The organism is Burkholderia ubonensis, from assembly GCF_902833085.1.
In the GTDB taxonomy this organism is placed as follows: domain Bacteria; phylum Pseudomonadota; class Gammaproteobacteria; order Burkholderiales; family Burkholderiaceae; genus Burkholderia; species Burkholderia ubonensis.
Window position 1 is genome coordinate 1 of record NZ_CADFEB010000011.1, and the last position, 57,671, is coordinate 57,671.

Below are 57,671 nucleotides of genomic sequence, written 5' to 3' on the forward strand. Positions count from 1 at the left end.
TCGGCGCACGCGCCCGTCCGACTCGGTGATCCGAATCTCGAGGTCGCCGTTCGAGCCGCTCGGATAGATGTCGGTGATCTCGAACGCGCCGGGCGGCACCGGCGTCGAGTAGATCACGTAGCCGTTCTGCCGCACCTCCACGATCGCATTGCTCTCGGCAATGCCGCGCACGACCGGCGCGAAGCCGACTTCGCTGTCCGGCAGCATGCCGAGATCGGTGCCGATCTGCGCGCCGACGAAGCGCACGCTGTCGAAGATGTCGCCGGACGTATACAGCTCGCCGGCCGCCACCTTGCTGCGCAGGCGCCGGATGTCGCGCTCGACATAGGTACGGTTGCTGGTGAAGCGGCTCTTCGCACCCGTGGTGCCGGTGAGCGTCGATTCGTTGCGGAAACGCCAGCCGCCGGCATTGAAGCCGTTGCGCAAACCGACGAAGTAGTACTCGTTGCTGTGGCCGTGGCTGTCGTTACGGCTGTAGCTCACCTGATAGTCGCTGTACAGCGCGGGAATGCCGTCGTCCCACAGCGACTGGTCCACGTAGCCGCGCGAGGTGCGCGACACGTACAGCTGCGGAAAGCTGATGTTCAACGACAGCGTATTGGATTCGAACTCCACCGAAGCGCCGTCCGCCACGGCGGGCAGGTCCACGATCGTCGTGTCGTCCGCGCCCGCGGCGATGCGCCCGTCCTTTTCCAGCCGCGTGACGTTGACGCCGGCGGTGCGCAACAGCCCGAGCGTGACCATCGGTTTGACGGCGCCTTCCGCGTCCGCGCGGAACACGACGTCCTGGCGCTTGACCAGCGTATGGTTCAGATAAACGTCGACGTCATAGCTGCCGGGCAGCACCGCGCTGCCCTTCTCGAAATAGCTCAGCTCGACCGGACCTTCACCCTTACGCAGAAAGGACTCGTTGAACTCCACCGCGTGGCCCTGCGCCGGCAGCACCAGGCCGAGCAGCGCAAGGCACGGCGCGCCGATTTGCGCGGCCGTCCAGCTATCGACTTCCTTCCTGACGTTCTCCATACCCTTTCTCTATGTTGATTCACCTCCCGAGTGGCATCGCAAGCGCGAACATTCCACTCCCCACGGCAAGGGCCCGGGGATGACGAAGTTGAGGAGCGACGACCTACTGAACCGGCGGTGTCAACCGGTGGTGCCGTCGTGTGGTTCGACGGCGCCGTAGTCGTTGATCGATTCGAAGTGGACCTTGACGCCCGCTGCGGCGGCGCCGGCCGGCAGATCCTTGACCGCGAAATGGCGCGTGGCGGACGGCGGGACCATTTCCGCCGTCGCGTCGTAGTTCTTACCGCCGCTTTGAACCTTGACCGACGCCAGCGAGACGAAGTAAGCCGACGGGTTGCTGACTTCGAGCTGCGCCTTGCCGTCGCGTTGAACCAGCTTCCAGCGAAGCTGCGTTGGCGCTTCCTCGACCTTGCCGGGCAGGCCGGCGGGGCGGTAGAAGAGCTTGACGCGCTGGCGCACGGCAATCTGCAGCGTGTTGTCGTCCTTGGCCTTCTGCGGGATCTCCTGCACGTTGAGCCAGAACACCGACTCGCGATCGGCGGGCAGGCCCTGACCGTAGTAGAGGACGCGCAGCGTCTGCTGCTTCTCCGCGCCGAGGCGGCCGAGCGCCGGCGTGATCGCGAACGGCACGTCGGCTTTCCCGTCGCTCGCATCCATCCACGACTGGATCATCACGTCGGCCGGCGCGCGGTTGCGGACCAGAATCGACGCCTCCTTGCTCGGCGCGGCCAGCACGACGCGGGTACCGTCGAGCGTGACGCCAGCGAGCGAAGCGCCCGAAGACAACAACAGCGAACCGGCCAGGGCCAGCCCTGCAAAGTGGAATCGTTTCATGTCGAATGGGATATCGTTGGTCGGGCGGGGACGCGCCCCCGCCCGGGGGGGGATTACTCGTAGGTCAGCGTGAACGGCAGCGTGCCGTTGGCGGTACCGGCCTCGACGTCGGTGCCGTTCTTCACGTAGCCGGCGCGCAGCGCCAGGTTCGCCGTGTAGGTCGGCGCCTCTTCCGTGCCGCCCTTCACCAGCGGTGCGTCGAACGTCTCGTTGGCGTTCAGGTTCAGCAGCGTGCCCGCGGTGTTGTAGATGCCGATGCCCACACCCTTGGCCGTGCCGGTGGTCTTCAGCAGCTTGTTGTTGGTGCCGTCAACGCCCGAACCGCTGGCCGGGTCGAAGCGCACCTTGACCGTGTTCAGGCCCTTGCCCGTCGAACCGCAGTCGAGGCTGAGGTTGATCGCGGTGCCGGCCGCGATGCCGCCGCCGGCAGTGCCGCCCAGCGCGTCCGTGCTGACCTTGCCCATCTTGACGTCGATCGACTGCGCACCCTTGCCGCCGGTCACCGACGTACCGTTGCCGCCCGTGATGCCGCACGACGCCGCGACGATTTCACCCGTGAAGTTGATCGTGCCATCCGCAGCATGAGCCGCGTTCATCGCCGCGAATGCCAAACCGGCTGCCGACATCATCATTGCAATCTTTTTCATTTCGAGTTCACTTAATCATTAATGGAGAATTACCGGCGACATCGTTCGATCCGAACGCACGCCGCCTTACCTTCTGTACAACTAAACTACTTTCGATTTAAGCGTCCTTGGCCACCCCGCAATTGAGAAAATTGAAACCTCCCCCGGCACGCCGGCCGGGGGCCGGAACCGTCACGAATACCCGGTTATCGGTCCTCGACGCCGCCCATGGTGGAATCGTCGACCAGATCGAGAAAGATCGCGCACTTGATCAGCTCGACATCGTTCTTCACGCCAAGCTTCTGCATTGCGCTCGCCTTTTGTGCGCTGATCGTTTGCTTGCCCTTGTTCAGCAGTCTGGCGATCTCGTTGACCGACAGACCGGACAGGTAGAGCCGGATCACCCCGATCTCGCGCGGCGACAGCCTCGCCGCACGCGCCCCCCCGCGATTTGCGTCGACGTCATCGAGCGCACCCTTGATCGTCGGCGACAGATAATTGCCGCCCCCGTAGCTCGAATGAATCGCGGTGACGATGTGGCCGATGTCGTCGAACTTGCTGACGACGCTCGACACGCCCCGCGCCAGGATCGAGCGAATGATCACCGGGTTCTGGTACGTCAGCAGCGTGACGATGCCGACCTTCGGGAACGTGCGCCGCAAGTAGCCGAGCAGCGCCAGCCCTTCCATCTGCCCGTTGCCGCGCATCGAGTAATCGATGAGCGCGATGTCGCAGCTCTGTCGGGCGAGCGACCCGATCAGCTCGTCAGCGCTCTTGTACATGCCGACCAGCTTGATTGCGCTCGTACTGCTTGCGATAAACTCCATCCCCGCCAGCGCCAACGGCCTGTCATTGGCGAAGACGGTCTGAACACTGAACTTCCCCATAAGCACTCCCCGCAACGCTGCAATTTCGGCCGTGGTCATCGGCGCCGTATCCGGCCTCCCGGATTCGGAGAACAACGAGCAGCGATATCTATCTCATGGACTTAATTGTAAGAATCGTCATGTTCGCGAGATATGGGACACCGGCTTATTCGATTGGCAAAAAAATAAGACTAGTCTTAGATATGACGTTTTTTTACAGTTATTCCGCACCAGTTCGTACAGATTCGATGCTCACTTCGAACGCGAACGATGGATTATCGCGAGCGATGACGCCTGCCAAACGATGGAAAAAGAGAGATGAAACTGGAAGTGGAACGCAAACCCGATCTTGCCGAGCCGACGCCCGTGCAGATCAAGCGCGCACTACGATCGTTGAAAAGCTACGGCCGGCACTCGTTCGCGTCGCTGACCAGCGAAGCCGGCAGCTATGTGCAGGTTGCCGGAGGCGGCGTCACCTGCATGGTCGAGCATTTCGAAGCGATGACCGGAAAGCGCTCGCGGGCATTCCACGACAGACCCAATGCCGCGTTTCCCGACGGCACCATCCTGGCGTTCGGTGCGGGCGAGGTACCAATGCAATCGGACGAATGGTTCATGGCCGATCAGGTCATCGAGCTGTTTCTCGCGTTTCATGCGAACGCACCGTTTCCGGACTTCGTCCGCTGGCGTCCGGCGCCGGGCTTCTGAGCGCGCGCCGGGCGACCGACCGACACACGTCGGCCGCCGCCCTCACCCCAACAATTCCTTCCGCCTCAACTGCACGACATCCCGCAGCGGCGGCGCGCCGAACAGCCGGCTGTATTCGCGGCTGAACTGCGAAGCGCTCTCATACCCGACGCTCGCGGCCACCGACCCGACGTCCCCGCCCTGCCGCAACAGCAGCCTGCGCGCCTCGTGCAGCCGAAGCTGCTTCTGATACTGCAGCGGGCTCAGCGTCGTCACGTTCTTGAAGTGATGATGCAGCGACGACACGCTCATGTTGACCGCCTGCGCCAGCGTCTCGACCCGCATCGGCTCCGCGAAATGATCGCGGAGCCACTCGATCGCCCGCGCGATCCGGTGCGTCTGGCTCCCCGCCACCGCCATGTGCCGCAGCCGCGCGCCCTGCTCGCTCGTCATCAGCCGGTAGATCAGCTCCTTCTCGATCAGCGGCGCCAGCACCGGGATGTCGGCCGGCGCATCGAGCAGCCGCACCAGCCGCAACGCCGCGTCGAACAGCGGCGGCGTCAGCTCGGCCAGCGCGATCCCCTCGCCTTCCGGGCCGGGCTGCGCGTCGGGCAGCCGCATCTCCGCCGCCAGCTCGACGATCCGCTGCGGATCGAGCGCGAACGACAGGCACAGATACGGCGCGTCCGGTGACGCCTGCGTCACCCGCGACAGGATCGGCAAGTCGATCGACGTAATCAGGCAATGCTGCGTGTCGTATTCGTAGGCCTGATCGGCGACCACCACCCGCTTTGCACCCTGCGCGGCGAGCACGAACGCGGCGCGCGACACGCCGCAGCCGAGATCGACCGGATGCGTATGCTTGTGAAACGCCAGCGCGGGAATCGCCGTCGCGTGCGAGCCGTCGACCGGCGCAAAGCGGCTGATCAGCGCCGCCAGTTCGCGCCGCCCGGATTCGCGCGACGCGGCAATATCGGTCATGTCCATCAGGATTCCCTCGATTCGTCCATTTCCCCGTGTCGCGGGAGCTTAGCGAAGCCGGCGGGCTCACGCCGGGAATTTGCAGGATCGTTCAAGAAATTTGCAGAATTAGGTAGACGAAAAAACCGCGCCGTCGCGCACACTGCCGCCTATCCGGGCTTCGCACCGGGTTTTCCCCACGGAGACACAACCCATGTCCACATCGTTTGTCCTCAACGGCAAGAACGTCACGCTCGATGTCGATCCGACGACGCCCGTCCTCTGGGCGATCCGCGAACACGCCGGCCTCACCGGCACCAAGTTCGGCTGCGGAATGGCGCAGTGCGGCGCGTGCACGGTCCATCTCGAAGGCCAGGCCGTGCGCTCGTGCGTGCTGCCGGTCGCCGGCATCGCAGGCAAGCACGTCACGACGATCGAAGGACTTCAGAGCAAGCCCGCCCGGGCCGTGCAGGCCGCGTGGGTCAAGCTGCAGGTGCCGCAATGCGGCTATTGTCAGTCCGGCCAGATCATGTCCGCAACCGCTCTCCTCGAACAGAACCCGAAGCCGACCGACGCCGACATCGACGCCGCGATGAACGGCAACATCTGCCGCTGCGCGACCTATGCCCGCATCCGCGCCGCGATCCACGACGCCGCCGCAACCCTGGGGGCATGATCATGACGACCGGAATCGATTCCCCGAATGCAGTCCGCCCCGCACGCCGCACGTTCCTGAAGGCCGCCGGCGCCGCCGCGGCCGTCAGCCTCACCGTCGGCTTCGAATGGTTCGGCATGGGCCGCCGCGCACTCGCCGCCACCGCGCCCGCCGCCGAGTTCGCTCCGAACGCGTTCCTGCGCATCACGCCCGACGGCCTCGTCACCGTCGTCGCCAAGCACGTCGAAATGGGCCAGGGCGCATACACCGGCATCGCGACGATCGTCGCCGAGGAACTGGACGCCGACTGGTCGAGCGTGCGCGTCGAAAGCGCGCCCGCCGACGCGAAACGCTACGCGAACCTGGCGTTCGGCACGATGCAGGGCACGGGCGGCAGCTCGGCGATGGCGAACTCGTGGCAGCAGCTGCGCGAAGCCGGCGGGAAGGCCCGCGCGATGCTCGTGTCGGCCGCCGCGGCCCGCTGGAACGTGCCGGCCGGCGAGCTGACGACGCAGGACGGCTTCGTCATCCACGCGAAGACCGGCAAGCAGGCCAGCTACGGCACTCTCGTCGCGCAGGCCGCGAAGCTGCCGGTCCCGGCGAACGTGATGCTGAAGCAGCCCGCCGAGTTTCGCCTGATCGGCCACCGGATTCCGCGCGTCGATGCCGCGCCGAAGTCGAACGGCACCGCGCAGTTCACGCTCGACGTCGCGTTTCCGGGAATGCTGGTCGCGCTGCTGCAGCGGCCGCCGCGCTTCGGCGCCACCGTCAAGTCGTTCGACGCGTCGGGCGCGAAGGCGGTGCCGGGCGTCGTGTCGGTCGTGCAGGTGCCGCGCGGCGTCGCGGTGGTCGCGACGGGCTTCTGGGCCGCGAAACAGGGCCGCGACGCGCTGAAGGTCGAATGGGACGATACGCACGCCGAGAAGCGCGGCTCGGACGCGATCCTGCGCGAATACCGGCAGCTCGCGAACCAGCCCGGCGCGCCGGCCCGCACCGACGGCGACGCCGGCGCCGCGATCGCCGGCGCGGCGCGCAAGCTCAGCGCGACGTACGAATTCCCGTACCTCGCGCACGCGCCGATGGAGCCGCTCGACGCGGTGGTGAAGCTGACGCCCGACGGCTGCGAGATCTGGGCCGGCGATCAGTTCCAGACCATCGACCAGGCCAATGCCGCGCAGGTCGCGGGCCTGAAGCCCGATCAGGTGAAGATCCACACGCTGTACGCGGGCGGCAGCTTCGGCCGGCGCGCGAACGCGTGGTCGGACTACGTGGTCGAGGCCGTGTCGATCGCGAAGGCGCTCGGCGCGAACGGCAAGCCGGTCAAGCTGCAGTGGACGCGCGAGGACGACATCACGGGCGGCCTCTATCGCCCGATGTACGTCCACAAGCTCGACGCGGGGCTGACCGCGGACGGCAAGCTGATCGGCTGGCGGCACCGGATCGTCGGCCAGTCGATCCTCGCCGGCACGCCGTTCGAGGCGGTGATGGTCAAGAACGGGATCGACGCGACGTCGGTCGAGGGCGCGGCGAACCTGCCGTACGCGGTGCCGAACGTGTCGGTCGAGCTGACCACCACGAAGACCGGCGTGCCGGTGCTGTGGTGGCGCGTCGTCGGCAGCTCGCACACCGCGTATGCGGTCGAGGCGTTCATCGACGAAGCCGCGCACGCGGCGGGCAAGGACCCGTATGCGTTCCGCCGCGACCTGCTCGCAAAGGAGCCGCGCATGCGCGCGGTGCTCGAGCTCGCGGCCGAGAAGGCCGGCTGGGACCCGGCGAAGCCGCTGCCGAAGGGGCGCGGACGCGGGATCGCGGTGGCCGAGGCGTTCAAGAGCTATGTCGCGCAGGTCGCCGAGGTATCGGTCGGCGCGGACGGCAAGGTGAAGGTGGAGCGCATCGTCTGCGCGGTCGACTGCGGGATCGCGATCAACCCCGACATCGTCGCCGCGCAGATGGAAGGCGGCATCGGCTTCGGTCTCGGCGCGGTGATGCACAGCGCGATCACGCTGAAGGACGGCCAGGTCGAGCAGCGCAACTTCGACGGCTACCAGGTGCTGCGCATCGCCGAGATGCCGAAGGTCGAGGTCTACATCGTGCCGTCGGCCGAGGCGCCGACCGGCGTCGGCGAGCCCGGCGTCGCGCCGGTCGGGCCGGCTGTGGCGAACGCGATCTTCGCGGCGACGGGCAAGCGGCATTACACGCTGCCGTTCGATTCGGGGGATACGGCAAAGGCCTGATGCGTGGATAGGTCGGCCGCAGGGGGTGAAAGGCACCTTGCGGCCGGTATTTTCGAATGATCCATGTAGAGTTCAATGTTCGCGACAAATCGACGCAACCATTTGATTTACATGATTTTTTATAAACTTCACCAGAGTTCGATGTAGGGTTTCAAATCGCGTAGCTACCGGTCCCGCCTGCCGCCCGCTCCAAGCACACCGCGCCAGCCGTCCGATCCTATCTCCCGACGTTACGTCTGACGTAACGCCCGTAACATCCCCCGCCGATGCTACGTAACAATCCTTCAGCAGCGCATCGCGCCCCGCCCGCCCGGGCCGCGTTAAAAATTCTTTGAGATTCAACGCCCGCGTGCCTTCCCTTCGCCCAGCGCAGCGGCGCGCCGCCATCGTCTGCCCGCATGGCCCGAAATTTGCAGTAATCCATTGGCAAAAACACTCCTTCAACGGACATACGAGGGCCGCCATGGATTGCAAGTACCTGTACATCGACAACATCAAGATCAACTTCGTGCGCCGCACGATCGAGATCGACGACAAGCTGGTCGACGTGACGCCGCGCGAATTCGACGTCGTCGAATTCCTGCTCGACAACATGAACAAGATCGTGCCGCGCCAGGTCATCCAGGAAGCGGTCTGGGGCCGCGAACTCGGCGTGTCGTCGCGCACGCTCGACACGCACATCTCGCGCATCCGCGCGAAGCTGCGCCTCGACCATGACAAGAACCTGCGGATCATCCCGATCTACGCGGTCGGCTATCGGCTCGTGCTGTTCGGCGCGGCAATGACGCACGTCGAGCGTCACGATCCGGCGCCCGCCGTGCGCGCCGTGTCGCAGCACGACAGGGTCGCCGACTACGCCTGAGCGCTCCCCGGCCGCCGCACCGCGCGCCTGCGGAATCCGGGCGCGCGGCGCGGCGGCCGCCGCATCGCGTCCCGCTTCGTAAATCCGCGCCGCTCCCGTCGCCGCTCGCCTCGCGCGACTACGAATTCCGTCGCGACGCATCGCCCCGCCCGTCCCTACAATCGACGCAGCTGCCGCACGCACCCCGCGCCGCCGGCCTTCCAACAACCCGTCGTCCCGACGCCGAAACCGCCCCGATCCCGCCTTGCACGCGCTGTCCCTGACGAATGCCGACGCCGGCGACGCCGCGGATCTGGCCTCGCCTCTCGCCCCCGCGCCTTCCATCGCAGCCGCGGTCCCGCTCGACGCGTCGCCGCATCTGCCGCGCCTGTCCGCCGCCGCCGCGCGCGGGCTGTCGTATGCATACGGCGCGACGGCCGCCGTGCCGCTCACGCTCGGCGACCACGCGTACGAGGCGCGGTGGCGCGTCGACGCGGAACCCGCTGCCGACGCGCACGCATACCGCTTCGTCGTCGGCCCGGCGACCGGCACGCTGTGGATCGATCCCGCCGCCGAAGCCGAATGGCTCGGCGACGCGGCCGATCCCGCCGTCCCGGCCGTGATCCGCGCGGCGCTGCTCGCCGATCTGGGCGCAACGCTGACCGCCGCCTTGCAGGCCGCGACGCGGCAGCGCGTCGAGTTGCTGCTGCCGCCGCCGTCGCCGCCCGCGTGGCGCGCGGCCCCGGCCGCGCTGCGTTTCGAGCTGCGCCGCGCCGACGGCGCGTGGCGCTGCCATGGCGCGGTGCTGTTCGACGCGCCGGACGCGCTTGCGGTGTTCTTCGCCGAGCGCCCCGCCGCACGGCCCGACGCGCGCGCCGTCTACGCCAGCCTGCCGGTGCCGCTCGTGTTCGAGATCGGCCGCACCGAACTGACGACGGCCGAGCTGGCCGACGTCGTCGCCGGCGACATCATCGCGATCGAGCACTGGCGCGCGCACGAACAGAACCTGCTGTGCGTCGCGCGGCTGCCGGCCGCGCCCGCATGGGAAATCACCGGACGGCCGTCCGGCAACCGGCTGACCGTCGAACGAATCAGGGAGATGCCCTTGGAACCGACCCGCACCGACACCCCGCCCACCCTGTCGCCCGATGCGCCGCCCCATGAAGCGCCGCGCACGCTCGACGCGCTCGCGGTGGACTTGCGCTTCGAGCTGCCGTCGACGTCGATGCCGCTCGGCGAACTCGCCGTGCTGCAGCCGGGTGCGGTGATCGAGCTGCAGCAGGGCATCAACCAGAGCGTGATCCATCTCGTCGCGAACGGGATGCTGATCGGCACCGGCCACCTGATCGCGGTCGGCCAGAAGCTCGGCGTGCGCGTCGTCACGCTCACGCAACCCGCGCCGCGCGAGCGCTGACCGATGGGCAGCCTGCCGAATCCCGTCGCGCTGATCGCGGTGATCGCCGCGCTCGGCATCGCGCCGTTCGCCGCGCTGATGGTGACGAGCTACACGAAGCTCGTCGTCGTGCTCGGCCTGCTGCGCTCCGCGCTCGGCATCCAGCAGGTGCCGCCGAACCTCGTGCTGAACGGCATCGCGCTGATCCTGTCGCTGTTCATCATGGCGCCGGTCGGCATGTCGATCCGCGACGCACTGCAGCAGCGGCATTTCGATGCGTCGGGGCAGCTGTCGACCGCGGACGTCGGCGCGCTCGCCGACGCCGCGCTGCCGCCGATCAAGGATTTCCTCGTATCGCACACGCGGCAGCGCGACCGCGAATTCTTCGTGCGCACCGCGACGTCGGTATGGCCGAAAAACCGCGCGGACGGCATCAAGGACGACGACCTGCTCGTGCTGGTGCCGAGCTTCACGCTCGCCGAGCTGACGAAGGCATTCCAGATCGGCTTCGTGATCTACATCGTGTTCATCGTCGTCGACCTGCTGGTCGCGAACATCCTGCTCGCGCTCGGCATGCAGATGATCTCGCCGACGACGATCTCGGTGCCGTTCAAGCTGCTGCTGTTCGTCGCGCTCGACGGCTGGGCGATGCTCGTGCACGGGCTCGTGCTGTCGTACCGCGTGGCGGGCGCGGGATGAACGCGCGCCGCCTGCGAACATTCGCCGCGTGCCTGTGCGCGCTGGCCCTGCTCGCGTGCCTGCCGCCGCGCGTCGCGCAGGCAGCCGGCGGCGGCGCCGCTTTCGCGCAACTGGCGCGCGCCTGCGCGCCGAACGTCGATCCCGCGACGCTCGCCGCGCTCGTGCGCACCGAGTCGGGCTTCAATCCGTATGCGATCGGCGTGGTCGGCGGGCACCTGACGCACCAGCCCGCGTCGCTCGACGAGGCGCGCGCGACCGCGCGCGAGCTGTCGTCGCGCGGCTTCAGCTACAGCGTCGGCCTCGCGCAGGTGAACGAACGCAATTTCGCGAAATACGGGCTCGATGAAGCGACGATGTTCGAGCCGTGCCGCAACCTGCAGGCCGGCGGCGCGATCCTGACCGAATGCTTCGCGCGCTCATCGGGCACCGGCCGCGCCACGCAGGCCGCATTGCGCGCGGCGCTGTCGTGCTACTACAGCGGCAACTTCACGACCGGCTTCTCGAGCGGCTACGTGAGCCGCGTCGTCGCGAGTGCGCAGCGCAACGCGCGCGAAGGCGGCGTCGAACCGATTCCCGTCGTGAGCGATACGCCGCCGCCCGAACGCGCGCGCCGCCTGCCGTCGCCCGCCGCGTTCGCGGATGCGCCGTCGTGCCATGCGCGCCCGGTGGTGATGATGTGCCGCGGGCTGCCGGCGAACCAGGCGAAGCGGCTCTGCGTGCGGTGTCTCGATCAGTGACGACGTGCGGCGCGGGCCGCCGTGCGCCGATCGAACGCCAGGCCGCGCGCGCCTCGTAGCACGCGTCGCGCGCGCGTCCCGACCGCGCCGCCACGCTACGAAACAGCGGCATGCCGGCCGCGATGCGTCTCCTTACACTTGAACGCTGGCGGCGCGGCGTACCGTGCGCCGGGTGCCCCGCGCGTCGCGCGGCTCAACGGAGACGAGCATGCTGTTGATCGATGGATTGGGACTGGGCGTCAACTGGCAGCGCTTCCTGTCGGAAACGCTGAATCCTGTCGTCGCGCCCCCGCCCCCGCCGCCACCGCCGAAACAGGACGATCCGGCAGCCGGCCCCGCGAACCCGGTCATCGCCCCGCCGATTCCCGTCAACGCGTCGGTGTTCACCGATCCGTCGAAGCCGACCAACGCGGAGATCGCCGACGCGACGTCGCTGATGCAGCGCATGGCCGCGCAATACACGGCGCCGCCGCCCGACATCACCGTCGAGAACAAGACGACGCAAGCAGTGCGGCAGGCAATCCAGGACGCGCAGACGAAATACGACGACGCATCGACGGCGCTGCAGGGCGCGCAGAACGTGCTGCACGTGGTCAACCGCGATCCCGAATCGACGCCCGATGCCCGCAAGGCCGCGCAGGCCGATTATGCGAAAGCGCGTACGGCGGCCGACTCCGCCCAGCGCGAACTGAACGTGACGACCGACGCCGGCTACACGATCCTGTACCAGGAACAGGCCGACGCGGACAAGCCGTCAGGCATCCAGATCGACGACGACGGCAACGTGACGAACCCGGGCGACGCGCAGAACGCGGCCAACGACAAGCTCAAGACGCTGCAGGCCACGTTTCCCGACCACGCGAACGACCCGAAGTGGGTACCGAAGCCGGGTGACTGCAAGACCCCTGAGCAATCGAAGCTTTACGACGACTGGCGAAGCGCCGACGCGCACGCGGCCGCCGGTACCGCGAAATACTTTGCGGATCTGTCGAACGCGTACCTCGCCCGTACGCAGCTCCAGTCGTACCTCGTCGACCCCGACTACAAGGCGGCACTCGACGCAGGCATCGGCGGGCTGAACACCGCGTTGGCGGACCAGAAACTGCAGGTGAACCTGCCGGAGGCCCCCGAATCGGCGGACGCGGCGCAAAAGGCCGTCACGGCCGCGGCGAAATCGGCGAACAGCACGAACGCGGCGGTCGCCGCGGCCAACGACGCCATCGCGCTCGCGCAGGCGCAGCAGAAATTCGACGTGGTCGCTGGCAAGCAGGGAACGGTGATCGTCGCGCCGAACTCGGTATCGGACGCGAACGCCGCGCTCAAGCGCGCGCAGACGGCCGCGAACACGAGCGGCGGCTATCTGCAGATGCTCGCCGCGCAGCAACAGGTCGACCACGCACAGAACGACTGCACGGCCGCCCAGCAGGCGTCCGACAAGTGGCACAAGGACAACCCGCAGCCGCCGCACCTGCCGCCCGTCGACGCGAAGGTCGATCTCGATCTCGCCGACGCGTACGCGAAGCTCGACAAGGCGAAGCAGCAGGCAAGCATCGCGCACGACAGTTTCGTCGCCGCGTACGGTGCGACGCTCGCGCAACAGTACGACGATCAGGCGACGAAGATCAGCGCGCAGGTGAAGGCGCAGCAACCGCTGCTGAAGCCGTTTTCCCGGCAACCGCCGCAATTGACGTCGGCCGCCGCCGGCGCCGCGCCGGGCACGAGCCCGTTCACGGCCTTCCCGCCTCCTGAGCCGACCGGCAAGCATCCCGCGTCGTCGCAGCCGATCCTGCCGCTGCTCGACCCGTCGCGATCGACGACGCCGCTGCCGGCTGCGCCGAGCGGCCCCACGCAGCTCGATGCCACGCGCCTGCAGGTGGTCGCCGGCGCGCTGCGAATGGCCAGCAACCGGCTGTCGGACGACGTCAATGCGCGTGCAGCCGACGTCGCACTGAAGAACGCGCAGGACGGCGTCGATCAGGCGAAGCGCGCGCTCGCCGCCAAGCAGAAGCAGTACGACGAATGGGCCGCCGCCAACCCGGCGCCGGTGCGGCTGCGCACGTTGCCGGACGGCGACGTGATGCCGGCGCCGTCATATCGCCCGAACCTGTATCAATCCGAGCTGAACGACGCGCGCGCCGCCGTCACGAAGGCGGAGAACGCCGTTCCGCAACTGCAGCTGCTGCGCGACACGTCGCGCCAGCAGGTCCTGCTCGATCAGTTCGACGCGGGCCTCGACGAGCGGCTGCGCTATGTCGACGCGAAGTCCGACGCGGCGGACGACTACAAGAAGGCGATGCACGACTTCTACGAAGCGCATCGCACCGAGATGTCGAATTCGATGCTCGACGCGGCAAGCCTGAGCACGCAGAACGGCGGCACGATCGCGTTCGGCTCGCTCAGCGAGAACCAGCAGCGCAACCTGATCGGCATCGCGCTCGGGCAACAGCCGGACGTGCCGGCCGATGCATCGTCGCCATCCGTATCGGCCGCCGACGATTCGAGTGCGCGCTTCGTCGACAAGGACAAGCTGTCGGCGATCGACACCGTGCGCGACAAACTGCTGTCGGTCGGCGGCGGCAAGAACACGCAGATCAGCGTGCTGCCGATGGTGTATGCCGCGAAGGAAACCGGGACCACGACGAGCGCGCTGTTCAAGGTAACGGACCAGCACGGCAAAACGCACTACATCGACGAATCGGCCGGCAACTACGACAGCATCGACGACTATCTCGACAGCAACCAGTTGTCGTCGGACGGCACCGTCGACATCCTGACCGGCCACAACGAGGACGGCTCGCAGCAGCTCGTGTCGAAGGCCGCGCACCACGACAGTCCGCTCGACTCCGCGCTGAATTTCCTCACGGGCACCGGCGTCAACATGGGGATGCTGCTCGGCGGGATGGCGCTCGAAGTGATCGGCACGGCGCTCGACGGCACGGTGGTCGGCGCGGTGGTCGGCGTGCCGCTGAACGTCATCGGCGCGGGGATGACCTACACGGCGATCGGTTCCGCGATGACGAAGGCGGGCCTCGATCTCGCCAACCGCGTCGAGCACGACCAGAGCATCAGCCCGTTCGACGCCGGCGCCCGCGCCGACTACATCAACCTCGTGCCGATGGCGGCCGGCGGGGCCGCGAAACTCGCAGGCACGAAGCTGTTCGAGCGCGCGGTCACGACCAAGGTCGCATCGGTCATCGCCAAGGGAGCGGAACGGACGGCGTTCGTGACCGGTGTCGCCGGCGCCGGCGAGGCGTTCGTCGAATCCGGTGTCGACCTGTTGCAAGGCAATACGAAGGCGGCCGGCGAAGCGTTCGAGTCCGGCGTCATCAATACCGCGCTGATGGGCGCGGGCGTCGCGAAGCAACGCGCGGTCACGGGCATCCGCACCCGCACCGGACGGCCGATTGCCGCGCACACGACGGATGGCAACGTCGTCAAGGTCGACGACCAGACGATCGGGCAAATCCTGAACCAGGACGGCCCCGCGTCGCTGTCGGCCGGCCGCACCCGCGCGACGCTCGACGGCGAGGCCGTGAAGGTCGCGCCCAACGGCATCCTGATGGTCGGCGACAAGGTGCTGACCTACGAAGACCAGCCGATCCGCGTGCTCGACAAGGTCTCGGCGAAGCGGATGCCGCCCGGCAAGTCGGTGATGCTCGGCCAGGACGGCACGCTGTCCGTCGTGTCGGCTTCACCGAAAGCCTGGACCCACGGCACGCGAATCGACAGCGTGACGGACACCGGCGAGCGCATGACGTTCGGCCCGGACGGCGCCATCGGCACGACGTCGAACATCGTCGCGAAGTCGCGGCTCGACCAGGTGGACGAGGTCATCGACCAGGGCAAGAACCTGCACCACCAGATGCGCGACGCCGTAGCGAGGGAGACGCGCCGCATCCAGCAGGCCGCCGCCGAAGGCGAAAGCGCGAATGCGGCACACGATGCCCACGGTACGCAGCGCACGAGCGAGGCGCGCGCGCAGGCCGACCGGCAGCACGACGACCTCGGCGCGGACCGCACGACGGCCACCCGCGGCGCCACTGCACGCGCCGCCGATATCGACGAAGCGGCCGGCGCCGGCACGCGCACGAAGCCGGACGGCACGCCGCCGCGCGTCAACGTGCGGGTCGTCGACCTGACGGACGAAGCGCCCGCCACGCGGCCCGCGACCTCCGACCCGGCCGGCATCGCGGTGCCGCGCGGGCCGAGCGTCGAGCCGATGCAGGTCGGCGAGCGCACGGTCTATCTCGTGCGCAACGGTGCGGCACCCGATCCGGGCGCGCGTGCGCCGCGTCCGCAGGATCTCGAGGAGCCCGTGATCGTCGTCGCCGGCGAGCACGACGCGGCACTTGCGCCCGAGCTGGCGAACCGCTGGCAGAAACCCGTCTATGCGGCCGCGCCCGACGCATTCGGCGCCGATGGCCAGTTGCGCGCCGATGCGCGGGTGCTGCGCTTCGACCCGGAACCGGAAGCAGTGGCGATCGAAAACGGCCCTTCCGGAGCCGCCGCGGCCGACGAAGCATCGCCGGCGTCGTCGCGCCCCGCTGCGCCCGACGAAACGGTGATCGTGCTGGCCGGCAAGCGCGGCCCGAACGAGCCGGCGATGCCGCGCGCGGTCGCGACGCCCGAACCCGTCACCGCGCACGACGGCATCTTCAGCGCGCCGAACCGCGTGCTCGTGGTGGTCAAACCGGACCACCCCGCCATTGCCGAAGCAGCAGCCGAACCCGTGGCGGATCGCGGTACGGCCGCCGTCTCTGCGCGCGACGAGACGCCCGCCGAAGCCGCCGGCGGCAAGACCGTCCGCACGCAGGCCGGTGACGCACGCACGCCCCTGCCGACCGACGATCCGGCGCGCGCGGCGCCCGCGGACACACCCGGCACCGCGCCGCCCGATTACGCCACCCCGCATCCCGGCTGGATCACGCGGATGCAGATGCGGCTGGGCGGCGCACCGCTGCCGGAAGCCGTACAAGCGCTCGCGCTGCAGTCGGGCACCCTCGCGACGCAGTTGCGCATGCTACAGGACGCCGGCTGGCGCGTGACAATCGGCAAACGCGGCCGCGGCAGCCACGTCGATACGCGCAAGCGCCGCGTGACGATCGACGGCGGCCTCCGTGATGCCGGCAGCATCACGTACGTGCTCGCGCGCGAGTCGCGCAAGGCCGTCGAGGCGATGGCCGGCGTGCTGGACCACGACTCCGGGCAGCGCGGCGGCTTCACGCGCAAGGCGCTCGAGGCCGAGGCGCGCGCGCAGATCAGCGCGTTCGAGGCCCGCTACGAAATCAAGCTGGCAACCGGCACCGACATTGCCGCGCACCTCGTTCACCCGGACGCAATCGCGCGCGAAGGCGCGAACTGGCGCGGACGGTCGCACGACTACGCAGGCACGGTCGACCGGCTGGCGAGCACGCTGGGCGGCGTGCGTACGTCGGGGGCGGACGGCCCGACCTATCGCGCGTTCTACAACGACGCGTGGTCGCGCCGGAAGGGGCGCGGCGGCATGCCGCGCCGGATGCCCGCGCCGCGGATGGACGAAACCGGCGCCGCGCCGCGCGGCGTCGCCCGCTTCGACGCGCGCGTCGCCTGGAGTCGCGCGCATGCCGAGATCGCGTCGCCGTACCGCACGGGCGAGCGCCCCGATGCCGCCGAGCTGGCCGCCGCGCGCACGCGTCATTTCACGATCGACCCCGCGCGCCGCGTGGTCGTGCTGCACGCCGACACGCGCGCGGACGGCACTCTGCTCGTCGACGGCCAGCCGGTCGGCGCGCACGAATACCTGCTCGAGATGGCGCCGCCGTTCGTGGTGCAGGAAGGCCATGCGATCGTGCTCGCCGCGAAGCACGACGGCGCCGCGCATGCGGCGCGGCTCGCGAACCTGTGGCAACGGCCCGTGTATGCCGCGCCCGCGGAGGCGGTCGGCGCGCACGGCGCGCTGCTCGATACCGGCACGTTCCACCGTTTCGATCCCGCGCCCGCCGCGCCGCACGATCTCGGCCCGCTGAACGCCGACCCGCTCGGCGTCTATGCGCACGGCGACCGCAACGCGCGGGTCGACGTCGCATACGAAGCCGGCGAACTGCTCGGCGCCGGCGGCGAAAAAACCGTATTCGCGCTCGGCGACGACGCCGCACTCGGCCTCTACGATCGCCACGCACACCCGGAATCCGGTCACGTGCGCGCGGCCGTCGACGAACGGCTCGCGCTCGACGATCTGCGTTCTTACGGATTGCAGACGGTCACGATGAGCGGCCCGTTCTCGGTGCTCGGCCGCGTCGGCGTCCTGTACCGCCCGCTCGGCGTCCTGCATACGCACACGATGGTCGCGACCGGCACGCTGCCGCGCGTCGTCACGCGGGCCGCACTGGAACACATCCGGAAGATTCGCGCGGTCGTCGAACGCGAACGCCTCGCGTTCGACCTTCAGGGCATCTTTACGCGCAACGGCGACTTCCTGCTAAGCGATCCCGGCCCGGTGTCGCGCGACCCGATCGAACACCAGCACACGCTCGACAAGCTCACCGAACTCGAACGGCTGCTCACGCACGGCCTCGAACAGGGGGACATCGCCGTCGCGCGCCCGGTCATCGCCGACACGCTGCCGCCCGACGCGTTCGTTCAGAAGCCGTCCGTCATCACGCAGGTCCGGATGTGGTTCGGCGGCGCGCCGCTGTCGAAGGAAGCGCTCGCGCTCGTCGACCGCTCGACGCTGCTGAGCGGGCAACTGGCGCAGGCGCAGGCCGCCGGCTGGAAAGTCGTGGTCGGCCGGCCCGGGCGCGGCAGCCGGATCGATACGGACAAGCAGCGCATCGTGCTCGACGGCCGGATGCGTCACACCGGTACGCTCGTGTACGCGCTCGCGCACGAAGCGCAGCATGCGGTCGACGCGATCGCCGGACGCCTGCTGCTCGACGGCGCGCCCGGCGACACGCTGGTCGACCGCGCGCTGATGGCCGAAGCGCGTGCGCAGGCGAACGCGTTCGCGGTGCGCCGCGAGCTCATCGGCGACATGGGCATCGACATCTCGCAGGATGTCCTCCTGCCCGACGCGATCGCGCGCGAAGCCGAGCGCGTGATGCCCGGCGACGAAGCCGGCCTGCGCCGGCTCGCGGATGCGTTCGGCGACGCCGAGCCGTCGGTGCCCGGCTACGCGACCTATCGCGACTACTACGCGAGCCAGATCGCGCGCATGCAGGCCGGCGGCGTGCCGCGCGAAATGGCCGGGCCTGCCTCCCCGGCGCATCGGCCGGCGCGCGGGCTCGCCGCCCGCAAGGCCGCCAAGCGCGAACAGCGCGCGCTCGATCTGCTCGCGTCGCACGGCAAGCGCGACCTGCGGCGCGTCGACGGCGACCAGCTCGACAGCATCGCCGCGATGAAGGCAGCGTTCGGCACCGACGCGCATGTGCTGATCGCGCTGCGCACCGACCGCCCCGCCGACCGGCGCGACGCGATCCACCCGCAGCCCGAATTCATCGCAAGCTTCCGGACCAACGCACAGGGCACGTTCATCGACAAGACGGCGGCATCGGCCGATATCGATCCGCACCTGCTGCAGGACGCGTTTCTCGCACTGAAGGACAAAGGCGCCGCGAGCCGCGGGGATTACGACTACTACGTGTCGCCCGTCGCGCTCGCCGAGTTGCGCAAGTTCGGCGGTGCCGCGCGCATCGACGCGCATTTCGGCGAACGCCGCGCGTGGGACGTCGAGCCGTCGGACACGGGCGTCGACGCGGAAGTCGTCGAAAACGTGAACCAGCTCGACAGCGCGCCGCGCTTCCTGCGGCCGAAACCGGCGGCGCGACACGATCCCGGCGCGGGAACGACGGTCTATGCGGTCGAACGCAAGACCGGCACGGTGCTCGGCTACGCGACGCGCGATGGCGCGGGGAAATGGACGTACGTCGAAACGACGTCGCTCGGCGATGCCACGATCGAATCGCGCGACCTCGCCGTCGCGTTCCGGCGTCGCTTCCGCGCATTGCCCGGCGGGCGCCGCGGCGTACAGTTCGTCGTCGCGAAGGTCGCGCACGACGTCGTCGAGGGCTACGGCGGCTTCGCGCCGGCCAGGATGCGTCGCCCGATCAGCGAGCCGAAGGCGCCGCTGTCGAAGCCGGATACGTACGTGCAGCGCGTGCTCGGGAGCACGCATCCGTCGCTGCGGCGCCAGAACCGCGCGGCGGCCGAGGCGGACCTGCCCGACATCCTCCCGACGGCGGCGGACAGCGCGCTCGACTTCAACGCGCACCTTGCGGACGCGCTGAAACGCGCGCTCGAGATGGGCAAGATTCCCGACGGGCACTACGTGTACGTGTACGACCACGAAGGCACGGTCACCGATGTGCTGACCGGGTCTCTGACCGGCCTCATCGCGGTGGAGAACGGCACGGTGCGCTGGTACGACGATGTCGGCCAGTTCCGCGATCCGGACAACCCCGGCCTGCCGCTGGAGCGGGCGACGATCGGCCGCGGGCCGTATGGCGGCAATCAGCATTTCCTGCTTTCCAGGCTCGCCCCCGACGTGTTCGAGCCGCGCGCCGCCGCGCTCAAGGCGGCCGCTCTGCAAGCCGCGCAGCCGGCGGCGGCGGCAACGCCGCCCGCTGCGAGCCAAAGCGGCAAAGGCACGAATGCGGGCAAAGGCGGCAAGGCCGGCCGAAAAGGTCGCAAAGGCAAGCAGGCCGCGCGCGGCAGCCAGCCGACGCAGCCGGCTGCCGTCGCACCGGCCAGGCCGCCCGCCGCGCCTGCCGCGCCTGCCGCGCCGCCCCCGAAACCGATTGCACTCGCACCGTACCAGCCCGCGTACGTATCGGGCCCGATCGTCGAATCGGTCACGCGCTACGGCAACGCGAAGATCGCCGATTTCGCATCGACGCTCGAGCGCCTCATCGAATGGGGCAAGCGCGACGTCGGGCGCAAGGAAGGCAACGGCCTCACGTTCACCGACTCGCCGAAGGCCATCCTTGCCGATGCCGTGCTGGCGAAGAAGATCTTCGGGACGCTGCACATGTGGCGTGAAGCATCGAGCCTGCATCCGCACGGCGCTTTCACGCGGGCCCCGGCCGAGCGCAATCTGGTCATGCGGGGCGCGCAATGGATCGGCGCGGCGCGCAGCACGGACAGAAAGCTGATCCGGCAATACGTGAAGTTGGCCATGCACGACAACCTGGCCGATCTCGCCGACCGCTTCGTCCCGATGTCGCGCTCGTTCTCGCTGCGCGACGATCCCGAGCAGATGAAGCGCTACATCAAGCGGTATGGCGGCGCGCTGCCGGCCGTCGCGCTGCAGGTCGATCCGTATTCGCTCGCCGCCGCGATGGGCGCGCTGCAGGATCCGGGGTTCATCCAGCGCGCCAAACGCTTCGGCGATCCGTCCGGCGCGCGCTACGACGACGAGACGGCGACGCTCACGCGCACGGCCGCCGACGGCACGCAGCACACGCTCGAACTCGACGATCTCGCCCACTTGCACAAGTGGCTCACGGCGGCCTCGGAATACGGCTTCCTGCTGCGCATCGAAGCCGCCCCGTCACGGCCCCGCGTGTCGCTGGAAGACGGCCATGCGATGGCCGGCACGAACAACGGCTACGCGGAAATCCGGCGCATCGGCGAGGCGCTCGAAGCGTGGGCAGAGCAGAACGGCGGCAAATCCGCGCCGCTCGTGCTGCTGACCTTCCACGGTTCGGACGCCGTGCTCGAGCCGGTGCCGGGCGAAGGCCACGTCGCGTTGCTCGACGCGATCCTGAGCCGCAAGCAGCTCGACTGGGTGCATGTCGGCCTGTCGTGGGGCACGCACGGCGACGATTTCATCGCGAATGCGGACCTGACGCGCGCGCTGGCGGCGAAGATCGCCGACTACAAGAAAAACGCCCCTGAAAAATTCGCGAGACTGCACGGCGGCGATGCGCTGACGCGCGTGTTCGAACCGGTCGGCGCGCAGGATTTCGCGAACCAGCAGCGATTCCTGTTCTCCGAAATCGAGCGCATCGCGAAAAAGGTGCACCAGATGTCCGACGCCGAGATCGCGGAACTACGCGACGCGCTGTACGAAGGCAACACGTCGACGCTGCTGAATCTGGCACGCCGGGCGACGAACGAGACGTCGCAGGCGCGATGGAACGGCAAGGCGCCCCACAACCGGCTCGCCGAGCGGGCTCATGAGGCCGGCAAAAAATGGCTCGACAGCCATCGCGACAGCGTTCCCGAGCGACCGTCGCTCGCATCGGTATCGGCGGCCGACAGCCGCGAATACTGGAAGAAGGTCACCGGCCAGAAAGCGCTGCAGTATGACGCGTCGCTACCGATCGGCGCCGCACGCAAGGCGATCGCGCAACCCGATACGCCGGGCGCCACGATGGACGAGGCCAGCGCACGGCTGAACGCGCTGCGGGTGCACCGACTGTCGAAAGCCCGATCGGACCTCCGGAACGCATGGATCGCGGGCGGAGCCGTCCTCGGCCTGTCGACCGGGATCGGCCTCGAATTCCATCGGCTCGGCACGACCGGGCTGGGCAATGCGTCGTTGTCGCTTCTGTTTGCGTCGCGCCTCGGACGCGTGTTCCAGGTCATGCACCAGGGCGCCATCCGCAGCCTGCAGTCGGGCGACCCGAGGGCCGCGGTGGCCGCCATCACGAGCGTCGGCGCGACGCTCGCACGCCAGTTCAACTCCACGACGCACGACTACGGCGCGCATCGGCTCGCTCAGCTGGAGTCCGCGGTACGCCATGCGCAGGCAAAGGCGACGCAATACGTCGAGCAATACCAGCAGGGGACGATGAGCTTCGACGACGCGAAGACGAACATCACCGCGCTCGCCGAGGACGTGCTCACGCAAATGCAGGGGTTCGTCGGCGGCACGTCGCTGCAGCAACTGCATGCGGGCAATCCGCGCAGCGCGCTGGGCATCACGGCGCGCGCGGGCATGGCCGTCGCGTCGGTTGCGACGGTCGCGACCGGGATTCTCAAGACCTTCTATCCGACGCACCCGCTCACGGCGCTCGACGTCACGGCGGGCTGGACGGCCATCGCCAGCGGCGTGATCGGCACCGCCTACGCCGGTACGTCGCTCCTGATGGTGTCGCGACGCGTGAACGCGGACAAACGCAGTCGCGTCGTGCGCCTGCTCGATTCGACGGGCGACTTCACGTCGGTCGCGCTCGGCGGACTCTCCGCCGTGTCCCAATGGCGACAGGGCGACTACTATCACGCGATCGAGACCGGCACCATGACCTCGCTGCTGCTCGCCGGCCGGCTCAATACGCACTTTCCGAACGCGACGCCTTTCGTCAAGAAGATCCCGACCGCGGTGATCATGATTCCGGTCGCCGCATACGGCTACAAGTTCGTCATCGGCATGGCGCCCGTGATCGGCGGAGCCTTCAACTGGCTTTTCGGCGGAGGATCGTCGCAGTCGAACGTCGCGCCAAGCGCATCGTCGAATGCGTCGCCGCCGCCGTCGCCTTCGGCGAGCGCCCCGTCGTCGCAGCCGCAGCCGTCGCAAGGCACGCCGTCGAACCCGCCGTCACCGTCGAACACGCCACAGCCCTACATCGTCGTCGACGGCGATTCGCTGTGGGTGATCGCGGACCAGCATCGCCAGTCGCTGCTCGACGCCGCGCACGTATCGCGCGCCGACCAGCAGGCGATGACGCGCGGCGAACAGGATGCGCGTGCGTTGAACGAGATCCTGCAGCTCAATCCGTCGGCCGCGCGCGATCCCGCGCATTTGCCGATCGGCACACCGCTGGTGATCGGATGAGTGTCGGCCCGCCGCGCATCACGGGCGGCGGGCGCGACGATGCCGTCACGCCGCGCGCTGCGCCTCGAGCCACGCCTGGAACATCAGCACCGTCCATAGCTGATGCTGCCAGTTCATCCGGCCGGTCTGGTGCTGCCGCCACAGGCGCTCGACCGCCGCCGCGTCGAAGAAGCCCTCCTCGCGCAGCCGCGCGGGATGCAATAGCGCCTCCGCCCAGTCGCGCAGCGAGCCGCGCAGCCAGTGATCGATCGGCGCGCAGAAGCCCTGCTTCGGCCGGTCGATCAGCGACGCCGGCACGTACGCATCGAGCAGGCGGCGCAGCAGCACCTTCGACTGGCCGTCCGGCAACCGCAGCGCCGCGGGCAGCCGCCACGCGAATTCGACGACGTGGTGATCGAGGAACGGCATCCGCGTCTCGAGGCTGACAGCCATCGCCGCGCGATCGACCTTGGTCAGGATGTCGGTCGGCAGGTACGTGAGCGTGTCGATCGCCATCGCCTGCTCGGCGAAGGTCAAATCCGCGGGCCACGCGCTCGCGGTGTCGAGCGGCGTCGGCGGCTCCTGCCCCGCGAGCGCGATGCGCTCCGGATGATGCACCGCCGACATCAGCAGCCGGTACAGCCCGATGCGGCTGTCGGCGGTCATCACATGGCCGAGCTTGTGCAGCCGGTCGCCGATGCGCGGCGGGGTGTCGCGCGCTTCGGCGCCGCTCCACGCGCTCTGCGCGACCGCCGCGAGCTGGTCGGCATGATCGGGCCGCAGCGCATGCAACGCGGCGGCGATCCGCGCGCGCACGGCCGATGGCACGCGATGCAGCTTGCGCCACAGGCGCGGCGTCAGGAAATAGCGCGTGTAGCCGCCGAACAGCTCGTCGCCGCCGTCGCCGGACAGGCTCACCTTCACGTGGCGGCGCGTCAGTTCGGAAACGAGGAAGGTCGGAATCTGCGACGCGTCGGAAAACGGCTCGTCGTAGATCGACGGCAGCTTCGGCACGACCGCGAGCGCGTGATCCGCGGTCACGTACAGCTCGGTGTGCCGCGTGCCGAGATGGCGCGCAACCGCCTTCGCGTAGCCGGCCTCGTCGTAGCCGGCCTCGTGGAAGCCGATCGTGAAGGTGTCGACCGGCGCCGCCGACTGCGCCTGCATCAGCGCGACGATCGCCGACGAATCGACGCCGCCCGACAGGAACGCGCCGAGCGGCACGTCGGCCTCCATCTGCTGCGCAACGGCCTTGCGGAGGATCCCGTCGAGCAGGCCGACCGCCTCCTGCGCGGTGCCTTCGAACGGCTCCGCGCGGCCGGCCTCGATCGCGTGTTCGAGCGTCCAGTACGCGCGCACGCGCGGCGTGTCCTGCGCATGCTCGAACTGGATGAACGTCCCGGGCGGCAGCTTGCGGATGCCGCGATAGATCGTGTACGGCGCGGGCACGCTCGACTGCCGCAGGTACAGGCACAGCGCGTCGCGATCGATCGCGCCGTCGAAGCCCGGAAAGCTGCGCAGCGCCTTCAGTTCGGACGCGAACACCAGCGCGTCGCCGATCCGTCCGTAATAGAGCGGCTTCTCGCCGATCCGGTCGCGCGCGAGCGTCAGCACGCGCGACTCCCGGTTCCAGAGCGCGATCGCGAACATGCCGGTCGCGCGGCGCAGCGCCGCCTCGACGCCCCACGCGGCGATCGCCGCGAGCAGCACTTCGGTGTCCGAGTGTCCGCGCCACGCCGGCGCGCGGCCGGTGCGCTCCAGCTCCGCGCGCAGCGCCCGGTGGTTGTAGATTTCGCCGTTGAAGACGAGGACGAAGCGTCCGCACGAGGACGCCATCGGCTGGCGGCCGTGCACCGACAGATCGACGATCGCGAGCCGCCGGTGGCCGAGCGCGATCCCGGCTTGCGCATCGAGCCAGGTGCCCTGCGCGTCGGGCCCGCGATGCGCGAGGCTTGCCGTCATCCGCGCGAGTGTCGCGCGCGCTGTCTCCTCATCGAAAGCGGCACTGTTCAGAAAGCCGTCGATTCCGCACATGTTCTTGCCCGTGTATTGATCGATCCCGTCTCGCTCGGCGCCACGTCGCGGCACACCGTCGGGCGAGACGGTCGGGCCATGTTACGGAGAAATTATTCATCAATAAATCTGAGTGGCCCTTGGCAGCCATCTAAAAAAATTGGCGTCAAGCGTCGCATGCGGAAATGGAGAAAGGGCCACATCGGATGGCGCGCCGGGCAGATCCCGCAACGAAACGGAAAACGGTACGCATGGCGAAACCGGAACGGCAATGAATATAAAGACGTCGACCGATTCGAAATCCGAAATTGCGGCCGCTCAATTCGCGCCCGTTGCCCACTTCAGCAGCGCCGCCACTTCGCGAAAATGCCGCGGCTGGATCGTGCCGTTTTCCGGCGTCGTCTCGTACAGCGCCTGCGCAAGCCCGACGTTCGCGAGCGTCGGTCGCAGCGCGTCGCGCGCGAGCCGGACGATCCGCTCGGCCGCCTCGCCCTCGCCGCGCGCGAGCACCCACGGCAGCGAGCCCATCCCGCCGTAGTACAACGCGACCGCGACGCGCGACGAATGGACGACGACCGACGCGAAATCGATCCGGTCCTGCAGCGACGCATACTGCAGTTCGCGCGCAAGCTGCCGCCGCTTCGCCTGGATGTGCGGATCGCCCTCGTCTTCCTTGTGCTCGCGTCGCACCTCGTCGATCGACATCTTCATCTTCTTGTTGAACTCGTGATGCTGGTGAACGATGTCGATGATCGCCATCACGATATAGACGAGCGCCGCCCAGCCGAACAGCAGCATCAGCAGCTTCATGATCAGTGCGAGGATCGACATCGGCCGCGTAAAGCCGGATTGCACGGCCGGATCGAGCGACTCGACGATCAGCCAGCCGAGCGTCGCGACGAGCAGCACCGTCTTCAGCAGCATCTTCACGAGATTGACGACGTTGCGCAGCGACGCGATGTTCTTCAGCCCTTCGGCCGGGTTGAGCCGCGACAGCTGCGGCACGAGGCGGCTCCACGCCATCACGCCGCCCACCTGCACGAAACCCGCGAGCAGCCCGAGCGCGAGGCCCGCCCCGACGATCTCCGCCGACAGCGTCATCCAGTCGCGCGCGGCGCTGCCGACGAGCGCCGCGAGCCGCGCGCCGGGATCGGCCGCGCCGAGCGCATCGAACACGAGCCGGAACAACCCCTGCAGGCGCTCGAACAGCGCGCCGAGCCCGACCGCGAGCGCGACGCATGTGCCGACGAAAAACGCCGTCGAGATCGTCTCGGCGCTCTTCGGCACGTCGCCTTTCTCGCGCGCCTCGCGCAGGCGCTTCGCGGTCGGCTTCTGGTCCTTCTCGGCCATGTGCGCGCCGTCAGGTTGCGCCGTGCGGCGCGAACAGCGCGCGCAGCAGCGCCATCAATCCGCTGTCGGGGCTCAGCAGCGCATGCAGCGACGCGTACACGACCGGCAGGAACAGCATCATCATCAGCATCGCGAGCACACTCTTCACCGGCTGCGCGAACACGAAGATGTTGAGCTGCGGCACCGCGCGCCCGACGAGGCCGATGCCGAGCTCGACGAGCACCAGCACGATCACGACCGGCGCCGAGAGCTTCACCATCCAGTCGAAGATCGTGTCGGTCTGACGCACCACGAAGGTCTGCAGCATCGACGAGAAATCGGGGCCGAGCGAGCCGATCGGCCACCATGCGTACGACTGCGCGAACAGTTGCACGAGCACCTGCAAGCCGCCCGCCGTGACGAACAGAGCGATCGCGACGAAATTCAGGAATCCCGAGGTCGGGCCGCCCTCGTGCCCGCCCATCGGATCGAAGAACGCGGCGCTGCCGCTGCCGGTCTGGAAGTCGATCAGGTAGCCGACGCCCTGGATCGCGAACAGCACCGCGCTGAACGCCCCCGCGAGCAGCATGCCGACCATCGCCTCCTTCGCGACGAGCAGGCACCACATCAGGAACGGCAGCGCGGCCACCTGCGCGGCATCGATCGTCGGCGCGACGAACGCGGCGATCACGACCGCGATCCCGTTGCGCACGAGGCCCGTGACGATCTGCTCGTTGAACACCGGCACGACGAACATGATCGGCAACAGTCGCGGCATCACGTAGAGCAGCGGCCGCAGCATGCCGGCGACGTCGTTGAAGCCCGCGGCCTGGTCTAGCATCGGCGCTCCGCGGCGGCGGGCGGAACGGGATCGTCGGGCGCGGCGGATGCGTCGGCTTCAGCGGCGATATCGGCGCCCGTTTCCGCTTCGGTCATGGCCGCATCGAACGCGGCCGCGGCCTGCGTCGGCGTGGACGCATGCCCGGACGCGTCGCCCGCGCCGGCCATCCAGGTGCCGCCCGTCGAGAAGCGTCGCACCGCGTAGCCGTCCGCGACGTCGTCGGCGTCGCGCTCGACCCGCGCGGCGCGCGCAAGCAGCGCCTTCTCGCCGGCCTTCTCAAGCTTGTCCTCGGCGGCCTTCGCCTTGCGCGCGGCGCGCTGCAGGTCGGCGAGCGTCGCTTCGTGACCGCGATGCACGTGCGCGGCCTCGCTCACCGACGCATGCGCGGTGCCGATATGCCGGTCGAACGTGCGCGTGTCGGCCGCCGCATTCTGCAGTGCACGCGCGTCGCGCACGTCGTCGGCGAGCCGCGTCTGGATCGCGGTTTTCGCGGCGACCTGCTGCGCGAGCTGCGCCTGCGCAGCCGCGAGCGCGCGCCGGCTCTGCGCGGCGATGCCCTGCTGGCGCGCGGCCGCGACGCGCGCGATCTGGCTGCGCATCTCGCGCACGCGCTTCAGGCGGGCGAGCGTCGCAAGCACGAGACGGTCGTCGGCTTCAGACATGCTCGTTCGCCAGCCTCGTCAGCTTCGCGAGCAGCGCGTCGAAGCGCACGTCCTCGTCCGATGCCTGCGCGCAGAACGCGGCGATCGCGTCGCGCGCCCGCAGCGCGAGATCGCCGAGCCGGTCGCTGCCTTCGCGATACTCGCCGATCTGCACGAGCAGCTCGATCTCCTGGTACTTCGCGATCAGCTCGCGCACGCGCGCGGCCGCATGCTGGTGCGCGCGGCTCGCGACGAGCGGCATCACGCGCGACAGGCTCGCGAGCACGTCGATCGCCGGATAGCGGTTCGCGAGCGCGATCTTGCGCGACAGCACGATATGGCCGTCGAGGATCGAGCGCACTTCCTCGGCGATCGGGTCCGATTCCTCGTCGCCTTCGACGAGCACCGTGTAGAGCGCGGTGATCGACCCGCGCGCGCCCTGGCCCGCGCGTTCGAGCAGGCGCGGCAGCACCGCGAACGTCGACGGCGGAAAGCTGCGGCGCGTCGGCGGCTCGCCGCTCGCGAGGCCGACCTCGCGCTGCGCGCGCGCGAACCGCGTCAGCGAATCGACGAGCAGCAGCACGCGCTTGCCCTCGTCACGAAAATGCTCGGCGATCGCGGTCGCGACCAGTGCGGATTTCACGCGCTCCATCGCGGGGCGATCGGACGTCGACACGACGACGATCGACCGTGCGCGCACCTCCGGCGACAGGCTGTGCTCGATGAATTCGCGCACCTCGCGGCCGCGTTCGCCGACGAGCGCGATCACGTTCACGTCGGCCTGCGCGCCGCGCGCGATCATCCCGAGCAGCGTGCTCTTGCCGACGCCGGACGGTGCGAAGATGCCGACCCGCTGCCCGATGCCGAGCGTCATCAGTCCGTCGATCACGCGCACGCCGGTCGGAAACGGCGTGTCGATCATCTGCCGCGCGAGCGGGTTCGGCGGGTCCTGCTGGGTCGACACCCACGCCGCGCCCGTCACGGGGCCGCGCTCGTCGAGCGGCCGGCCGAGCCCGTCGAGCACTCGGCCGAACAGCCCTTCGCCCACCGGAAACACATGCTCGCGCCCGGACGGCACGACGGTCGTCTCCGGCGACAGCCCGGCGACGTCGCCGAGCGGCGTGAGCAGCGTCGTCTGTCGCGAGAAGCCGACCACTTCGGCGAGCAACGTCGGCTGGCCGGGCGTGCGCAGCTCGCAGATCTCGCCGAGCCGCGCGCGGATGCCGGTCGCGTTCAGGATCTGCCCGACCGCGTGATTGACGCGCCCCTGCACCGACACCGGTGAGAAGAACGCGAGCCCCGCGTCGAGCTCGCCGACGAGGCGGCCGCGGTCGAACGGCGCGGCGTCGCCGTTGCCGTCGCTGGCCGGCGCGCCGGCTTCGTCGAGCGGCGCGCTCATCGCGCGGCGCCCTTCAGCGCGTCGCGGCGGATCGCCTGGCGCAGCGCGTCGATCTGCAGGTCGAGACTCGCGTCGATCCGGCCGGACGGCGTCTCGACCGTGCACGCGTGGCGTTCGAGCTGCGCGTCCTCGACGATGCGGATCTTCTGGCGGTTCGACTGGCCGGCGAACGCGCCCGCGAGCGCTTCGCGCATCTCCTCCTCGCGGCCCGGCGCGATGCGCACGGTCAGGAACGCCTCGTCGCGCACGAGCGGCGCGATGCGTGCGAGCGCGGCCGCGTACAGCGTCTGCGTGCTCATCTCGCCGACGATCGCGCGCACGGCCTTGACGACGATTTCGGCCATCGCATCCTTCATCGATTCCATCGTGCGCGCGGCGGCGAGCGACTGCGCGTAGGCCTGCGCGGCCTGCTCCCGCTGCGCGCGCCGCATCCCTTCCTCGTAGCCGGCCGCCTGCCGCCTGTCGAATTCGCGCTGCGCGTCGGCGACGATGCGCGCGGCTTCCTCATGCGCGGTGGCGATCACCGCGGATGCGTCGAGCAGCGCCGCGTACTCGCGCTCCTTGAGCACCTTGCGCTCCGACAGCAGCTGCAGGTTGTCGCTCGTGATCAGAAAAGCCAGTCCCATGACGCAAGCCTCTCGGGAATCAGAAACAGGAACATCAGCTCGCCGAACTGGTCGCGCTGCGCGCGGTTCAGCCAGTACGGCGCCTCGGCGTCGATCGCGCGGTTGAATTTCAGGCGCACGCGCCGCGCGACCGCGTCGCCGGCCACGCCGATGAAATCCGCGAGCAGCCGGCCGCCGCGCGCGCGGATCACGACCGGCAGCGCGGCGGGATCGGCGCGCCACGGTTCGAGCGTTTCGGCGAGCGCACCGAATTCCGGCGCGCGTTCGAGCACGAGTTCGAGCGCATCGCCGCCGAGCCGCGCCGCGACTTCCGCGCGAATGCGCCGCCCGGCCAGCGCGTCGCGCAGCCACGCGCGATGCAGCAGCAGCCCCGCATACGAAGCCAGCTGCTCGAGCGCCGCGCCGGGCAGCAGCGCGAGCCGCGCGCACGGGTTCGCGGCGTCGAAGTCGTGGCGGCCGGCCACGTCGTGCGCGTCGAGCAAGTGGCGCGCGACCAGCTTTTGCCCGGCCGGCCCGAACGCGTCCGGCGACCGGTAGCGCGCGGGCCAGTCGGCCGGCACGCGCGTCACGTGCAGATAGCGGTCGGGACGCAGGTTGAAGTCGCATACGAGCCGGTGGAACGCGGCGCGGCGCGCCGCGGGCGGCGGCGCGAGCGGCTGCAGCCACGGCAGCGGCGCGGCGCCGGGCGACGGATCGCCTGCCGCAGGATCGCCTGCCGCAGGATCGCCTGCCGCAGGATCGCCGGCCACCGGATCGCCGGCCGCCCCAAACACGCGCGGATCGCTCATGCGCCGTCGCGCGCGCCGTCCGGCGTGCGCAGCGAAGCACCGCCCGCGCCGCCGTTCGCGTTCGCCTGCGCGCCGCGCGCCACGCCGAGCAGGCTCGCGAGCCGCGCGCCGAACATCCCGCGCCGCGCGGCCGACAGCGCGATCACCGCGCCGGTCAGCAGGATCAGCGCGAACACGAGCCAGCCGAGCGGCGAGCGCAGCCGCACGATGTCGGCCAGCGCGCTGCCGATGCCGTCGACGCGCGCCGCGCGTTCGGCGGCCGGCTGCAGGAACAGCGACACGTTGTCGTACTGCAGCCCCTCGATGCTGTGCGCGACGAGATCCTTGACCATCGGCGCCATCGCGCGCAGGTCGACGCCGGGCCGGTAGCGGATGTAGACCGCGGCCGACGACGGCCGGATCTTGTCCGCGAGCGGGTCGTTCTCGGGGATCACGACCTGCACGCGCGCGACCACCACGCCCTCGATGTCCTGCAGCGTGCGCGACAGGTCCTGCGACACGCCGTACAGGTAGCGCACGCGCTCCTCGGCCGGCGTCGACACCAGCCCCTGCTTCTGGAACAGCTCGCCGAGGCTCGCATGGCGCGGCTTCGGCAGTCCGTTCGCGCGCAGCACCGTGAGCGCCGCGTGCAGGTCGCCGTCGGCGACGCTGACCTGCCACGCGTCGCGGTCCGACGTGTCGCGCGCGTCGTTGTCCTTCGACGCGTCGATGCCCGCTTCGCCGAGCACCGCGATCATCTGGTTCGCGTCGGCCTCCGACAGGCCCGAGTACAGCTCCTTCTGGCAGCCGGCGAGCAGCACGAGCAGGCCCGCGAGCAGCGCACGCGCCGCCCGGCTGCGCCACGCAGCAGCGCGCGGCGTCGAATCGATCATCGTCATCGTTTGTCCGCAGTTCCTTCCACGTTTCCGGCGCGCGCCGCGCTCCCGCCGCGCGCGCCGCGGTGCGTCACTCCTGCGTCTTCAGCACCGTGTGCGTGAAGCCGTTCGCCGCCTGTGCGACCGACAGGCTCAACTGGTATTCGGAAATCGTGGTGGTCGCCGTCCACTGAAAGTCCATCGCCTTCACCATCGTCATCAGCGGATCGCTGCGGTTGTCCGCCATCGACGTCAGCATCTCGGTGCGATGCTTGTCGATGTTCGCGTAGCGCGCATCGAGGTCGTTGCCGTACGTGCGCAGCCGCTCGACGAGCGACGACTGGTTCGCCTGCGCGGGCGTCATCCGCACTGCCGGCGCCGCGTCGGGCGGCACGCTCGCCGGCGCCGCCGACGCTGCGCCGCCCGGCGATGCGCCCGGCTGCATCAGCGCATCGAACTGCCGCACCTGCGCCGGATCGGACGCCGCGCCCGCCTGCTGCTGCGCGCCGCTCGCGAGCGCGGCCGCGCCCGGCGCGACACTTACGCCTGTCACTGACATGGTCTGTTCTCCTTGCTGCATATCGGACCGCATGGACCGCATGGACCGCTCGCGCCGCGCGCGCCGGAACGGGCCGGCCGGCCGGCACGCGCGCACGCCGCGCCGGCCGGCGCCGGCGCCCGGCGTCATGCGCGGCCGGCGGAACTCAGGTGTTGCGCAACCTGGGCGTTCGCCGTCCCTTCCTGCGCGGTCACTGCGTTGCTGGTTTCGAACGTCGCGGTCGACTGCTGAACCTGGAAGTTGATCTTCGTCAGCTCCAGCTGCGTCTTGGTCAGGTCGTCCGCCTGTTTCTGGACATCGCCCGTATTGGTCACACCACCTGTCGAGGCACCCATGCTTCGCTCCTTTACGTGAAGTTCACCCACCATCCGGCGGCAGCCCCATGCCCCGCCGGCGACGTGAGCCGCCGCCCCAACGGCGACGTCTCGCGTTTGCCGCGCGGCACGCACCTGCGCGCCGCGTCTGATTTCCTGCGGCGCTAGCGCGCCGCCCCGCTCGCCGCTGCCGGCGCGTTCGCGCCCGGCAGCAGCACCGGCCCCGGCACCGGCTGCGCGACGCCGGCCGCGGCGCCGCTCGAGGCCGGCGGCACGGGCGGCGCCGGCGACGCCGCGGGCGCCGGCACGCCGCCGAGCGGCATCGTGATGCGCTGGCCGTTACGCTCGAACACCACTTCGTCCGCGCCGATCGACACGACGGTCGGCCCTTCCTTCAGCTTCGCGCCCTCGAAATAGCGGCTGCCGTCCACGGTCTCGATGTAGCGCTGGTCGCCGTCGCCGGCGAACACGGTCGTGATCTCGGGAATCCCGGCCGAGCCGCCGAGCGTGGCCGTCGTGCGCGGCGCGGCGGCTTCCGCGTCGCGCACGTGATCGACGACCTCGAGCGCCGGACGCGCGTCCTTCATGTAGTTGCGGATCCTCGGCTCGATCTGCGCGCGCGCGGCCGCGCCCGTCAGCTCGATCCGGCCTCGGCCGAGATAGGTCACCGTCAGCGCCGTGTCGCTGAAATAGGTCTGCGCGGTCGCGACGAGGTCGCTCACCACGTAGAGATTGCCGAGCGCCGCGTTGTCGACGCCCGCGACGATCTGCGCGACGCGCTCGCGCGCGGCCGCGTCGCTCACGTAGCCGGACACGAGCGCGCCGTCGTCGCGCGGCGACACGGCCAGCTCCGGATACGCATGCAGCAGCCGCTGCAGCCGGTGCGTGCGCGCGAGCACCGACTCGTGCTGCCACGGCAGCCGGCCGGACCATGCGACGAGCCCGTAGCCGAGCGCGCCGAGCAGCACGCCGAGCCACAGCGCGACGACCGCGATCACGAGCCGCCGGCTGCCGAGCCGGCGCAGCCCGCCCGTGAGCCAGCCGAGCCACGCCGCCTCGCGCGCGGCCTCCGGCGCGCCGGCCTCGTCGGGCACCGCGACGCTCGCCTGCGCATGCCGCGCGATGCCGAGCCTGATCGCGCCGATCGTCACCACGTCCTGCGGCGTCAGCGAGCGGCGGCTCGCGCCGAGCGGCGCGTCGTTGAACAGCACCGGCGCGCCCGCGTCGCCGCCGTGGTTCTGCACGGTCACCGCGAGTGCGCCGACCTGCAGGCACACCTGTTTCGCGCCGATCTCGCGATCGGGCAGGATCACTTCGCAGTCGGCCGACGTGCCGATCCAGTTCGCGCCGCGCGCGAGCGACATCGTGCGGCCGTACATCGGTCCGCTCAGGAAGCACAGGTTCCACGGCGACGCGAGCGCGGCCGCGCCGCCGGGCAACGCACCGTCGCCGTGCGGATCAATGGCGGTCGTCGACATGGGCGGACGCTCCTGCGGTCGTCGCCGTCGCCGGCTGCGCGGCCGCGTCCTTCGGCGGCGGCAACGCGGGCGGACCGAACTTCGTGCCGGGCAGCGGCTTCGGCGTCAGCGGCACCGCGACGTCGTTGTCCGGCGGGCGATACATCGACAGCCCGTCGGAATTCGGCGGCACGTCGAGACCCGGATTCACCGGCGAGCCGTCCGGCGCATACATCGACGCGGTCGTGACCACGCGCGGCGTCAGCAGATAGAAGCGCTCCATGTGGTTGCCGGTCTTGTCGGTGTACTTGAACAGGTTGCCGATCAGCGGGATGTCGGACAGCCACGGCACGCCGCTCTTGTTCAGCCGCACCTCGTCGTCGTTGAAGCCCGCGATCAGCAGGCTCTTGCCCTCGTCGATCATCGTCTTCGTGACGATGTTGCGCTGCTGGATCACCGGCACGTTCGACACGGCCTGGCCCGGAACGATGTTGCCGTCCTGGATGTCGATCGACATCATCACGCTCTGCGGGCTGCCGGCCGCCGCGGCCCGCGCGGCTTCGTCGACGATCATCGGCGTCACCTTGATGCTCGTGCCGGTCGTCACGCTGTACAGCGACGAATCCTGGTAGCCCTGCACCTGCACGTAGAACTGCGTGAGGTTCTCGAGGATCGCCTCGGTGTTGTCGAGCGCGAGCACCTTCGGCTTCGAGTGGAGCTGCGCCTGCCCCTTCTGCGCGAGCGCGTTCACGCGCGTCAGCAGGTAGTTGCGCAGCGAGCCGCCGATCGACGCGGTGAGCGCGATGCCGGTCGGCATGAACGCGCCGATCTGGCCCGCGTCGCTGGTGTCGATGCCGAACGTGAGCGGCGGATTGCCCGCGCCGCCGAACTGCGTGTTGCCGGTCAGCGGGTTCGCGCCGTTGCCGATCTGCACGTCGCCGTGCTTCGTGTGCAGGCGCCAGTCGATGCCGAGGCTGTCGAGCGAATCCTCGTTGATGTCGATGATCGTCACGTTGATCTCGACGATGCGCGGCCGCTCGTCGAGCTGGCCGATCAGCGACTGGTAGCGGTACATGTTCTCCGGCAGGTCGCGCACGATCACCGCGTTGATCGCCGGATCGGCCTCGATCTGCGGCAGCGTGTCGCCGCCGCCCGCGTTCGCGAACGGCGAGAACGCGCCGGCCCCGTCGCTCGCGTAGCCGCCGCCGTAGCCGCCCGAGCGCGGGCCGCCGGAAATGTCCGGGAAATCGAGGCGCGGCACCGCGATCGTCAGGCCCGAGCCGAGCTTCACCTGGCGCGCCGCCTGGCCGAGCGGCGCGCTCGCCGGCACGAGATTCGTCCCGCCGCCGCCCTTGCCGAACAGCCGGCGCAGGATCGTCGCGACGCCCGGCACCACCACTTCCCTGCCCGAGCGGTTGATCGTGACATCCGACGCCCAGCCGTACTTCAGCCGGAACGCGCGAACGTCCGCGTGCTGGCCGTTCGCGGCCGGGTCGCCGACCGTGCCGATCGCCTGCCGCACGAGCTCGACGTAGCGGCGCGGCCCCGCTACGTACACGCTGTTCGCGCGGTCGTTGATCACGAGCGTGAAGCGCTTGTCGGCCACCTGCATCGCCTGCAGCGCGCGGCCGATCTCGCCGGCCGCGTTCGGCGGGATCGGGATCATCTGCGTCTGCGACTGGTCGGCGGGATCGACGTACAGGAACGAGCCGTCGTAGTACCACGTGAGCCCGTAGGTCGAGCAGATCGTGTCGAGCGTCTGCTGCGGCGTGCCGGAGAAGCGGCCGCTGATCACGCCGTCCACCTTCGGATCGACGACCGCCGTCACGCCCTGCGACGCCGCCAGCTCGCGGATGAAATCGGCGATCTTCTTGCCGTTCGCGACGATCGTGAACGGCTTGTTGCGCCAGCGCAGATCCGCCGCGCGCGCGGGCTGCGCGAGCGTCATGCAAAGCGACGCCGACAGCAGCGCCGTCGCGCACAGCGCGAGTGCGGCCCGTTGCAGGCCGCGGGATTGGAACCAGACCGAAGCGACGCGTCGGCACATCAAAACACTCCTGTGGAAGAAACGAACATGCGCTCCAGCGCCTGCTGCGCGAAGCGCAGCACCTCGCCGCCGAGCCAGCCCGACAGCAGCACGAGCGCGACCATCACCGCGATCAGCCGCACCGCCATGCCGAGGTTGGCGTCCTGCACCTGCGTGACCGCCTGCAGGATCGCGACGATGAGGCCCGTGACCGTCGCGATCGCGACGATCGGCAGCGACAGCAGCAGCACCAGCATCAGCGCCTGCCGGGTGAGATCGAGAATCGTCGAGCCCGTCATCGCGCTGCTCCCGGCGCGCGCACCTCGGCGCCCGCGCCGACCGTGCCGTCGTCGGGCGGGTTCTTCACCCAGCCGATCGTGTGCAGCTGCACGTCCTCCTCGACCTCCTGGTACGACAGCACCGCGAGTTCGGGCAGCACCGGCTGCAGGATCGTCTTCACGTAGCGGCGCGCGCCGAGCGCCACCATCACCGCGAGCCGCGCCGCGCCGTGCGGGCCGCTCGCGCCCGCGGCCTGCACGATCGCGCGCACCTGCTCGCAGATGTCCTGCTTCACCGCGCTCGACAACGCGAGGAAATTGCCCTGCTTGGTGCGCATCACCGCGCTCTCGATCCGCTCCTGCAGGTTCTGCTCGAACAGCACGACGCGCAGCTGGCGCGCCGCGCCCGCGTGGCGGTCGGTGATCATCCGGCGCAGGTCGACGCGCACCAGCTCGACCAGCGCGACCGCGTCGTCGGGCTCGTTCGGCGCCCACGTGATCAGGCTCTCGAAAATCACGCGCAGGTTGCGGATCGGCACCTGCTCGGCGAGCAGCCGGCGCAGCACGTCGGTGACGCGCTGCAGCGGCACGAGCCGCGTGAGCTCGCCGACGAGCTCCGGGTGATCGCGCCGCACGAGATGCACGAGCGCCTGCGTTTCCTGGATGCCGAGCAGCTCGTCCGCGTGCTGGCGCACGATCTGCTCGACGTGCGCGGCGAGCGCGGCTTCGCTCGTCAGCCATTTGGCGTCCGGCGCCGCGCCGTCGGGCTTGATCCACAGCGCGGTCGAGAACGGCCCGAACGCCTCGGCCGGCTGGCGCTCCGCGCGCTCCGGCAGCGGCGACGCGCCGTCCCACAGCAGCCAGCCGGGCTTCAGCGCGCCGCTCGCGGCGAGCACGTCCTGCAGATAGATCCGGTAGGTGCCGGCGGCCGCGCCTTCGTCGTCGTTCAGCGTGAGGCGCGGAAACACCGTGCCGATGTCCGCGTCGACGCGCGCCTTCGCACTCGTCAGCGCCGCCTGCAGCTGCGCGAGGTTCAGGCTCGTGCGCAGGTCGTCGGACAGCGACACCGCGATCAGCGACGTGACGCCGGCCGCGTGCGCCATCTTCGCCGGCTGCCCGTCGTCGGCCGCGCCGACGCGCCCCGCAACGTGTATCAGGTTGAAGCTCGGCGCGGCGGTCTTGCGCTTGAGCTGCGTGAACGCGAACGCGCCGAGCCCGGCCGCGATCAGCGCGAACGACCATTTCGGGAAGCCGGGCACCACCAGAAAGCCGGCCAGCACGAGCGCCGCGATCAGGAGCGCGCGCGGATGCGCGCCGAGCTGTTCGCCCAGTTGCTCGCCGAGCTGGCGCTGCCGCGCATCGCGCGTCGCGACGCGCGTCGTCACGATGCCCGCCGCGATCGACACGAGCAGCGACGGAATCTGCGACGCCATCCCGTCGCCGACCGTCAGGATCGCGTAGCGTTGCAGCGCGTCGCCGATGCCCATCCCGTGCATCAGCGTGCCCACCGCGATCCCCGCGACGATGTTGATGAACGCGATCACGAGCCCCGCGATCGCGTCGCCCTTGACGAACTTCATCGCGCCGTCCATCGCGCCATGCATCTGCGATTCCTGCTCGAGCTTCTCGCGGCGCTCGCGCGCCTCGTCGGCGCTGATGATGCCCGCGCGCAGGTCCGCGTCGATGCTCATCTGCTTGCCCGGCATCGCGTCGAGCGAAAAGCGCGCGCCGACTTCGGCGACCCGCTCCGAACCTTTCGCGATCACGATGAACTGCACGACGGCGATCACGAGGAACACGACGCCGCCCACGACGACGTTGTTGCCGACGACGAGCCGGCCGAACGCGTCGATCACGTGGCCGGCGTTCGCGTGCAGCAGGATCAGCTTGCACGACGCGATGTTCAGCGCGAGCCGGAACAGCGTCGTAAACAGCAGCAGCGCCGGAAACGACGAGAAGCTGACCGCCGAAGGCACGTAGGTCGACACCGTCAGCAGCACGACGCTCACCGCGAGATTCAGCGAGATCATCCCGTCGAGCGCGATCTGCGGCAGCGGCAGGACGAACAGCGCGACGACCGCGACGATGAACGCGGCGAGGAACAGGTCCGCGCGCGGCGACGCGCCGAGGCGACGACCGGACACGCCGCGGCCGGCGGAAAACATCCGCTGCCAGTCGCGGGGAAGCGCCTTCGGTTCTGCCATCGTGTCGTCGCCCTCTCGGTATCGCGCGCGAACGGGGCAACCGCGGCCCCCCGCGCCGCGCGGTGCATTGAATGCGACGAGTGTAGCGACGCGGTACTGCGGAAAAACGGACCCGCCTCGTAGCGTCGAAGGCGGTTTTTCAGGGACGGACGAATCGGACTACGAAACCCTCGCGGACGGCTCGAACGGGCGCGGCCGGAACCGCTCCCATCGCCGCGATCGATGCTACGCGCGCAGCCGGCGCCCGGCGAGATACGCGAGCTGCGCGCGGTTCTGTACGTTGAACAGCCGCTCGAGCGAACGGATGTGATGGCCGACCTTGTGCAGCGACGTGCGCAGCGCGCTCGCGATCTCCTGGTCCGACAGGCCGTGCACGAGCCGCTCGAGCACCGCCTGCTGCTCCTGGCCGAGCGCGAAGCCGCGTGCACGCGCGACGCGCGCCTCGAGGAACGGCAGCGCGACGCGGTGCACCGCGAGGCTCACCGACAGCGCGCCGCCGATCACGCGATCGTCGATCCAGTCGGTGCCGTGCGTTTCGGACGTCACGTTGACCGCGACCCGCAGGTCGAGCCGCGGCGCCGACAGGCTGAAGATCACGCCGCTGTTCATCGCATGCGCGCGCAGGTGGCCCGCGAGCGCGGCCACCTTGCGGTCGCCGCCGCGCTGCGCGGCCGCCTCGATGTCGTCGAGCCGCCACGCGACCGGAAAGCCGCTCTGGCGCACTTGCGCGAAACGCGGATCGGTTTCGTAGAGCATGCCTTCTATATATGGCTGCATGAAGGTCGCCGGCGCGAGATCGCGCAGCACATGCGCGCACAGCATGCGCCGCCCGATCATTTCATATGCGCCATAACCGAGCGTGCTGAAACCGATCTGCCGCAAGCGCGCATGGCATTGCGCGAAATCGAATGCGCCCGGGTCGGATTTACCGGCCGCGGATTGAACGACGGTAAAAACCTCCCGGTTCGCCGCCTGCAATTCGGCCGAACCTGCGAAGGCGGCCGCCAGGTCGGCCTGCGAGAACCACTCGACGAGTGGCGTTCCGTCAGTAAAGGTCATGAAGAGCCCGCCCATTTTCTCAATGTTGTGAATCCAGCAGCCCCGTCACGACTTGGTCTTTTCTTTATGGTTTCGTTACGATCCGTCTTCGCGCCTCTGCATGAAATATTCGGCGCGATTAGTATTACGGGATATTACGCGCACACCGGCATTTTTGTACAATGCCCCCGCGCTTGGTCAGGATGTCGATCGGCGCCCATAAACAACAATGCTTCGATCGCAATGACGCGACCGGCCATTCACGATGCGGCCGCCGCGGTAGTGCGCGTCGGTTCCGAGGGATGGCTCATGTCCGATATTGCCTTGCATGAAGAAGCGGTCGCCCCACAATTTCCATTGCCGTCAGGCGACCTGGCGTGCCGCGACGGCGCGCCGCGCCCCCGCCCGGTGCAGGTCGTCTGGTGCGACGACGTGAAGCGCGGCGACGTCGAGCAGCCGCACGCGCCGCGGCTCGGCGTCGCGGACACGCTCGCGCACGCGCAGAGCACCGCCGAGCGCAATCGCATCGTGACGAGCCTGCTGCACCTGACCGGCTTCTCGACGTTCGCGTACTTCGCGCTGGAATTCGCGCAGGAGCGCGTCGAAAGCCTCTACCTTCACGAAGCGTTCACGCCCGCGACCTATCGCGGCGACTACGTGCGGCACAGCCATCACGACATCGATCCGCGCACGCTCGGCGCACGCGTCTGCAACATGCCGATCGTGTGGGACCTGCAGCAGCTGCGCCGCCAGCACCGGCAACGCAACGACGGCGCGAGCGTGCCGTCCGGCGCGCTCGACGGTTTCCTGCAGACGATGCAGGACGACGGGATGTGCAGCGGGATCATGTATTCGATGGCCGTGCCCGGCACGCGGCTGCATGCGTTCATGAGCTTCACCGCGCCGCGCCGCACGCGTGAGTGGATCACGCCGGCGACGGTCGAGCAGGCGCTGTCGATCGGGCTGTCGGTGCACAAGTTCGCATCGCCGCAGCTGATCGCGACGTCGCGCGAACGCACGGTCAACGGCCTCACGCCGTTCGAGCAGGAACTGCTGATCGGCATCGCCGAAGGCGCGTCGGACAAGGAAATCGGCCGGCGCCTCGACACCAGCGCGCACAACGTCGACTATCACTTGCGCAAGCTGCGCAAGCGCTTCGGCGTCGCGAACCGGATCCAGCTCACCTACCTGACGTCGAAGCTCGAACTGATCTGAGCCGGATGCGGCGCGCGTTTCGCATGCATTTCGCACGCCGTAAACGCGCATGCCGGCCGCGAAGGCCGGCATGCACGGGAAGCGGCGCGGTGCCGGGTCCGGCGCCGCGTCCATCAGGCGATCTTACTTGAGCAGCATCATCTGCACGACCTTGACGATCACGAGACCGACCGCGATCACGAGGTAGCCGCGCAGCACGCCCATCCAGATGCGCGTCGTCAGCGTCATCACCTGCGGCTCGAGCGTGTCGAGCGGCGGCATGCGCCACGTGTCGCGCAGCGAGCGGTCGACGCCCGGCTCGATCACGCGCTTGTTGCGACGGATCAGCACCGTCGCGAGATAGCCGACGATCGCGAACACGCTGCCGCCGACCAGCACGTCGACGATCGCGTCGCCGCTGATGTCCGGATACATCACCGATGCGGTCAGGATGATCGACAGCATCACCAGCACCCAGATCACCGCGCCCGTGAAGATGTTGAGCTTCATCGAGTTGACCCACGGCCCGAGCACCTGCTTGTCGTTGCAGAGCAGCAGCAGGAACACGGTCGCGCTCGGCAGCAGCACGCCCGCGAGCGTCTGCACCGCCTCCGTCAGCAGGCCGAGCGGGCTGCCCGGGATCAGCACGATCGCCGCGGCGGCGGCCACGATGCCGAAGTAGACGAGATAAAAGCCCTTCGCGTCCGACACGTTGCGATGCAGCGAATGGCGGATCTTGAACACGTCGCCGATCGCGTATGCGGTCGACAGCGACACGGCCGCCGCGCCGATGATGCACGCGTCGAGCAGCGCAACCGCGAACAGCGTCGCGCTCGTGCGGCCGGAATACTTCTCGAGGCCGGCGATGATGCCGCCCGCGTCGGTGAAGTTGCCGAACTCCGGATGGCCGCCGAACAGCGCGGCGCTGAAGCCGATCATCGCGACCGCGCCGATCAGCACGAACACGATCCCGATCCACAGGTCCGCCTTTTCGTACTTCATGAAGCGCGGCGTGATGCGCTTGTCGATCACGTAGCTCTGCTGGAAGAACAGCTGCCACGGCGCGACCGTCGTGCCGACGATGCCGATCACGAGCAGCATCACGTCAGAGAGCTTCGCGTGCGCGGGCCAGTTCGGCACGAAGAAGTCGCGCGACATCTGCGCGACGGGCGGATGGATCGTCACGAGCACCGGCACGAGCAGCAGGCTCAGCACGCACAGCACCACCGCGAAGCGCTCGAAGCGCCTGAAGTCCCCGGTGCTGACCGCCGCCATCGTCAGCGCGGCGGCCACGCACACGCCCGCGACCTTCGGCAGCCCGAAGAAGTCGAGCACGAACGTGATGCCGATGAATTCGGTGACGATCGTCAGCGCGTTGAGCAGGAACAGGTCGATCACGCTGAACGCGCCCCAGAACTTGCCGAAGCGCTCGAAGATCAGGCGCGCATGGCCGACACCCGTCACCGCGCCGAGGCGCAGCACCATTTCCTGGTTCACGAACAGCACCGGAACGAGCAGCAGCAGCGTCCACAGCAGCGTCGTGCCGTAGTTCTGGCCCGCTTGCGTGTAGGTGCCGAACGCACCCGCATCGTTGTCGCCGACCATCACGATCAGGCCCGGGCCGAGGATGGCGAGCAGCGTGCGCAGGCGCGCCCACCACGTGCCGCGCGCTGCGGTGTCGTGATGCGCGATGGTGCCGAGCGCGCCGCGGATGTCGCCCAGGTGGGCTTCGTCGAGCACGGCGCTGCGTTCGACGGCGATCGGCGGAGAAACGTTGGATGGCGTGGACATGATGTGTTCCGTACGACTAATGGTTATTTTTCAAGCGTGTAGCCTTGGCATGAGCGTGCGCAGCCACGTGGCGGCAGCCGCGCATGCGCATGCCGAGGCGCGCTCGGCGCTTTTTATCGGACTAGCGATTTCAGCTGGTTCAGCAGGCGGACGAATACCGTCTGACGGCGTTCGAGCGACAGCATCGCGTCGTATTGCGGGCGCGATTCGTTGACGTGCGGGAATTGCGACAGCAGAAGGCCGAAGTTCATGGTCTGGCTCCGTGCGGCGGCAGCGTGCGTGCCGGCCGCGTCGTGGGCGCGGGGCCAGTCCGGCGCCTGAGCAACGTCAGGCTATTCGGCCGGATTGTCCCTGCGACCCGGATTGAAAAGGGTCTGGCGGCATAAGGGACAACTGTCACTGTCGTTCACGGCGGCTCCTGTTCAGTGTTCCGGAAGAACACGGTTGACCGCCGTCCTGCATGCGGGACACCGCGTGCGCATGCCTGCGAAAGGCGTGCGCGAACGCGGCCGCATGCCGGACAGCGGCGAAACCAGACAGCGCATGCGCGACGGCATCACGCGTGACTGGCGCGAATCAGGGTGCACGTAGGGAGTTACTGCGAAATACTGCTGCGCGCACCGTTTGCCTCAGTGACAAACGGCGGCGTGGGAAAGGCGCGTACGTTGGTCGCTCAGGCGGAAAACTCGTTCGAAGATCGACTACTGCAAGCGTCCAAGGCGTTCGCCCCAAGAGTGAAGATGCCGGATTCTATGGACCGCCGGAAACCGAAGTCAACCCCTTGAATCCCCGTTATCGCAAAAATATTCTCGGGGCTCGGGCACTGAAAGATTTGCCCTCGAAATCGCGCGCCCGAACCTTTCAGCGTGGGCGCGGACGCTTCCCGGCCGATGCGCATGCGCAACGGCGCCGGGCAACCGCGCCGGCGGCTCGCACGCGCTGAAACGACCACCGCCCGCCGCCGCGACGTGCGCGCAACGCATGCAAGCTTTTGTGCGATTTTTACTTGCGCTGCAGCAAACGACACGACTACAATCCGCCGCAATTCAACACAGGAGTCCCTCCGTGGACACATGCTCTAGTTGCAGTTCGATGCCGGTTCAAGCCGGCCAAGCCATCGCGAGATAGCAGCAGCCCAGGGCATGTCCTTCGCCGCTAGCTCGCATTCGTCGGGTTAGCGCGCTTCCTCCCGAGCCGGTTCTTGCCGGTTCATCCGTCGCACGCTCCGTACCGTATCAAACGCCGATCGCAGGCCGCACCGCGCGCGCCCGGGATCCATCACGTCGTCCGGCTTCGCCGCCGGGCCGGACGGAGGCAACGTCATGTTCTTTCAATCGTTCGCGGTCAGACTCAAGCGATATGTACACGTCGCGTGCAACCGCTCGCTCGTCTCGGCGCTGTCGCCGCTCGCGCACGCCGCCAGCAATTGGCGCGGCGCCGCGCTCGCGGACGCGCTGCTCCCGGCCCGCGCATCCGACTGCGTCGTGCTCGGCGGCATGGCCGCCGCCGTGGCGCTGGTCGCGCTGCTATGCTCGGCCGCGTCGCGCATCGATTTCGCGCAGGTCTGGCGCGTCGGCGCCTGGCTGCCGTAAGCGCATCGCCTCACCGGTTCATTCCATTAGTCACACTAAACAATCATTCAATGGAACTCGCATGAAAAACCACTTCGAGCCCACGCGGCGCAAAACCCGTCTCCATGCGTGCGCGACGCTGCTGCTGTCGCTCGCGGCCGCGCCCGCGTTCGCGCAATCCGCATCGCCCGCGGCCGAGCCTGCCGCCGGCGCCGGCGATGCCGCCGCCGCACCGGCGCCCACCGGCTTCTGGGAGCGTTCGAACCTGTTCGGCAACCTGGGCGGCCTGCGCGACGTGCTCGGCGATCACGGCGTCACGCTGAACCTGCAGGAAACCAGCGAATACCTGTACAACACGTCGGGCGGCACGGCGCGCGGCGGCGCATACCAGGGCCTCACGCAGTTCGGCCTGAACGTCGACACGGCCAAGGCGATCGGCCTGCCGGGCGGCACGTTCAACGTGTCCGGGCTGCAGATCCATGGCACCAATCTCACGCAGCGCAACCTGCAGACGCTGCAGACCGCGACCGGCATCGAAGCGAACTCGACCACCCGCCTGTGGGAGCTGTGGTACCAGCAGGCGTTCCTCGACGGCAAGGCCGACGTGAAGATCGGCCAGCAGAGCCTCGACCAGGAATTCATGGTGAGCCAGTACGCGACGTCGTTCATGAACGCGACGTTCGGCTGGCCCGTGCTGCCGGCGGTGGACCTGCCCGCGGGCGGCCCCGCGTATCCGCTGTCGTCGCTCGGCGTGCGGCTGCGCGTGAAGCCGTCCGACGCATGGACCGTGCTGGGCGGCGTGTTCGACGGCAACCCGGCCGGCCGTTTCGGCGGCGATGCGCAGCAGCTCAACGCGCACGGCACCAACTTCAACCTGCGCAGCGGCGCGCTGCTGATCGGCGAGGTGCAGTACGCGCTCAACGCACCGCCGGCCGCCCCGAAGGCACCGCAGCCGGCCGGCCTGCCGGGCACCTACAAGCTCGGCGTCTGGTATCAGTCGCAGCATTTCGACGATCTGCGCACCGGCACGGACGGCCTGTCGCTCGCGAATCCGGCGAGCAACGGCATCCCCGCGAGCCACCACGGCAATTACGGGTTCTATGCGGTCGCGGACCAGATGGTGTGGCGCCAGGCGCCGGACAGCCCGCGCTCGTTGGGCGTGTTCGCGCGCGTGATGGGCGCGCCGGGCGACCGCAACGTCGTCGATCTGGCGATCAACGCGGGCGTCACGCTGAAGGCGCCGTTCGCGGGCCGCGACAACGACGTCGCCGGTCTCGCGGTCGGCTACGCGAAGGTCGGCTCGCACGCGCGCGCGCTCGACGGCGACACCGGCGTGTACACGACGCCCGGCTATCCGGTGCGCCGCGCGGAGACGGTCGTCGAAGCGACCTATCAGTATCAGGTCACGCCGTGGTGGCAACTGCAGGCGGACCTGCAGCACTTTTTCCGTCCGTCGGGCGGCATCCCGAATCCGAACGCGCCGGGCGCGCGCATCGGCGACGAGACGGTCGTCGGCGTGCGCACGACGATCACGTTCTGATGCCGGGCGTCCCGGCGGCAAGCACGCCGCCGGGACGCTGTCCGCTCACGGCGCGCGCGTCACTCGCCGTACAACCCGAGCAGCTTCAGCGTAACGCCGTTGGTCCAGCCGAAGCCGTCCTGCAGCGGATATTCGCCGCCGCCCCCACCGCCCGCGCCGGCGCCCTCGACCACATACTTCTCGACGAGCTTGCCCTCGGTCGCATACACGTGCTTCACGCTCGCCAGAAAGCGCGTGCCGATTTCCTTCGCGAGGGCGGGCTCGCCATAGCGGCGCAGCCCGTCGACCGCGATCCACTGCAGCGGCGCCCAGCCGTTCGGCGCATCCCACTGCTGGCCGGTGGTCGCGGTCGTCGTCGCGAGACCGCCGGGCTGCAGCAGCGTCTTGCGCACCTCGCGGGCCGTCGCCTTCGCGCGCTCCGGCCACGCGACGCCCGCGAACAGCGGATACAGCGCGGCCGCAGTGACCGCGTCGCGCGGCTGGCGCAGTTGCCAGTCGTAGTCGCCGTAATAGCCGCGGCGGTTCCACAGGTAATGATTGATCGCCTTCGCGCGCTGCTCCGCGCGCGTGGAGAAATCGGCGACGCACGCGACGTCGCGCGCGAGCGTGCAGCCCTTCACGATCGTCGTCTCGAGATGGAACATCAGGCTGTTCAGGTCGACGGGCACGATCGACGTCGTGCGGATCGTCTCGAGCGTCTTGCCGTCGCCGAGCCAGCGCGAGCTGTAGTCCCAGCCGCTTTCCGCGCCCGCGCGCAGGTCGCGCCACACCTGGTTCGCCTGGCGGCCGGACGCCGCCTGCGCGGTCTTCACGTCCTCCAGATACGACTCGTCGCGCGGCGTGTCGCCGGCATCCCAGTAGCGGTTCAGGATCGCGCCGTCGGGCAGCGCGACCACGTGGCGCGTCGCGCCGCCGCGCGGCGTCGTGCGCTCGCCCTGCATCCAGTACGCATGCTCGCTGCGCAGCGCGGGCAGGTACTTCTGGTAGACCTTGTCGCCTTCCGCCTGCGCGGCGAGCGTCACCATGTACGCGAAGAACGGCGGCTGCGAACGGCTCGCGTAATACGTGCGGTTGCCGTTCGGCACGTGGCCCGTCGTATCGATCAGGTGAGCGAAATTGTCGAGCATCGCGTCGACGAGATCCTCGCGCCCGGACACCTGCAGGCCGAGCATCGTGAAATAGGTGTCCCAGTAATAGCCTTCCCGGAACCGCCCGCCCGGCACCACGTACGGCTTCGGCAGCGCAATCAGCGAGCTGTACGGCGCAACCGTCGCGCTCGTGCGCGTGAGCTTCGGCCACAGCCAGTCGATGTGCTCGCGCAGCGTCTGGTTCGGCGGCGGCGTGACGCCCGTGTCGACGGGCGGCGTGAAATGCTGGTCGGCGAACGCCTTCAGCGAAAAGCCCGGCTGCGATTGCTGCTGCTGATACAAGCGGACGATCGTCGCGGGATCGGTGTCCGGCGTCGCGTCGACGAAGGTCTTCTGGTCGGGATAGAGCTGCGCGGTCTGCACCGCGACGAACAGGTCGCCGTATAGCTGGCTCGGCGGCGGCAGCACCGCATTCGCCGCCGGCACCGCGGACTGAGCGGTGGCACGGGTCGTGGCCTGGTTTGCGGCCTGGTTCGCGCTGTCCGCCTGCGCGGCGCAGCCCGCGACGGCGAGATACGTAACGGCCAGCGCGGCGGCCCAGCGGATGCGCCGCGCCGGCGGCGCGAGCGGCGATGATGCGATCGATGCGGCACGACGTGACGTCATGACGTGTCCCCTCCTTGCGATGGTGAGTGGATCGGCACGAGGTCTCGATTCGCGCGGTGCGCCCGATTCGATGGCCGTCGATCGAAGCGCGTCGTCAGGTTCTGCTTACATGCGGCAAGCCGCCCGACTTTCGCACGAAACGCGCGCGTTACGCAAGCGACGCGTCACCCGGTTCGTGCGATTCGTTCCATTCGCGCAGATAGCCGCGCACCGCGCGCCACACGCGCGCGTCGAGCGCGGCCGCATCGGTCTCGCCGCGCTGGCCCGCCGCATCGACGAGGCCCTTGATCATCGCCAGCAGATCGTGCGCGACGACATCCGGCGCCGCGAGCCTCGGCGCGTCGTCCCGGCCGAACGCGAGCAGCACCGCCGCATGGATGCGGTCCGTGACCCGCTGCGCCTGCGCGCCGAGCGGCAGGCGCGCCTCCTCGAAGTCGATCAGCCGCGCGAGCGCCGGACGGCGCAACTGATGCGCGACCGCCGCGCGCACCAGCGCATGCAGGATCGCGTCGCACGACGGCGACGCCGCCGCGCGCGCGACGTCGTCGAGCAGCGCCGCGCTTTCGCGTTCGGCCAGCGCGGCGGTCAACGCATCGCGATTCGGGAAGTACTGATAGAGCGAGCCGATGCTGACGCCCGCATGCGCGGCGATCGCGTTGGTCGTATAGCCGTCGAAGCCGTCGCGCTCGAGAATGCGCGCGGCCGCTTCGACGATCGCGTCGACGGTGGCCGCCGAGCGCTGCTGGCGCGGCGATTTGCGAGGAGCGAGCGGCGTTCGGGCAGGCGTGCGGGACATGGCGCGAAAGCGGATTTAGAAAGCGAGTCGATGCTCACATTCTAGAAACGCGATTTCCACACCGTCAAACGGGATATTCGGGGGAGACGTTCAGGAGGGGCGTTCGATGACCGCGCAACCATCGGCGCGCGCACGCCGAAGTCGTCTCTTCCGCGCGCCGCGCCGAAAGAACAACTGTTGCAACATTCGAAACAACCGTTGCCGCGCGTGACGCGCCGGGAGCAAACGGTGCATAATGGCGTCTTTACGCGCGCCCCGCCCATGTCGCCCGTCTTTCTTGCACCGCTCATCGTTGCCTGTGCGTTGTTCATGGAAAGCGTCGACGCAAACATCATCGTCACGGCCCTGCCCGCGATGGCGCGCGACTTCGGGCACAGCCCCGTCACGCTGAACATCGCGATCACCGCGTACGTCGTCGGGCTCGGCGTGTTCATCCCGATCTGCGGCTGGCTTGCCGACCGCTTCAGCGCACGCGCGGTGTTCCGCACCGCGATCGGCATCTTCGTCGTCGGCTCGCTGCTGTGCGCCGCATCCAATTCCCTCGGCCTGCTGACGTTCGCGCGCTTCGTGCAGGGCGTCGGCGGCGCGATGATGGTGCCCGTCGGGCGCATCATCATCTTCCGCGCCGTGCCGCGCGCGGATCTCGTGCGCGCGATGAACTATCTCGCGATCCCCGCGCTGTTCGGCCCGACGGTCGGGCCGCTCGTCGGCGGCTTCATCACGACGTACCTGCACTGGCGGATGATCTTCTTCATCAACGTGCCGATCGGCCTGTACGGCATCTATCTCGCCAGCAAGCACATCGCGAACACGCACGAGCCCGACCCGGGCCCGCTCGACTGGTTCGGCTTCCTGCTGTCGGCGAGCGGCGCCGCGCTGCTGCTGATGGGGCTCACGCTGATCGACGGCGCGCTGATCTCGCGCGGCAACGCGCTGGCGATGTGCGGCGCGGGCGCCGCATTGCTCGCGCTCTACGTGCCGTACGCGCGCCGCAAGGAGCGGCCGGTGCTCGACCTGACGTTCCTGCGCATCCCGACCTATCACGCGAGCGTCGTCGGCGGCTCGCTGTTCCGCATCGGCCTCGGCGCGGTGCCGTTCCTGCTGCCGCTCGCGCTGCAGGAGGGCCTCGGCATGTCCGCGTTCCACTCGGGGCTGATCACCTGCGCTTCGGCGTTCGGCGGCGCGGTGAGCCGCTCGACGGCCACCCGCACGCTGCGCCGCTTCGGCTTTCGCACGGTGCTGATCTACAACGCGGCGTTCGCGGGGCTCGCGATCGCCGCCTACGGCGTGTTCCATCCCGGCATGGCGACCTGGGCGATCTGGCTGATCGTGCTGGTCGGCGGGGTCTTCCCCGCGCTGCAGTTCACGAGCCTCAACTCGATGATCTACGCGGACATCTCGCCGCGCGACGCGGGCCGCGCGACGAGCCTCGGCAGCGTCGTCCAGCAGATGTCGCTCGGCCTGGGCGTCACCGTCGCGGGGCTCGTGCTGCACCTGTCGCATTGGGCGCAGGGGCACGCGAAGATGGTCTGGTCCGACTTCTGGCCGGCGTTCGTCGTGGTCGGGCTGTGCTCGTTCGCGTCGATCCCGATCACGCGCAGGTTGCCGCTGAACGCCGGCGACGAAGTCGCGCGCGGCAGGCGCCAGTAGGAACGACGGTCGGGAAACGGGGGAAGAGACTCGGCAGAAAAAAAATCAGCGGACATCCACACGGGGCCGGTGCACAGCCGCATGGATGTCCGCTCAGGGCTACGGAGCGCTTAATGGGGGCAAGCACTCCGGATTCGCTTCCTGCGTGCCATGGACGTATGTGCGTCGGAAGCAGAATCGGCGCGCACACTGCAGCGCGCTGGAATGCACTATAAGGAATCTTCGGCCATGCATCTGTCAACGATTGTCAGATGCGTTGCAGATACGTTGCAGGCGCGACTCGAGCGCGCCCGCCGCTTTCGCGCTAAAGTGGTGCCCGACCGCCACCCTCCCCGCCCATCCGATGCTTACGCTCTCGCCCGCCGCCGCCCGCGCGCTGCATCTCGCCGCGCAGGGCCTGCTCACGCCGCCGCGCCGCAAGGCGACCAAGGCCGACGTGCTCGACACGATCCGCCGCATGGCGCAGTTGCAGATCGATACGATTCACGTCGTCGCGCGCAGCCCGTACCTCGTACTGTACAGCCGGCTCGGCGCGTATGCGCCGCAATGGCTCGACGAGCACCTCGCCGACGCGCAGCTGTTCGAATACTGGTCGCACGAGGCGTGCTTCCTGCCGATCGAGCAGTTCGGCCTGATGCGCTACAAGATGCTCGATCCGTCGGGGATGGGATGGAAATACGCGGCCGACTGGCATGCGCGCCACCGCGCCGACATCGACCGGCTGCTCACGCGGATTCACGCGGACGGCCCGGTGCGCTCGGCGGACTTCGTGCGCGAGGACGGCGTGAAGGGCAACGGCTGGTGGGACCGCAAGCCGGAGAAGCGCCACCTGGAAGTGCTGTTCACGACCGGCGAGCTGATGGTGGCCGAGCGCCGCAACTTCCAGCGCGTGTACGACGTGCGCGAGCGAATCCTGCCCGGCTGGGACGACGCGCGCGACCTGCCGCCGCGCGAAGCCGTGCTGCCGGCGCTGCTCGACCGCACGTGCCGCGCGCTCGGCATCGTGCGCGCCGACTGGGTCGCCGACTATTACCGGCTGCCGCGCCGTTCGTACCGCGCGGAACTCGACGCGCTCGCCGACGCGGGCGAACTGATCCCGGTCGCCGTCGACGGCTGGAAGGAGCCGGCGTACGCGCACCATTCGCTGAACGCGCTGCTGCCGGCCGCCGCGGCCGACACGCTGCGCTCGACCGTCACGACGCTGCTGTCGCCGTTCGACCCGGTGGTATGGGACCGGCGGCGCGCATCCGCGCTGTTCGATTTCGACTACACGATCGAGTGCTATACGCCCGCGCACAAGCGGCGCTACGGCTATTTCTGCCTGCCGGTGCTGCATCGCGGCCGCCTGGTCGGCCGGATCGACGCGAAGGCGCATCGCGCGCAGCAGGTGTTCGAGCTGAAGACCGTGCACGTCGAGCCGGGCGTGCGAATCGGCTCGGGGCTGGCGAGCGACGTGGCGAAGGCGGTGACGAAACTCGCGGCGTGGCACGGCACGCCGGACGTCCGGATCGGCAGCGCGCCGCCGGAACTGGCGCGCGCGCTGGCGGGCGGCTGACGCGCCGCTGCCCCGGCGGCGTCGCCGCAGCGGCCGTTCCGCCGCCGCAACGACGCTTCGCCCCGGCTACGCCTGCGCCGCGATCCACGCGGCGATGTCCGGCCACGCGTCCTTCAGCGTCCGCGACCCCATGAAGAGGCCGATGTGCCCGCCGGGCACGAGCCGGCTCGTCACCTGCGCCGCGGGCGTGCCGAGATACTTGACCGCATCGAACACCTGCTCCGGCGTCGTGATGTCGTCGGCTTCGCCCGCGAGCAGGTAGACGGGACAGGTCACGTCCTTCAGGTTCAGCGTGCGGCCGAGCGCGACGAACGTGCCCTTCGCGAGCCGGTTCTCCTTGAAGAGCTGCACGATCGCCTGCAGGTACCAGCGCCCGGGCAGGTCGATCGGGCTTTCGTACCAGCTCGCGAACGCCTCCTGCTTGCGCAGGTAGTCCGGATCGTCGATGTGCTCGTACAGGTCGACGTGCTCGGCCAGGTAGTGCTGGTCCGGATGCATGTTCTTCCAGCCGCGCAGCATGAAGCGCCCGCGCATCAGCCCGCCGCCCATTTCCACGAGCTCCTCGTAGAACGACGTCGGATACGTGTGCACCATCTGCCGGATCGGGCCGTTGCCCGCGTCGGTGTCGATCGGCGAACCCGCGAGCACGAGGCTCGCGACCTTGTGCGGAAAGCGCGCCGCGTACATCGCCGCCATCCAGCCGCCCTGGCACAGCCCGACGAGGTTGACGCGGCCGCCGAGCTCGTCGACGCAGACGTTCAGCTCCGCCAGGTACTGGTCGATCTCGAGATCCTTCATGTCCTCGGTCGCCGATCGCCAGTCGGTCAGGTAGAGGCGGCTCACGCCGTGCTCGCGCAGCGTCTGCATCAGGCTCTGGCCCGGCTGGTAGTCGGCGATCATCGCGCTGTGCCCCGCATACGGCGCATCGACGATCGTCGGCAGCCCGCGCGCCGCGCCGTCCGAATAGTCGCGAAAGATCATCGTGCGCAGTTCGAGCAGCGGCCGGTTCGCGGACGCGAGTGCGGGATGCATCTCGAAATGCAGCTTTTCCTCTTCGGCGAGGAAGTGCAGGTTGCGCGCGGTCAGTTCCGTGCCGGCCTCGAACATCGCGGCGGCGGCGGCCATCGGCCAGAAGATCGGCAGCGCGGGAATCGGGAACGGCACGCCGGCGGGCGGGGTACGAGTCATGGGTTCTCCGGAAGCGGAACAGGCGGTTCAAATGGACAAGCGGTCCAGCAGGCCGCGCGTGTGCCGCGCGATCATCAGGTTCTCGTCGGTCGGGATCACGCGCACCGTCACGCGCGATGCGCCGCCCGAGATCACCGGCCGGTTGCCGGCGTTCGCGGCGGCGTCGAGCTCGATGCCGAGCCAGCCCGCCGCGCGGCAGATTCGCTCGCGCACCGCGGGCGCGTTCTCGCCGATGCCGGCGGTGAACACCAGCGTATCGAGGCCGCCCAGCACGCCGGCCAGCGCCGCGAGCTCGCGCGCCGCGCGATACGCGAACAGGTCGACCGCATGCGCGGCCGCCGCCGAGTCGCTCGCGAGCAGCGTGCGCATGTCGCTCGACAGGCCCGACACGCCGAGCAGGCCGGATTCCTCGTAGATCAGGTGTTCGACCTCGTCGATCGTGCGTCCTTCGTGGCGCAGCAGATACAGGATCGCGCCCGGGTCCAGCGTGCCCGTGCGCGTGCCCATCGGCAGCCCGTCGACCGCGGTGAACCCCATCGTCGTCGCGACGCTGCGGCCTTCCGCAAGCGCGCACAGGCTCGCGCCGTTGCCGAGATGCGCGACGATCGTGCGGCGCTGCGCCCACGACGCGTCGAGCGCGGCGAGCGCCGTCGCGATGTATTCGTACGACAGCCCGTGAAACCCGTAGCGCATGATGCCCTGCTCCGTCAGCGCGCGCGGCAGCGCGAATTCGCGTTCGAGCGCCGGCAGCGTGTGATGGAATGCCGTGTCGAAGCACGCAACCTGCGGCAGGTCGGGCGCGAGCGCGCTCACCGCGCGGATCGCCTCGACGTGATGCGGCTGGTGCAGCGGCGCGAGCGGCGACAGCGACGCGATCTTCGCGAGCACGTCGTCGTCGATCCGCACCGGCGCGGAAAAATACCGGCCGCCGTGCACGACCCGGTGCCCGACGCCGTCGAACGCCGCGTCGTCGCCGACATGGCGGGCGAACCATGCATGCAGCGCCTCGATCGCGCCGTGGTGGCCCGTGCCCGCGACCGGGTGGTCGGCCAGCGTCGCGCCGCGCGCGTCCTTCACGACCAGGTGCGGCGCGTCGTGCAGGCTGTCGACCTGGCCGTGGACGCCCGCGCCGAGCGAGCGGTCTTCCAGCGTGTCGTAGACGGAGAACTTGAGGCTCGACGAGCCGGCATTCAGCACCAGAACGGGATGTTTCATCGCGATGCCCCATCGATGTCGGCAAGGCCGGCGATGCCGGTGCGGCCGGCCGACGCGCGCGTCGCGTGCGCGTAGAGCGCCGCCACCGCGCAGCTCGCCATCCGCGTGCGCTCGTTGTCGGCGCGGCTCGTCAGGATGATCGGCACGCGCGCGCCGAGCACGATGCCGGCCGCATCGGCGTTCGCGAGGAACGTCAGCTCCTTCGCGAGCATGTTGCCGGCTTCGAGATCGGGCGCGAGCAGGATGTCCGCATCGCCCGCGACGCTCGAGCCGAGATGCTTGAGCCGCGCGGCTTCCAGGTTGATCGCGTTGTCGAGCGCGAGCGGGCCGTCGAGCGCCGCGCCCGTGATCTGGCCGCGCTCGGCCATCTTGCAGAGCGCCGCGGCGTCGATCGTCGACGGCAGCTTCGACGTGACCGTCTCGACCGCCGACAGGATCGCGACCTTCGGCCGGTCGATGCCGAGCACGCGCGCGAGATCGATCGCGTTCTGCACGATCTCGGCCTTCTGCTCGAGCGTCGGACGGATGTTGACCGCCGCATCGGTGATGAACAGCGGCTTCGGATAGGTCGGCACATCCATGATGAACACGTGGCTGAGACGACGCTCGGTGCGCAGGCCGGCGCCGTCGCGCACGACCTCGGCGAGCAGCTCGTCGGTGTGCAGGCTGCCCTTCATCAGCGCGTCGGCTTCACCCAGGCGCACCAGCTCGACCGCGCGCGCCGCCGCCGCGTGGCTGTGCGGCGCATCGACGAGCCGGTAGCCGGACAGGCCGATGCCGAGCGACGCGGCGAGCGCCGTGATGCGCGCCTCGGGGCCGACGAGCACGGGTTCGATGATGCCGGCACGCGCGGCATCGACGGCCGCGCGCAGAGAGACGTCGTCGCACGGATGTGCGACCGCGACCTTGACCGGGGGAAGCGCACGGCAACGCGCGATCAGCGCGTCGTATTTCTGGTGCGGGCGGGAATCGACGGAATCGGACATCGGGCAAGGCTCCCTTGTCATGTGGGCGGGGAACGTGCTGCATGCTGCAATGCATTCTTGTGCGAATTCGGCGACGGTTTTTTGACATTGGTCAGATATGTCAGGAGAAGTCCCGATAGCATCGTTTCGTCCGCGACGGCATGCGCACCGCAACCGCCGCACCCTTTCCGCCGGGACACTCATGCATATCCGTGAAATCCGCTCGAAGATCGCCAGCACCTCGTCCACGCGCAAGATCACGCGTGCGATGGAGATGATGGCGCGCACCAAAATGGCGAGCGCGCAGAAGCGTGCGCGCGATTTCCGCCCCTACGCCGCCAAGGTGAAAGCGATGGCCGAGCGCCTGATTCGCGACCGGCCCGACTATATGTCGGCGCTGATGGCGCGGCGCGACCCGGTGCGCCGCATCGGCCTGATCGTCGTCAGCACCGATCGCGGACTGTGCGGCCCGCTCAACGCGCGGCTCCTCGTCCACTGCGTCGACGCGCTCGAGCAATGGGACCGGGCCGGCATCGAGTTCGAGCTGAGCGTGATCGGCGCGCGCGGCGTCGCGCCGCTGTCGCGCTACGGCGCGCACATCACCGCCCGCACCGGCAGCCTCGCCGGCGAGCCGCGTTTCGACGCGCTGCTCGGCGCGCTGCTCGTGCCGCTGACCGCGTTCATCAACGGCGAGCTCGACGAAGTGCGCGTCGCGTACAACCGGCTGACGAGCGCGCTGACCTACGAACCGCGGATCGACACGGTGCTGCCGGTCGTCGGCCTCGACGATGCGCCGGATGCCGGCGGCATGGCATCCGACTACCTGTACGAACCGGCGCCGCGCCCCGTCGCGGACACCATGCTGCTGCGCTACGTCGAGGCGGTGCTTTATCAGGCCGTCGTCGAGAACTACGCGTGCGAGCAATGCGCGCGGATGTTCAGCATGCAGACCGCGACCGACAACGCGGACCGCGTGCTGCGCGACCTGCGGAACCTGTACCAGAAGACCCGGCAGGCGCAGATCACCACCGAGCTGTGCGAGATCGTCGCCGGCGCGGCGGCCGTCTGAAGGAGGCGCATCATGGAAACCATCCCCGTGCTGCAGCTCGACATCCTGAGCATCGAGAACGAGCTGTTTTCCGGCGTCGCGCGCGCCGTGACCGTTCCCGGCGAGAGCGGCGAACTCGGCATCCATCCGCATCATGCGCCGCTCTTCACGCGGTTGCGGCCCGGTGTCGTGACGATCAGCGATGCGAAGACCGGTGAGCACCGCCGCATTCTCGTCGCGGGCGGCGTGCTGGAGGTGAGCCGGGACGGCGTGACGCTGATCGCCGATCACGCGCTGCGCACGCCCGAACTGGACGCGCTGCGGGCGCGAGAGGCGCGCAATGCGGCGAACGACTGGCGACAGCGCTACGCGCACGAAGGCCGGCGCGCATTCGACTTCGCGGCCGCGCGCGCGGACCTGATGGACGAGATCCGGCGGTTCTTCCTGCTCGCGCTGCGGCAAGGCGCGGCGGGGGAACGGACGGGCGGCGCCGGCTGAGGGCCGCATGCCGCCCGCGCGCGACGCTCAGTCGCGCAGCTTGCGAAAGCGCGGCGTGCCGTCCTCGAGGGTTTCGTTGAACATCGCTTCCGGGCGCACCCACAGCCCGCGCGCGTGCGGCCACAGGTGCTCGTAGACGACGACCGATTCTTCCGTTTCGGAATGGCGTGCGACGCCGATCATGCGGTACAGGCCGCCCTTGTAATGACGGTGGGTCGCGAGTTGTTCGGCTTCCTGTTCGGTCATGGTGTGCTTCCTTCTGCGTGGCGAAAAGCGCGTATTGTATGCGCGTCAACGCGCCGTGTAGATGTCGGGCCGCCGCAATTCCATCAGCCGCTCGGGATGCGACGGCGGCTCGAAGCCGACCGGCCGGTACAGCGCGTGCGCATCGGTCGTCACGAGCATGATGCGGCGCAGCCCCTGCACCATGTCCTGCGCGAATACGTGGTCGATCAGCGCGCGGCCGTAACCCTTGCCGCGTTCGGCCGGCAGCACGAACACGTCGCACAGGTACGCGAAGGTCGCGTGATCGGTGACGAGCCGCGCGAACCCGACCTGCCGCGCGCCGACGTAGGCGCCGAAGCACAGCGAGCCGTCGATCGAGCGGTCGAACACGTCGCGCGGAATCCCTTTGGACCAGTACGCTTCGCGATGCAGGAAGTCGTAGATCGCGTCGACGTCGAGTTCGTGCTTGTCGGTCGAAAATCTCAGCGTGGCGGGGGTGGCAGCGGGCACGTCGGCTCTCCGTTGGAGTGGTTGGGAAAATGATCGGCGTCGGGCTGCGCGGCATACCGCAGCCCGAGCACGTCGAGATACAGATGAAGCGCGCGCCGCACCGCTTCCGCGACCACGCGCGCGATGTCGTCGAACTCGCCGCCGGCGCACGCGCGGTCCAGCGCGTCGTGGTAGGCAGGTCGGTCTTCGTCGCGAATGATCGCCGGCGGATAGCCGTCCTTCATCAGTTCGAAAGCGAGCATCAGCCGCGCGGTCCGGCCATTGCCGTCGACGAACGGATGGATCTTCAGGAGCCGCGCATGCAGTTCGGCCGCACGCACGACCGGGTGCAGCCCGCCGGCCTCGCGATACCAGCCGATCAGCGCCGCCATGTCGGCGGGCAGGTCCAGGAAGCCGGGCGGCACCGTGCTCGCGCCCGCGATCGCGACGTTCTCCTGGCGGTAGCGCCGCACTTCGCCGTCGCCGATCCGGTTCAGCACCAGCCGGTGAAGATTGCGGATCTGCCGCTCGGACAGCGC

45 protein-coding genes (1 of these 45 running past the window's edge) are annotated in these 57,671 nt (G+C 69.1%); 15 read left to right on the top strand and 30 right to left on the bottom strand.

What is annotated here, in order from left to right; genetic code table 11:
- The 4 genes from HWX31_RS28240 to HWX31_RS28255 form a co-directional block, all read right to left on the bottom strand.
- The coding region (locus HWX31_RS28240) for a fimbria/pilus outer membrane usher protein (RefSeq protein WP_175933989.1) at positions 1-1,023 on the bottom strand (1,023 nt) is incomplete at its 3' end.
- Positions 1,024-1,143: 120 nt separating this feature from the next.
- Complete coding sequence (locus HWX31_RS28245; RefSeq protein ID WP_175933990.1) at positions 1,144-1,857, bottom strand: fimbrial biogenesis chaperone; 714 nt, start codon at positions 1,855-1,857, stop codon at positions 1,144-1,146.
- A 53-nt stretch (positions 1,858-1,910) separates the two neighbouring features.
- The gene (locus tag HWX31_RS28250; RefSeq protein WP_175933991.1) at positions 1,911-2,504 is read right to left on the bottom strand and encodes a fimbrial protein; all 594 of its coding nucleotides are present in this window, start codon (positions 2,502-2,504) and stop codon (positions 1,911-1,913) included.
- Between the two features lie 185 nt (positions 2,505-2,689).
- A complete protein-coding gene (locus HWX31_RS28255; protein WP_059610094.1) occupies positions 2,690-3,370 on the bottom strand; it encodes a LuxR C-terminal-related transcriptional regulator in 681 nt (226 codons plus the stop codon).
- A gap of 345 nt (positions 3,371-3,715) precedes the next feature.
- On the opposite strand from HWX31_RS28255, the gene HWX31_RS28260 reads away from it, so the two are divergent.
- On the top strand, positions 3,716-4,057 hold the full coding sequence (locus HWX31_RS28260; protein ID WP_232427302.1) for a hypothetical protein: 342 nt from the start codon (positions 3,716-3,718) through the stop codon (positions 4,055-4,057).
- 42 nt (positions 4,058-4,099) lie between these two features.
- Here HWX31_RS28260 and HWX31_RS28265 read toward each other — a convergent pair whose 3' ends face one another.
- A complete protein-coding gene (locus tag HWX31_RS28265; RefSeq protein WP_174965760.1) occupies positions 4,100-5,023 on the bottom strand; it encodes an AraC family transcriptional regulator in 924 nt (307 codons plus the stop codon).
- Positions 5,024-5,210: 187 nt separating this feature from the next.
- Between HWX31_RS28265 and HWX31_RS28270 the strand changes: the two genes are divergently transcribed.
- The 7 genes from HWX31_RS28270 (at position 5,211) to HWX31_RS28300 (ending at position 23,307) form a co-directional block, all read left to right on the top strand.
- Entirely contained in the window at positions 5,211-5,672 is a 462-nt protein-coding gene (locus HWX31_RS28270) for a (2Fe-2S)-binding protein (RefSeq protein WP_010089798.1), read from the top strand.
- 2 nt (positions 5,673-5,674) lie between these two features.
- The gene (locus HWX31_RS28275) at positions 5,675-7,885 is read left to right on the top strand and encodes a xanthine dehydrogenase family protein molybdopterin-binding subunit (RefSeq protein ID WP_174965761.1); all 2,211 of its coding nucleotides are present in this window, start codon (positions 5,675-5,677) and stop codon (positions 7,883-7,885) included.
- 463 nt (positions 7,886-8,348) lie between these two features.
- Positions 8,349-8,747, top strand: coding sequence for a winged helix-turn-helix domain-containing protein (locus HWX31_RS28280; RefSeq protein ID WP_174965762.1), 399 nt, complete (start codon positions 8,349-8,351; stop codon positions 8,745-8,747).
- A gap of 244 nt (positions 8,748-8,991) precedes the next feature.
- Positions 8,992-10,140 carry a type III secretion system cytoplasmic ring protein SctQ gene (sctQ, locus tag HWX31_RS28285; RefSeq protein ID WP_174965763.1) on the top strand — a complete coding sequence of 383 codons (1,149 nt, stop codon included), beginning with the start codon at positions 8,992-8,994 and terminating at the stop codon, positions 10,138-10,140.
- Positions 10,141-10,143: 3 nt separating this feature from the next.
- Positions 10,144-10,818, top strand: a complete 675-nt coding sequence (gene sctR / locus HWX31_RS28290; RefSeq protein ID WP_059806417.1) for a type III secretion system export apparatus subunit SctR — start codon at positions 10,144-10,146, stop codon at positions 10,816-10,818.
- Positions 10,815-11,555 (top strand): lytic transglycosylase domain-containing protein, encoded by a 741-nt coding sequence (locus HWX31_RS28295; RefSeq protein ID WP_174965764.1) that lies wholly within the window; start codon positions 10,815-10,817, stop codon positions 11,553-11,555. The genes sctR and HWX31_RS28295 overlap by 4 nt, the downstream gene beginning before the upstream one ends.
- Before the next feature lie 208 nt (positions 11,556-11,763).
- Positions 11,764-23,307: an LWXIA domain-containing protein gene (locus tag HWX31_RS28300; RefSeq protein ID WP_174965765.1), complete on the top strand. Its 11,544-nt coding sequence runs from the start codon at positions 11,764-11,766 to the stop codon at positions 23,305-23,307.
- 45 nt (positions 23,308-23,352) lie between these two features.
- On the opposite strand, the gene asnB is transcribed toward HWX31_RS28300, so the two are convergent.
- The 15 genes from asnB to HWX31_RS28375 form a co-directional block, all read right to left on the bottom strand.
- Complete coding sequence (asnB, locus tag HWX31_RS28305) at positions 23,353-25,320, bottom strand: asparagine synthase (glutamine-hydrolyzing) (RefSeq protein ID WP_174965766.1); 1,968 nt, start codon at positions 25,318-25,320, stop codon at positions 23,353-23,355.
- A gap of 297 nt (positions 25,321-25,617) precedes the next feature.
- A complete protein-coding gene (locus HWX31_RS28310) occupies positions 25,618-26,649 on the bottom strand; it encodes an EscU/YscU/HrcU family type III secretion system export apparatus switch protein (protein ID WP_059610103.1) in 1,032 nt (343 codons plus the stop codon).
- Positions 26,650-26,659: 10 nt separating this feature from the next.
- Positions 26,660-27,469, bottom strand: a complete 810-nt coding sequence (sctT, locus tag HWX31_RS28315; RefSeq protein ID WP_059718546.1) for a type III secretion system export apparatus subunit SctT — start codon at positions 27,467-27,469, stop codon at positions 26,660-26,662.
- On the bottom strand, positions 27,463-28,131 hold the full coding sequence (locus HWX31_RS28320) for a hypothetical protein (protein ID WP_174965767.1): 669 nt from the start codon (positions 28,129-28,131) through the stop codon (positions 27,463-27,465). The genes sctT and HWX31_RS28320 overlap by 7 nt, the downstream gene beginning before the upstream one ends.
- Positions 28,124-29,509, bottom strand: a complete 1,386-nt coding sequence (sctN, locus tag HWX31_RS28325; RefSeq protein ID WP_174965768.1) for a type III secretion system ATPase SctN — start codon at positions 29,507-29,509, stop codon at positions 28,124-28,126. Before sctN ends, HWX31_RS28320 begins: the two co-directional genes overlap by 8 nt.
- Positions 29,506-30,135: a type III secretion system stator protein SctL gene (sctL, locus tag HWX31_RS28330; protein WP_174965769.1), complete on the bottom strand. Its 630-nt coding sequence runs from the start codon at positions 30,133-30,135 to the stop codon at positions 29,506-29,508. The genes sctN and sctL overlap by 4 nt, the downstream gene beginning before the upstream one ends.
- Positions 30,117-30,923 (bottom strand): SctK family type III secretion system sorting platform protein, encoded by an 807-nt coding sequence (locus HWX31_RS28335; RefSeq protein ID WP_244143865.1) that lies wholly within the window; start codon positions 30,921-30,923, stop codon positions 30,117-30,119. The genes sctL and HWX31_RS28335 overlap by 19 nt, the downstream gene beginning before the upstream one ends.
- The gene (sctJ, locus tag HWX31_RS28340; protein ID WP_175933992.1) at positions 30,920-31,801 is read right to left on the bottom strand and encodes a type III secretion system inner membrane ring lipoprotein SctJ; all 882 of its coding nucleotides are present in this window, start codon (positions 31,799-31,801) and stop codon (positions 30,920-30,922) included. The genes HWX31_RS28335 and sctJ overlap by 4 nt, the downstream gene beginning before the upstream one ends.
- A 67-nt stretch (positions 31,802-31,868) precedes the next feature.
- On the bottom strand, positions 31,869-32,336 hold the full coding sequence (locus tag HWX31_RS28345) for a hypothetical protein (RefSeq protein ID WP_059610109.1): 468 nt from the start codon (positions 32,334-32,336) through the stop codon (positions 31,869-31,871).
- A 125-nt stretch (positions 32,337-32,461) separates the two neighbouring features.
- Positions 32,462-32,671, bottom strand: a complete 210-nt coding sequence (locus tag HWX31_RS28350) for a hypothetical protein (protein ID WP_042588308.1) — start codon at positions 32,669-32,671, stop codon at positions 32,462-32,464.
- Between the two features lie 143 nt (positions 32,672-32,814).
- On the bottom strand, positions 32,815-34,128 hold the full coding sequence (sctD, locus tag HWX31_RS28355; protein ID WP_175933993.1) for a type III secretion system inner membrane ring subunit SctD: 1,314 nt from the start codon (positions 34,126-34,128) through the stop codon (positions 32,815-32,817).
- On the bottom strand, positions 34,109-36,154 hold the full coding sequence (gene sctC, locus HWX31_RS28360) for a type III secretion system outer membrane ring subunit SctC (RefSeq protein ID WP_174965240.1): 2,046 nt from the start codon (positions 36,152-36,154) through the stop codon (positions 34,109-34,111). The genes sctD and sctC overlap by 20 nt, the downstream gene beginning before the upstream one ends.
- Complete coding sequence (gene sctS / locus HWX31_RS28365) at positions 36,154-36,432, bottom strand: type III secretion system export apparatus subunit SctS (protein WP_059610112.1); 279 nt, start codon at positions 36,430-36,432, stop codon at positions 36,154-36,156. Before sctS ends, sctC begins: the two co-directional genes overlap by 1 nt.
- On the bottom strand, positions 36,429-38,615 hold the full coding sequence (gene sctV / locus HWX31_RS28370; protein ID WP_174965239.1) for a type III secretion system export apparatus subunit SctV: 2,187 nt from the start codon (positions 38,613-38,615) through the stop codon (positions 36,429-36,431). Before sctV ends, sctS begins: the two co-directional genes overlap by 4 nt.
- A gap of 225 nt (positions 38,616-38,840) precedes the next feature.
- The gene (locus HWX31_RS28375) at positions 38,841-39,674 is read right to left on the bottom strand and encodes a helix-turn-helix transcriptional regulator (RefSeq protein ID WP_059610193.1); all 834 of its coding nucleotides are present in this window, start codon (positions 39,672-39,674) and stop codon (positions 38,841-38,843) included.
- 288 nt (positions 39,675-39,962) lie between these two features.
- On the opposite strand from HWX31_RS28375, the gene HWX31_RS28380 reads away from it, so the two are divergent.
- Entirely contained in the window at positions 39,963-40,868 is a 906-nt protein-coding gene (locus HWX31_RS28380; protein ID WP_174965238.1) for a helix-turn-helix transcriptional regulator, read from the top strand.
- A gap of 123 nt (positions 40,869-40,991) precedes the next feature.
- Here HWX31_RS28380 and HWX31_RS28385 read toward each other — a convergent pair whose 3' ends face one another.
- Both HWX31_RS28385 and HWX31_RS28390 read right to left on the bottom strand, forming a co-directional pair.
- Complete coding sequence (locus tag HWX31_RS28385) at positions 40,992-42,638, bottom strand: NRAMP family divalent metal transporter (protein WP_174965237.1); 1,647 nt, start codon at positions 42,636-42,638, stop codon at positions 40,992-40,994.
- Between the two features lie 113 nt (positions 42,639-42,751).
- A complete protein-coding gene (locus HWX31_RS28390; RefSeq protein ID WP_174965236.1) occupies positions 42,752-42,889 on the bottom strand; it encodes a hypothetical protein in 138 nt (45 codons plus the stop codon).
- A 1,071-nt stretch (positions 42,890-43,960) separates the two neighbouring features.
- Between HWX31_RS28390 and HWX31_RS28395 the strand changes: the two genes are divergently transcribed.
- Positions 43,961-44,230 (top strand): hypothetical protein, encoded by a 270-nt coding sequence (locus HWX31_RS28395; RefSeq protein WP_174965235.1) that lies wholly within the window; start codon positions 43,961-43,963, stop codon positions 44,228-44,230.
- A 61-nt stretch (positions 44,231-44,291) separates the two neighbouring features.
- Positions 44,292-45,749 (top strand): carbohydrate porin, encoded by a 1,458-nt coding sequence (locus HWX31_RS28400; protein ID WP_174965234.1) that lies wholly within the window; start codon positions 44,292-44,294, stop codon positions 45,747-45,749.
- Between the two features lie 59 nt (positions 45,750-45,808).
- Here HWX31_RS28400 and treA read toward each other — a convergent pair whose 3' ends face one another.
- The gene (treA, locus tag HWX31_RS28405; protein ID WP_174965233.1) at positions 45,809-47,503 is read right to left on the bottom strand and encodes an alpha,alpha-trehalase TreA; all 1,695 of its coding nucleotides are present in this window, start codon (positions 47,501-47,503) and stop codon (positions 45,809-45,811) included.
- A gap of 148 nt (positions 47,504-47,651) precedes the next feature.
- The gene (locus tag HWX31_RS28410) at positions 47,652-48,299 is read right to left on the bottom strand and encodes a TetR/AcrR family transcriptional regulator (RefSeq protein WP_174965232.1); all 648 of its coding nucleotides are present in this window, start codon (positions 48,297-48,299) and stop codon (positions 47,652-47,654) included.
- Positions 48,300-48,560: 261 nt separating this feature from the next.
- Here HWX31_RS28410 and HWX31_RS28415 point away from each other — a divergent pair, with 261 nt between their 5' ends.
- Both HWX31_RS28415 and HWX31_RS28420 read left to right on the top strand, forming a co-directional pair.
- Positions 48,561-49,949 carry an MFS transporter gene (locus HWX31_RS28415; protein ID WP_174965231.1) on the top strand — a complete coding sequence of 463 codons (1,389 nt, stop codon included), beginning with the start codon at positions 48,561-48,563 and terminating at the stop codon, positions 49,947-49,949.
- Positions 49,950-50,292: 343 nt separating this feature from the next.
- Positions 50,293-51,504, top strand: a complete 1,212-nt coding sequence (locus HWX31_RS28420; RefSeq protein WP_174965230.1) for a winged helix-turn-helix domain-containing protein — start codon at positions 50,293-50,295, stop codon at positions 51,502-51,504.
- 66 nt (positions 51,505-51,570) lie between these two features.
- Here HWX31_RS28420 and HWX31_RS28425 read toward each other — a convergent pair whose 3' ends face one another.
- The 3 genes from HWX31_RS28425 to HWX31_RS28435 are packed head-to-tail and all read right to left on the bottom strand — an operon-like array spanning position 51,571 to position 54,893.
- Positions 51,571-52,692 (bottom strand): alpha/beta fold hydrolase, encoded by a 1,122-nt coding sequence (locus HWX31_RS28425; RefSeq protein ID WP_174965229.1) that lies wholly within the window; start codon positions 52,690-52,692, stop codon positions 51,571-51,573.
- A 27-nt stretch (positions 52,693-52,719) separates the two neighbouring features.
- A complete protein-coding gene (locus HWX31_RS28430) occupies positions 52,720-53,907 on the bottom strand; it encodes an acetate/propionate family kinase (protein WP_174965228.1) in 1,188 nt (395 codons plus the stop codon).
- Positions 53,904-54,893: a bifunctional enoyl-CoA hydratase/phosphate acetyltransferase gene (locus HWX31_RS28435; protein ID WP_244143866.1), complete on the bottom strand. Its 990-nt coding sequence runs from the start codon at positions 54,891-54,893 to the stop codon at positions 53,904-53,906. Before HWX31_RS28435 ends, HWX31_RS28430 begins: the two co-directional genes overlap by 4 nt.
- A gap of 181 nt (positions 54,894-55,074) precedes the next feature.
- Here HWX31_RS28435 and atpG point away from each other — a divergent pair, with 181 nt between their 5' ends.
- Both atpG and atpC read left to right on the top strand, forming a co-directional pair.
- Positions 55,075-55,941 (top strand): ATP synthase F1 subunit gamma, encoded by an 867-nt coding sequence (gene atpG, locus HWX31_RS28440; RefSeq protein ID WP_174965226.1) that lies wholly within the window; start codon positions 55,075-55,077, stop codon positions 55,939-55,941.
- 12 nt (positions 55,942-55,953) lie between these two features.
- Positions 55,954-56,418 (top strand): ATP synthase F1 subunit epsilon, encoded by a 465-nt coding sequence (gene atpC / locus HWX31_RS28445; RefSeq protein WP_174965225.1) that lies wholly within the window; start codon positions 55,954-55,956, stop codon positions 56,416-56,418.
- Positions 56,419-56,445: 27 nt separating this feature from the next.
- Here atpC and HWX31_RS28450 read toward each other — a convergent pair whose 3' ends face one another.
- The 3 genes in view from HWX31_RS28450 to HWX31_RS28460 are tightly spaced (at most 45 nt apart) and all read right to left on the bottom strand, a layout consistent with a single transcriptional unit that may run on beyond the window.
- Positions 56,446-56,664, bottom strand: coding sequence for a DUF1653 domain-containing protein (locus HWX31_RS28450; RefSeq protein ID WP_059610126.1), 219 nt, complete (start codon positions 56,662-56,664; stop codon positions 56,446-56,448).
- A gap of 45 nt (positions 56,665-56,709) precedes the next feature.
- The gene (locus HWX31_RS28455; RefSeq protein ID WP_174965224.1) at positions 56,710-57,153 is read right to left on the bottom strand and encodes a GNAT family N-acetyltransferase; all 444 of its coding nucleotides are present in this window, start codon (positions 57,151-57,153) and stop codon (positions 56,710-56,712) included.
- Positions 57,126-57,671: the 3' portion of a Fic family protein gene (locus HWX31_RS28460; protein WP_174965223.1), read on the bottom strand. 297 nt of this gene lie beyond the right edge of the window; only the last 546 of its 843 coding nucleotides appear in the window; its start codon lies off the right edge, out of view — the gene reads right to left on this strand; it ends in the stop codon at positions 57,126-57,128. Before HWX31_RS28460 ends, HWX31_RS28455 begins: the two co-directional genes overlap by 28 nt.

What these genes read in the sequence shown, in the direction of transcription:
- sctV (WP_174965239.1), bottom strand. Translation starts at nt 38,615, where the DNA reads ATGGCAGAACCGAAGGCGCTTCCCCGCGACTGGCAGCGGATGTTTTCC.
- HWX31_RS28410 (WP_174965232.1), bottom strand. Translation starts at nt 48,299, where the DNA reads ATGTCCCGCACGCCTGCCCGAACGCCGCTCGCTCCTCGCAAATCGCCG.
- sctS (WP_059610112.1), bottom strand. Translation starts at nt 36,432, where the DNA reads ATGACGGGCTCGACGATTCTCGATCTCACCCGGCAGGCGCTGATGCTG.
- HWX31_RS28350 (WP_042588308.1), bottom strand. Translation starts at nt 32,671, where the DNA reads ATGGGTGCCTCGACAGGTGGTGTGACCAATACGGGCGATGTCCAGAAA.
- HWX31_RS28380 (WP_174965238.1), top strand. Translation starts at nt 39,963, where the DNA reads ATGTCCGATATTGCCTTGCATGAAGAAGCGGTCGCCCCACAATTTCCA.
- HWX31_RS28300 (WP_174965765.1), top strand. Translation starts at nt 11,764, where the DNA reads ATGCTGTTGATCGATGGATTGGGACTGGGCGTCAACTGGCAGCGCTTC.
- HWX31_RS28320 (WP_174965767.1), bottom strand. Translation starts at nt 28,131, where the DNA reads ATGTCTGAAGCCGACGACCGTCTCGTGCTTGCGACGCTCGCCCGCCTG.
- HWX31_RS28245 (WP_175933990.1), bottom strand. Translation starts at nt 1,857, where the DNA reads ATGAAACGATTCCACTTTGCAGGGCTGGCCCTGGCCGGTTCGCTGTTG.
- HWX31_RS28345 (WP_059610109.1), bottom strand. Translation starts at nt 32,336, where the DNA reads ATGTCAGTGACAGGCGTAAGTGTCGCGCCGGGCGCGGCCGCGCTCGCG.
- sctT (WP_059718546.1), bottom strand. Translation starts at nt 27,469, where the DNA reads ATGCTAGACCAGGCCGCGGGCTTCAACGACGTCGCCGGCATGCTGCGG.
- HWX31_RS28400 (WP_174965234.1), top strand. Translation starts at nt 44,292, where the DNA reads ATGAAAAACCACTTCGAGCCCACGCGGCGCAAAACCCGTCTCCATGCG.
- sctJ (WP_175933992.1), bottom strand. Translation starts at nt 31,801, where the DNA reads ATGACGATGATCGATTCGACGCCGCGCGCTGCTGCGTGGCGCAGCCGG.
- HWX31_RS28415 (WP_174965231.1), top strand. Translation starts at nt 48,561, where the DNA reads ATGTCGCCCGTCTTTCTTGCACCGCTCATCGTTGCCTGTGCGTTGTTC.
- HWX31_RS28425 (WP_174965229.1), bottom strand. Translation starts at nt 52,692, where the DNA reads ATGACTCGTACCCCGCCCGCCGGCGTGCCGTTCCCGATTCCCGCGCTG.
- atpC (WP_174965225.1), top strand. Translation starts at nt 55,954, where the DNA reads ATGGAAACCATCCCCGTGCTGCAGCTCGACATCCTGAGCATCGAGAAC.
- HWX31_RS28385 (WP_174965237.1), bottom strand. Translation starts at nt 42,638, where the DNA reads ATGTCCACGCCATCCAACGTTTCTCCGCCGATCGCCGTCGAACGCAGC.
- HWX31_RS28275 (WP_174965761.1), top strand. Translation starts at nt 5,675, where the DNA reads ATGACGACCGGAATCGATTCCCCGAATGCAGTCCGCCCCGCACGCCGC.
- HWX31_RS28295 (WP_174965764.1), top strand. Translation starts at nt 10,815, where the DNA reads ATGAACGCGCGCCGCCTGCGAACATTCGCCGCGTGCCTGTGCGCGCTG.
- HWX31_RS28280 (WP_174965762.1), top strand. Translation starts at nt 8,349, where the DNA reads ATGGATTGCAAGTACCTGTACATCGACAACATCAAGATCAACTTCGTG.
- sctR (WP_059806417.1), top strand. Translation starts at nt 10,144, where the DNA reads ATGGGCAGCCTGCCGAATCCCGTCGCGCTGATCGCGGTGATCGCCGCG.
- HWX31_RS28420 (WP_174965230.1), top strand. Translation starts at nt 50,293, where the DNA reads ATGCTTACGCTCTCGCCCGCCGCCGCCCGCGCGCTGCATCTCGCCGCG.
- sctC (WP_174965240.1), bottom strand. Translation starts at nt 36,154, where the DNA reads ATGTGCCGACGCGTCGCTTCGGTCTGGTTCCAATCCCGCGGCCTGCAA.
- HWX31_RS28255 (WP_059610094.1), bottom strand. Translation starts at nt 3,370, where the DNA reads ATGGGGAAGTTCAGTGTTCAGACCGTCTTCGCCAATGACAGGCCGTTG.
- HWX31_RS28250 (WP_175933991.1), bottom strand. Translation starts at nt 2,504, where the DNA reads ATGAAAAAGATTGCAATGATGATGTCGGCAGCCGGTTTGGCATTCGCG.
- HWX31_RS28430 (WP_174965228.1), bottom strand. Translation starts at nt 53,907, where the DNA reads ATGAAACATCCCGTTCTGGTGCTGAATGCCGGCTCGTCGAGCCTCAAG.
- atpG (WP_174965226.1), top strand. Translation starts at nt 55,075, where the DNA reads ATGCATATCCGTGAAATCCGCTCGAAGATCGCCAGCACCTCGTCCACG.
- sctD (WP_175933993.1), bottom strand. Translation starts at nt 34,128, where the DNA reads ATGTCGACGACCGCCATTGATCCGCACGGCGACGGTGCGTTGCCCGGC.
- HWX31_RS28435 (WP_244143866.1), bottom strand. Translation starts at nt 54,893, where the DNA reads ATGTCCGATTCCGTCGATTCCCGCCCGCACCAGAAATACGACGCGCTG.
- HWX31_RS28375 (WP_059610193.1), bottom strand. Translation starts at nt 39,674, where the DNA reads ATGACCTTTACTGACGGAACGCCACTCGTCGAGTGGTTCTCGCAGGCC.
- sctN (WP_174965768.1), bottom strand. Translation starts at nt 29,509, where the DNA reads ATGAGCGCGCCGCTCGACGAAGCCGGCGCGCCGGCCAGCGACGGCAAC.
- HWX31_RS28270 (WP_010089798.1), top strand. Translation starts at nt 5,211, where the DNA reads ATGTCCACATCGTTTGTCCTCAACGGCAAGAACGTCACGCTCGATGTC.
- HWX31_RS28390 (WP_174965236.1), bottom strand. Translation starts at nt 42,889, where the DNA reads ATGAACTTCGGCCTTCTGCTGTCGCAATTCCCGCACGTCAACGAATCG.
- HWX31_RS28265 (WP_174965760.1), bottom strand. Translation starts at nt 5,023, where the DNA reads ATGGACATGACCGATATTGCCGCGTCGCGCGAATCCGGGCGGCGCGAA.
- sctL (WP_174965769.1), bottom strand. Translation starts at nt 30,135, where the DNA reads ATGGGACTGGCTTTTCTGATCACGAGCGACAACCTGCAGCTGCTGTCG.
- HWX31_RS28310 (WP_059610103.1), bottom strand. Translation starts at nt 26,649, where the DNA reads ATGGCCGAGAAGGACCAGAAGCCGACCGCGAAGCGCCTGCGCGAGGCG.
- HWX31_RS28335 (WP_244143865.1), bottom strand. Translation starts at nt 30,923, where the DNA reads ATGAGCGATCCGCGCGTGTTTGGGGCGGCCGGCGATCCGGTGGCCGGC.
- HWX31_RS28395 (WP_174965235.1), top strand. Translation starts at nt 43,961, where the DNA reads ATGTTCTTTCAATCGTTCGCGGTCAGACTCAAGCGATATGTACACGTC.
- asnB (WP_174965766.1), bottom strand. Translation starts at nt 25,320, where the DNA reads ATGTGCGGAATCGACGGCTTTCTGAACAGTGCCGCTTTCGATGAGGAG.
- HWX31_RS28450 (WP_059610126.1), bottom strand. Translation starts at nt 56,664, where the DNA reads ATGACCGAACAGGAAGCCGAACAACTCGCGACCCACCGTCATTACAAG.
- treA (WP_174965233.1), bottom strand. Translation starts at nt 47,503, where the DNA reads ATGACGTCACGTCGTGCCGCATCGATCGCATCATCGCCGCTCGCGCCG.